Here is a 45,224-nt window from a genome sequence, read left to right as displayed (position 1 = left end):
TCAGACAGCGGCTCCTTGGGGCGGCAGCATCGCAAACCTCACGACGGAAGCCTTGCTACCGTCAGAGCGATTTGTTTTCGGATTCATCATGGCTGTATTATTTTACGCACCATATTTTGCAATGCAGTTCGTCTGCACATTGCCAAAAGCTCCTGGTTTGACTGTTGTCTCCTAAGCAGAAGGCATCTTCCAGCCACAAATATTTGCCAGAGCAACTTTTCGCTTCCACAAATGTAGCCTGCCTGGCAGATAGTGTAGATGGTATTTTTTCTTTCGGTGCAATAAAAAAGAGAAGTGTAAGTATGCCAGACATCAAAAAGACAGAGGCATAGTGACGATAGCAAGTTTCCGTTACTCTATCTCTGTCTTTTTCTGTTCTGTGTTTTGAAATTTGGCCTGAAGGACTGTTCCGCTTAAGCGACCCCCGGCAAGCCAGGAGCTTTTAGTAATGTGCAAAATGAACAATTCCAGAGAAGGTACTCGAACATGGCCGGTACTTAGCAACCGTATTTTGGTTGCTTACGTACCGCTGCCAATGTGAGGTAGCGAGAGCGTGCCTTCGGGGAATTCGTTCATTTGCACATTCTAAAACCTCCGCAAATTTTTATTTGGCACTTGAAAAGATCCCACGGAATTTTTTCTTGTAAGCTGTCTTTTTATTTCTTGGCACTTTTACTGCCGCTTTCTTATGGATTCCCTTAAATGCCTGTTTTCCGACTTTCTTTAAAGTGGTTGTTTTCACAGTGATCTTTTTCAGATTTTTGCATCCGGAGAATGCTTTTGCACCGATTGTGGCAACATTTTTGCCAATCGTTACGCTGGTGATTTTCTTTTTGCCTTTCAGGGCATTTGCCTTGACGGAAGTGATGCGGTATGCAGTATTGTTGATCTTCACGGAAGCGGCGATCGATACTTTTTTCACATTCTCATCGACAAGACCTGCAAAGGCAGCGGTTTTTTTTGCGGTATTCGTGATCTGATAAGAGTACTTGCCAACAGCAACGATGTCTCCCTTTTTCAAAACCTTTGTTGTATCGGAAGTGCCAGGGTTGGACGGTTGATTGTCTGTCGGCTTATCCGGAGTAGGAGTTGGTGTTGGATCCGGAGTCGGATCTGGTTTTGGTTCCGGATCTGGTTTTGGTTCTGGATCTGGAATCGGTTCTGGATCTGGAATCGGGTCCGGTGTGATCTCTTTTGTAAGTTCAGAAGCGAACGTTACTTGTTTGCTGTTTGTTTTATCAGTTCCGGTGACACGAAGGGTGTAATCTTTTGTTTTATCCAATGTATCCAGGGAAATGCTGCCGTTTGCATCATAAGCTGCTGTTTTGGAAATGGATGTTCCGTTCTGGGCGGTCAGTGTCAGAGTTACATCACGCAGCCCATTTGTATAAGAAGCAAACTGATTCATGGCAAGGGAAGCCTGATCATCTTTCTGCTCTGCAACGACTTTGATATTGGAGGCATCTGTCCAGTCACTCAGTGCATAAGAGAAATTTGCCAGTTCGGAATTTGCCTGATACAGGTTCAGCTCTTTGATGATCTGCTGGAACATGGCGATGTTGCCGCGTCCGTTTGGATGCAGGCCGTCCGGTGAGAACCAGCCACAGTTGAGGCTATCTGCATCTGCGTAGTTTGGATTGCTCAGGTTGTCATTGCGAACCGTATCGTGATAATTGTTCCAGTTTTCAAGATGATTGACAACAGCGATCTCCAGTCCCGGTATTTCTGTTTTCATTTCTTTTGCTACTTCCGGGATCGAAGCAAAGAACGCCTCGAAAGTCTCCTGACGCTGACCATAATTGATCATTGCACATGGAACACGCAGAACAATGCGGGTATTGGCATTGTTTTTGTGGATTTCACGAATCAGAGTTTTATAACGATTCTTGAATTCGGTAACGCTGATCGCACCGTTGCTGGTGGAGCCGGTAGCTGCGACGTTGTTTTCACCATTTTTTGCACAGTCGTTTGTGCCGAGCATAATGACAGCGACATCCGGCTGGTAGCGTTTCAGCCGCGTTTCAATCTGATCCAGAGTCGTTGCGATGGTGGCATTGGAAACGCCGGTATTGATCACAACGTCATCTTTTCTTCCGAGTTCATCCAGATATTTGGCAAAAAGCTGCGGTACGTTGTCGTAGCCGTTTGTTACAACGCCATGAGTGATACTGTCGCCCATAAACAAGTAAGTTAACGATTTTTTGGATTTCAGCAAATCGGAGAAATCGTACTCAGAATCGGAAGTTTCAGAAATAAGTGTACCGGTAGAGCCATCCGTAATCTTGATGCTGACCGGTTTATAGGTTTCCGTTACACCATCGGAGCGGCTGTTGTCGCTGACCATCAAAGTGTAAGTTTCTCCTGCCTTCAGACCGGATACCGTGAAATCAGAAGCAGAAGCACTGCCGGAGAAAATCTGTCCGTTACTGTCCGTCAGCGTGTAGGTAAGTTTTGCACCGGAGTCAGAAACGCCGCCTGCATGAACTTCAAGAGTGGTGCCGTTTGCTTTTGCGGTGATCTGATCAGCATTTTCCTTCTTTTCTGTGCGGTAAGAGCCTGGTGCGAGGTTTTTCAGGTGAAAATTGTAGGAAGTTGTACTGCTTCCGAAGCCAAGTGCGTTTTTCAGAAGGTTTGCAGCCGCCTGATGACCTTCCAGTGTCAGAGTGCCGTCATCGTTGATATTGGAAACTGCGATAGAAGAGAAATCTACGATTTTTGCATCTTCAGAGACAACAGCATCAATGGCAGCTTTGTAAAGAGCAATGTTTGTATTCTGCACAGGGTCTTTGGATGGATAAGGGGTGATCACAACGGCAAGTTTTCTGGAAGCATTGATTTTATCCACCAGTTTTTTCAGATTTTCTTTGAAGGTATCCAGTCCTGCCTGGCCTTTGCTGTAGTCTTCGGCACCAACTGAGATGGCTACTGCCTCCGTGTGGTAAGCATCGATCTGTCTGTCGTAATCTGCAAGAATAGAAGCAACATCGGAACCGCGACGGGCTGTATTGAATACGAAACGTCCTCTTTCAATATAGCTGCCGCCGCTGCGCATGGTATCCTCAAAAAGCCCAATCCAGTTACGGATGGTAGAGGAGTTTTTAAAATCGGCAACCGCCTCTGTACCGCCGGTGAAGAGCCATGTCTTGCCGGTTCCGCTCTGACGCATGGCATTGAGTTTGGCAGTGACCGAGCTGACCTGTTCGTAGGAGATGGATTTCAGGTCATCCATGCTGTAGGCTTTGTCGATCACGGTGATAAAATCAATCTTACCGTTAAAATTGGCAGAAGCGTAGTCGTTGTTGTTGACACCGACATAAGAACCGCCGCCGATCTGAAGCAGGTTGTAGTCTGCCCCGGCTCCCTGGTTAAAGCCTGCTTTCCAGGAACTGCCCCAGGTGTTGGAAGCATAGTTCAGGTTCGTGCCGTCCACGGCGATGCGTACGTTGTCATTGACATAATTAAGAGACGGCAGGAAACTGATAGCAACGGTATGCCAGTTTCCATCGGCAAGGTTGACATTGAAAGAACCCTTCAGGCCGCCGGCAGGTGCACCATCTGCTTTTTTTGTATTACGCATTACAAGACGCAGTTTGCCGTCACGGATCGAGACCGTCATATTTTTACCGGTGGTGGTCAGTGCATCGGTACCGGCACCAAAGAGCAGACCATCGGATGAAGTCTTAAAACGAAGGATGATCGTCTGATCGTTCTGAGTCGTTTTCAGATTTTTCAATACATCCATGTACTTGGCATTTTTGGAGTAATCGATTCCGCCGGAACCATCAAATGACTGACCGGACAGATCAAGATCAAATGCTCTTTTGCTGCTCTGAAGCTGCAAAGCCTCGCTTCGGACAGAGGCAGAGGTTATGTCCTCTTCTGATATTGGTGCCGGGAACTGTGACTGGATATAAGCATCAGACAGTACATTTCTGGCAGAATAGTCGCTGGCAAGAACAGAAACAGATGCAGGCGAAACGACGGATGAGGTCAGTATGCCGAAAGCAAGCCCCATAGACAATAATCCCTGTTTTGTTTTTTTACTTAAAATCATATTTTTCTCCCTTATTTTTGTGATGTCATGAGTACTTCATATCAGATATGCACTTTACAGACATCGTTTTGGTGAATTGTAACAAGAAATATAAGCAGAACGCCTTTGAAAATAAAAAAAATAGAGTAACTGTTCAGAGCCAACCTCCAAAATGCTACGCATTTCGTCGGTGTGGCGTATCCGCCAAATAAAATTTCAAAAACAGTCTTAAAAATGCAAGCATTTTACACCTGTTTTATGAAATTTTGCTTGGCTCTGAACAGTTACAAAATAAATAATGTTTCGATTATAGTATCATAAAATATGGGCAAAATCAATAAAATGATGTGGGTGTCAAAAGTCCCCAACTATGATGCCTACGGATTGTTCCGTGCGTTGCACTCCCACAATCCTCTCCGGTATTCGCATATCGTGGGATTATCATCCCACTTTTATGTCTACGCTCCGCTTCGGTCGGAGCAAAACGAACATCCACTGGATGTTCTGCTCCATATCGGGGCGGGTCCCAAGGTCTTTCATCCACCTATGAGCAAGCTCATGTGGATTTAGACCGTTTGACCCTGGCATCATAAAATATGAATCTCAAGATCAGGAAAAGGTAATTCAAATAGAAGCAGATATTCTTGTGAACTATGAAAAACAAACCTTTCACATATACAGATATCCGCAAAAGAACAGTTTACATCTGCAAAGTGGTAGAGGCAGAAAAAGAAAATTGCTAAAATTTCAACATCAAAAGCAAGTATGAATCGAAAGCAAATCAAGTACAAAGCAAAGGTATGTGAAAGGAGAAAACATGAAAAACAGACAGGTAAGAAAATTTCTGGCAATCTCACTTGCGGCAGCTATGGCGACCGGAAGCATGAGTACAACAGCATTTGCGGCATCCGGATATCTGGATCCGAATGCAAGTATTGAAAGGGAAAAGGCGAATGCAGAAATTTCCCAGTATGCAGCAACACAGGGCATGGTCCTGATGGAAAATAAAGATCAGGCACTGCCGATTTCTCAGGAAAAAGGCACAAAAGTAGCACTGTACGGAAACGGTGTGTACAATACGATCAAGGGAGGTACCGGTTCCGGTAATGTCAATGTACGTGAAGAAGGAAATATTCTCGTAAAACAGGGTTTTGAAGATGCCGGTTATGATATTGTAAATAACCATAAGTACGATGGCGAAGAGACCTCTTTCCTGGAGGATCGTATAGCAGAATACAATCAGGAACTGAAAAAATATGAAGGACAGCTGAATTTTAATTATGTACATAATGAGCCGGTCTATGGAGACACAGAAAAAGGTCTGGCAGATGTGGAAGCAGCTGCAAAAGAGACAGATACCGCTATTTATGTTCTGGCACGTACATCCGGAGAAGGAAAAGACCGTGCGATCGACAAAGGTGATTATTACTTAAGCGATGCAGAAAAGGCCAACCTGACCTTACTTGGACAGAAATTTGAGCATGTGATCGTAGTCCTGAATGTCGGTGGAATCGTGGATACAAACTTTTTCAACGGACTTGGCGGATATACAAAAGGAGATGAATACAACCGTGATAAGATCGAAGGTCTGGATGCCCTGTTTTTAATGTCACAGGCTGGTATGAACGAAGGACACGCACTCGTTCAGGTATTAAACGGAACATACAACCCTTCTGGAAAACTGACAGATACCTGGGCGATCGATTATAAAGATTATCCGGCATCGGCAACGATTTCAAACAACGATGGAAATTCACTGGAAGAATTTTATCAGGATGACATTTTTGTGGGATATCGCTATTTTGATACGTTTGGAAAGAAAGTGGCATATGAATTCGGATATGGACTTTCTTACACGGATTTTGAGATCCATACCGATTCGGTAGAAGCAGATGAAGATCAGATCAAAGTCAGTGCAACGGTTACAAATACCGGAACAGCGGACGGCAAAGAAGTAGTAGAAGTTTATTTCTCAGCACCGAACGGTGAGCTGGACAAACCGTATCAGGAGCTGGCAGGCTACAAAAAAGTAGAAGTGGAAGCCGGCAAATCTCAGAAAGTGGAGATTACATTTGATACCGATGATATGGCAAGCTACGATGAGAAAAAAGAAGCTTATGTGATGGAACCGGGCGATTACACGATCCGCGTCGGAAACAGCTCAAGAAACAATGCAGAAGCGGCAAAGATTTCCCTGGACACAGAAGTTGTGACCGAGTACTGTGACAACGAACTGGGACTGACAAAAGAGAGCATGGAAGCGGGCAGCTACGATGCGAAATATGTGATGGAAGATAGTGCGACCGCAGTAGATCTTCTGGATTCTGCTTCCGAAGGCTTTGGATCAAAAGCAGATATTACCGCAGACGGAGTCAGTGCAGATCACAAAGATTTAAGCCTTAAGAGCCAGAATTTCCCGAATGCAGAAACACACACCTACGGAAACGGCGAAATCACCGCCTATGTCAGTGCAAACGATGAGAACAGCGATTCTTATGCATACGCTCAGTCAGAAGATAAAAAAGATGGAGAAAAACTGGAAAAAGTGACAACATCTGATTCTTATACACTGGTTGATGTGGTAAACGGCAAAATTTCAGCTGGACAGCTGGTAGCAAGTATGTCCAATACCGAACTTGCAGACCTGGTGGAAGGAGGAACTTACACCGGCACTCAGGCAAGTGGTGACAATGCACCGATCATCGGAAACAATGCAGACTCTGTTTTCGGAGCAGCAGGCGAGACGACAAGCAACCTTTATAACTCCAAATTTATCCCAAATATCGTTCTTTCCGATGGACCGGCCGGTATCCGTATCACAAACAAATACCTGAACTGTCTGCCGGTAGAAGAAGGAGCAGCGTATATTTCTGGCATTACCTATTATAAATTCCATGCATACCAGAACAGTTCAAATCCAGCATACTATTATGATGCGGAGATTAAATCTGAGGCAGATTACAATGCAGCGATCGCAGCAGGGGAAGAGCTGTTTACCGAGGAAGGTTACCGCTATCAGTACTGTACTGCATTCCCGGTAGGCACCTGCCTTGCACAGACCTGGGATCCGGAAGTGATCGAGATGGTTGGTCGTGCGATCGGCACCGAAATGCTGGAGCTTGGTATTACTTCTCTTCTGGCACCGGGCATGAATATCCACCGCGATCCAATCTGCGGACGTAACTATGAATATTATTCAGAAGATCCGCTGGTATCCGGCCTGACAGCAGCCGCTGTTACTGACGGCGTACAGAAAAACGAGGATGGCAGTGCAACCGGAATTGGTGTGACAATCAAACATTTTGCATTTAACAATCAGGAAGCGGACCGTTTTGGAAGCAACTCCGTTGTTTCAGAACGTGCGGCAAGAGAAATTTATCTGAAAGGTTTTGAGATTACCGTTAAAAAATCGGCTCCGATGTTTGTTATGAGCTCTTACAATCAGGTAAATGGAGCTTCTACCTTCCAGCACTATGGACTGCTGACGGAGATCCTGAGAAATGAATGGGGATTTGACGGATTTGTAATGTCCGACTGGTATTCTGTATTTGGTGTTAAAGAAGGTTCTATGTATTACGGACAGAATATTCGTGCCGTGATGATGCGTGCAGGAAATGACTGCGAGATGCCTGGTAAAAACGAGGCACAGGTTCTCAAAGGTCTGGAAGACGGCGAGATGAGACTTGGTGACCTTCAGAAATCTGCGATCAATATGCTGAACGTGATCAAGCGAACCAAAGTTTTTGACACGATGAACGGAAAGCTGATCAATTCCGATGCGGCAAAGGCAGCAGAAGCCGCACAGAAAGCACAAAAAGAAGCAGAAGAAGCGAAAGCGGCAGCCGAAGCCGCACAGAAAGAGGCAGAGGCAGCAAAAAAAGACGCAGAAAAGAAAGCAGCGGAAGCAGCCGAAAAAGCAAAGGCAGCAGAGGAAGCAAAGAAAGAAGCAGAAGAAAAAGCCAAAGCTGCAGAGAACGAAAAGAATGCCGCAGCCGAAAAAGCAAAGGCAGCAGAGAAAGCACAAAAAGAAGCAGAAGAAAAAGCAGCGGCAGCAGAGGCATCACAGAAGGCAGCAGAAGCAGCCAAAGTGGCAGCAGAAAAAGCCGCAGCAGAAGCAACAAAAGCAGCTAAAGAAGCACAGGAAGCAAAAGCAGCCTTTGAAAAAGCACAGCAGAATCAGAAAACAATTCTGACTGTTACAAAGAAAAAAGTCAGCGTAAAAGCAGGCAAGAAAGTAAAGATCAAAGCAAGTGCGTCCACAGCAGATAAGATTACCTTTAAATCCATGAATAAGAAGATTGCAACTGTCAGCAAAAAAGGCGTTGTCAAAGGTAAGAAAAAAGGAAAAACAAGCATCCGTGTAACCTGCAATGGCGTGACAAAGAAAGTGAAAGTTACCGTGAAATAAAAACAGTCAAAATTTCTGAATTAAGGAATCCAGAAATCAATCCTGGCACCGCCCTCCTCGTGGTTGGAAAACAGCAGTCTTGCATTTTCCCCATAGATCGAGAGAAGGCGGTGCTTTATGTTGTGGATTCCGATGTGTTTTCCGTCTTTTGGAGCAGGATTGTGCATATCGTTGAGCTGCTTTAACTGTTCTTCCTCAAAACCATCGCCATTGTCGTGAATCTGAATGTGCAGAAAGTTCGTTCCGTTCTCAGAAACCATATGGGCTTCCAGAGAGATTTCCAGATCATCACATGAGGAGGCAGCATGTTTGAAGATGTTTTCGACAAACGTGTGAACTGACAGCACTGGGATCAGATGCATGGCGGCATCTTCATCAATGGAGAAGTCGGTCGTAAAATCTGAAGAAGAACGAAGTTCCTGAATATGCAGATACGTACGGATGTGTTCCATTTCTTCTTGCAGCGGGACCAGGGAAGAAGAGGATTTGAACAGGTAGCGGAAATAGATCATCAGATAAGAGGTCATCTGGGAGACAAGCTCTGTGCGGCCGCTCAGGTTCAGGCTGTAGATAACATTCAGACAGTTCAGGTAAAAGTGTGGTTTGATCTGAAGCGTCAGATAATCAAGTTCCATCCTTGCTTTGTCCAGTTTTTCTTCGTAGAGTTTCATTTTGAGATTTTGGATTTCGCTGCTCATAAAGTTAAACGTGACCGTCATATCGGAGAATTCATTTCTGATTTCTGGAACAGGAAGAGTCACCCCGAAATTTCCCTGACGGAGGCTTTGCATTCCGCAGGTAATGACGGAAACCGGTTTTAAAACCTGCCTTTGAAGGAGCAGTGCCTGAAAAAGGATCAGGAATACAAACACCGAACCAAGAATCAGAAGAACGATAAAAAAGTTCCCGAAACCTGCGGTGAGGGAAGAACGTGGAATATAGCTCCACAGGGCATAATTGTTCTCAGATGATGTCACGGAGATTGCAGTCGAAGATTTCAGGCTGTGCTTCACTTTTTCCGAAGAAAGTACTTTGGAATCAACCGAGTAGAGAACAGAGTCTTCTTTCGTATCAGAAAGATAATAGGAAATATGCTCCGAGTCTTTCAGGGAAGTCAGTGGGGAGAGAATCGTCTCAATGCGGTACCAGGAAGCAACATAAGTATGCTCATAAGAAGCAATGGAGATCAGAAAGGTATGTCCGTTTAAAGAAACCGGAAACCAGCGAAGGATGGAAGGTGCATCTTCCGCAGAGCGAGTCCGGAGATAGTAGTCTTTTATATAATCCCGGATTGCGATCCGGTCAGAGAGCGGTTCAGTCAGGTTGCTTTTCATGAGAAAGACATCCGACCATGGGGCATAAAACAAAAGTCCGCTGATATTGTCGTAAAGAGAGAGCTGCTGGGCAAAGGTGTTCTGAATGGAAAGCTGGGCGTTGAGACATTCGTCCGCATTGTCTGTGGTGGCAAGCGTTACATGGTCGGTGTCCATCAGAAGAAAATTTGAGAGAAAACTGGAAGTGTTTTCCAGCTGCGTATCCAGTGCATTTATATGCAGCTGTAAGGTATTCTGACTTGAACGGACGGCATACTCGGTCATGCGGTTCTTATACCAGAAATTGCAGGAAAGCAGAACCAGGGCAGAGAGAAGAAAAGCAGCCAGATAGAACCAGACAAAGTGCATCTGGATGCGTGAGAGATTTTTTATTTTCCGGATCAGGTTTTTCATAAAAGTACTCCTTGACTGTGAAAAGAAAGTTTAAATTGTGCTATTATAGTAAGGGGTTAAGATTACCCGGGGCGAGTAACCGTTGAGCAAAGATGGAAACATTTTCTGCAATGGTAAGGATGCCGGCGGGATTCCTGAATTTATGATACCATATCAGGAGAAAAAATCCATTGTTAAGTGAAGAGAAGATACTAAAAGGTGGAAGGTGATGCAATGAGAAGAAAAAAAATCCGAGGCATAAAAAGAATCACGGCACTAATGCTCTTGATGCTGCTGAGCATATGCGGATGCAGCAAAACAGCCGGGCAGATAAAAAAGCAGAAGGAAGAGACGGTGATCAAGGTCGGAGTAGCCGGAATAGCGGCGAGCGATTCTGCACTTCAGAGAGTCAACGAAAAGCTGGGGGATCTGTCACGGCAGAAATATGGATTTCGGATCGAACTGCTAAGAGATGACACGAGTGCAGGGAAAGATTTTGCATTTTATACAGATGCAGCAGAAGGCGTGGATATCAAAGGCTTTTATTATGCAGAATTCAAAAAGTATGCCGAGAAAGGGATGCTGCTTGATATGGCACCGTATCTTGACAAATACGGATCAGAACTGAAACGAGTACTGGAGGATAAAGCAGAGATTGAAAAAAGCCTGTCAGGACATATCTATGGAATCCCGAAAACATACAGTGACACAAATTATGTCGGAGTGCTTTTTAATAATGAATACGTTCGAAAATATCAGATGGATTTAAGCAAGGTAAAGAAGATCGAAGATATGGAACCTCTGCTTGAGACGATCAGAAAAAATGAGCCGGATATCATTCCCTGGGCAAAAGTAAAGACAGGACCGATCGCGATCGCAAGGAATCCGATCGGTGACCTGCTGGATGATATGCTCTGTATGGTAGATTATGAGGATGATACGCTGCAGGTCAAAAATATGTATGAGACAGAGAAATATGAAGAACGTGTGCGGATGATCCAAAGATGGTATCAGAAAGGTTACCTTCAAAAGGATATTCTGACATCCGGAGAATATGGGCAGGCTCTCCTGAAGGAGGGGATGGCATTTTCAACAGAAACAGTGGTACGTCCGGATGAAAGGGAATATCTGGAAAATATGAGTGGAGATAAAGTGGCGTATGCTGTATTTGATCAGAAACCATTGATCGATACAGAATGTGACTGGGTGTATGTGTGGTGTATTGCCAGAAACTGTACTTATCCGAAAGAGGCAGTGCAGGCATTAAATGCCATTTATGAAGATCAGGATATTCTGACGACCATTCTGTATGGCCTGGAAGGAGCAGACTATGTGGAGCGTGGAGACGGACATTTGGAAAACCCTCCGGAAACAGAAGAAAATGACGATTCCTACCAGTTGTACTATAAATGGATGTTTAACCGGCTGAACGCAAAACTGTGGGTCGGGGTCGATGAGAATGTCAAAGAAGAGATGGAAGAGATGAAACAGGATGCCATCGTCTCACCGGCATATGGATTCTGGTTTGATGCAAGTAAAGTTTCGGTGGATCTTGTGAAAATACAGAATGTGATCAATAAATATAAAGACAAACTGAACTGCGGAGTCTGCGATGTGGATCAGGTACTGCCGCAGTTTCGAAAAGAGCTGCGGCAGGCAGGATCAGAACAGCTGGTAAAAGAAGTTCAGCAGCAGGTGGACGAATGGAAAGCTGCTCAGGAAGGAATCGTTCCGTAATAAGCTTTGCGGTATTCACTTGGGGTCATGCCGGTCTTTTTACGGAACATTTTTGAAAAATAAGAAAAGTTGCTGTATCCGAGAAGCGAAGCAATGTTGCTGATGCCGTCCGCCGTCTGCGAGAGCATATATTTTGCTTCTTCCAGTTTCAGGTCGGCAATGTAATCGCTAAGTGCCTTTCCGGTTTCTTTTTTGAACAGTTTGGCAAAGTAATCCGGATTCAGGAAGAAACGGGAGGCGAGTTCTTCACGGGAAATGTCCAGATTCTCCTGTATCAGACGGATGCTCTGCTCGATGACAGATACATTTTCCTTCTGACTGTCGCACGCATTTTCCAGGGAGGCAAGCAAAGTGTCGGCTTGCCTGCGAAGAGAAGAAACCTGCTCATAAAGCTCATTCCATGACACGGTTTTTCCGCAGAAATATTGCAGAAGCAGATGATAGTTCCGGTGCAGAAAATCGATGATATGGTCATATTTTTCTTTCATTTCTTTTTCGGGAAGAAGAACAGGAGCAGGAATCAGCACCACATAATAAGAAAACAGTGTGACCGGCGGCGGACAGTTTCCCGAAGACAGAAGGACTTCGTTTAAAACATTTTTGACAGTGAAATTTACAAGGCTTCGATTCATGCCGTCTGCCTGATTTTTCGTAACCAGAAACAGGACAGGATAAAACAGGGTATCGTCCGGAAAATCAATGTTTTTCCAGGAGCATTCCCATGCAACGTAAGAACGGTCGCAGTCCAGGAACATTCCGGTGATCAGCTGAAACCAGAACTGTTCCTGCACAAGCGTCCGGCTGGCATTGGAGAGAGCTTCTCTTTTCTGGAGTCTGGCAATATGCTGAAGTTCCCGGACTTTGGCGATCGCCTGGCGTATGGTGCTGTGCAGTTCTTCTGGCTTGAACGGTTTTAAAAGATAGGCAAGTGCCCCATGCTCCAGGGCAGTGACTGCATAGGAAAAGTCCGGATGGCAGGTCAGCAGGATCGATACCAGTGGCATACCTTCTTTTTCCACCCAGGCGAGCAGATCCAGGCCGCTTCCGGAAGGCATTTCGATATCACAGACCATAATGTTTATGGTTTCGTTTTCCAGCAGTTCTTTTGCATCCTGGATATTATAACAGGAAAAGACATGATGGATCCCAAGTTCTGCCCAGGGAACTGTATTCTGGAGAGCTTCTACTGAAAATTTTTCATCGTCTACGATCAGCAGATTCAAAAAGATCCCTTCTTTCGTTCACAAGATATTAAAGTAAGCCATGAAACCGCTTCTGTGCAGACACATCGCAGTTTCAGCCTTTTGACACTGGTATCTTTACAATACCGATAATTATGCACATATAATAGCATATATTCTGTACATATTCCACAAAAATATATTTTGCATTATATAGAAAGAAAAATAGGCTTGCAATTTAAAAAGACAGGTGCTATACTGATATTCGGACTTTGCGGAATTACGCAATTTTTATGTCCATTTGCACCTGATTTTAGGGGTAACATTGGTGAAAGGAGGCAGAACCATGAAGGTTAGATCATCTGTAAAACCGATTTGCGAAAAATGCAAAATCATCAAGAGAAAGGGAAGCATCAGAGTCATCTGTGAGAACCCGAAACATAAACAGCGTCAGGGTTAATTTATAACAAACTGAGAACTGTTTATTTGAATTAAGTGCGGCTGCAGTATGAACCGCCAGGCGGCGTTGTTTATGCTGATAACAATATATATGGGTGAGAAAGGGACGACAGTCCCGTGTGTCAGAAGATATCGGCTGACTGTCGCAGACCATGATATATTGCTTGTAATACCGGATTTGTGAGTACCGTCGCAAATACGGAAAGGCTGTACGGTTTTTGTGCGGCTGGGCGGACGGTTTTGCCGTAAGCCTCAATTAGGGACAATATAAGGAAGAATGAAAATGTACACATCATTTCAGACGTTATCATACCCGGATGGCGGGCTGTACATAACATTCTCAAAGAAAATGGAGGAATAATTACATGGCACGTATTGCTGGTGTAGACTTACCAAGAGAAAAACGTATCGAAATTGGTCTGACTTACATCTACGGTATCGGTAGAGTAAGCGCTAACAAAATCCTTGCAGATGCAAAGGTTAATCCGGATACTCGCGTAAGAGATCTGACTGACGAAGAAGTAAGCAGAATCCGTGACGTAATGGACGAGCATTATACAGTAGAAGGTGATCTGAGAAGAGAGATCGCTCTGAACATCAAGAGACTTCAGGAGATCGGATGCTACAGAGGAATCCGTCACAGAAAAGGTCTTCCGGTTCGTGGTCAGAAGACTAAGACAAACGCAAGAACAAGAAAAGGTCCTAAGAGAACTGTTGCAAACAAGAAGAAATAAGACCTGAGCAGGAAATTGCAAAGCAGATCAAGTTAACTATAGAAAGCGAAAAGAAAGTAGGTTAGTTTAAAATGGCTAAAAAAGTTACCAAAAAAGTGACAAAAAAGCGCGTTAAGAAAAACGTTGAACGCGGACAGGCACATATTCAGTCATCTTTCAATAATACAATCGTAACTCTGACAGATGCAGAAGGAAATGCTTTATCATGGGCAAGTGCCGGTGGTCTGGGATTTAGAGGTTCAAGGAAATCTACTCCGTATGCAGCACAGATGGCTGCAGAGACTGCAACAAAAGCAGCTCTGATTCATGGACTCAAGACGGTAGATGTATTTGTAAAAGGACCGGGTTCAGGTCGTGAAGCAGCAATCCGTGCTCTTCAGGCATGTGGTCTGGAAGTAACAAGCATCCGCGACGTAACACCTGTTCCACACAATGGTTGTCGTCCACCGAAACGTAGAAGAGTCTAATTAGGAGGTTAGCGAAATGGCAGTAAATAGAGTTCCTGTTCTTAAAAGATGCAGATCCCTGGGTATGGATCCGATTTACTTAGGATATGATAAAAAATCCAATAGAGAGCTGAAGAGAGCAAACCGTAAAATGAGTGAGTACGGTCTGCAGCTTCGCGAAAAACAGAAAGCAAAATTCATCTATGGTGTTCTGGAAAAACCTTTCCGTAACTACTACAAAAAAGCTGAAAAAATGCCGGGTATGACAGGTGAAAACCTGATGGTTATGCTGGAATCCAGACTGGACAGCGTAGTATTCCGTCTTGGTTTTGCAAGAACAAGAAGAGAAGCAAGACAGATCGTAGATCATAAACACGTAACAGTAAACGGTAAGCAGGTAAACATTCCATCTTATCTGGTAAAAGCTGGCGACGTTATCGAAATCAAAGAAAAATGCAAATCTATGCAGAGATATAAAGATATCGTAGAAGTAACAGGCGGCAGACTGGTACCGGAATGGCTGGATTGCGATATGGAAGCACTCAAAGGTACGGTAAAAGAGCTTCCAGCAAGAGAAGTGATTGATGTTCCTGTAAACGAGATGCTTATCGTCGAGCTGTATTCTAAGTAATAAATAGCACCGTACTACGGTGCGTAGAACCCCTCATACACCAAATAACCCAACAAGGAGGGACTATATGTTCGATTTTAATAAACCTAAAATTGAAATAGCTGAGATTTCAGAAGATAAGAAATACGGAAGATTTGTTGTTGAGCCTCTGGAGAGAGGTTATGGTACAACACTCGGCAATTCACTTAGAAGAATCATGCTCTCATCTTTACCTGGAGCAGCAGTAAGCCAGGTAAAGATCGAAGGTGTACTCCATGAATTCAGCTCAATTCCGGGAGTAAAAGAAGACGTTACAGAGATCATCATGAATATCAAGTCCCTTGCTATTCAGAACAACAGCGAAACAGATGAGCCGAAAGTTGCATACATCGAGTATGAAGGCGAAGGCGTTGTCACCGCTGCTGATATCAAGGCAGACTCCGATATCGTAATCATGAATCCGGATCAGGTTATCGCAACCCTGAACGGCGGTACAAACTGCAAACTGTATATGGAACTGACCATCACCAAGGGCAGAGGCTATATCAGTGCGGATAAAGGTAAAACAGATGATATGCCGATCGGTGTGATCGCAGTAGATTCTATCTACACACCGGTTGACCGTGTAAACTATAAAGTCGAGAATACCCGTGTAGGTCAGGTAACCGATTACGATAAACTGACCATGGATATCTGGACAAACGGAACACTGGCTCCGGATGAGGTAGTCAGCCTTGCAGCAAAGGTTCTGAGTGCTCATCTGAATCTGTTCATCGATCTGTCTGAGAATGCGAAATCAGCAGAGATCATGATTGAAAAAGAAAGCAATGAGAAAGAAAAGGTTCTGGAGATGAACATCGACGAACTGGAACTTTCCGTACGTTCTTACAACTGCCTGAAGAGAGCAGGTATCAATACAGTAGAAGAGCTTTGCAGCAAGACTCCGGAAGATATGATGAAAGTTCGTAACCTCGGACGTAAATCACTTGAAGAAGTACTTGGCAAGCTGAAAGAGCTGGGATTACAGCTCAACCCGAGCGAAGAATAAAATTCAACCCGAGTTATATACAGTGCAGGCGGATAGCAGCCTTGGCAATCCCGGCACTGGACATTATGGACAAGACAGCATCTGTCAAGTAAGCCCGAAGAGCATTGGCAGATGTTCCACAAATGGAGGAAAATAAAATGGCAGGTTATAGAAAACTTAGCAGAACAGCAGACCAGAGAAAAGCCCTGATCAGAGGACAGGTTACATCTCTGCTGTATCATGGAAAAATCGTTACTACAGAACAGAAAGCTAAAGAAATCCGCAAAGTTGCAGAAGGTCTGATCGCTCTGGCTGTTAAAGAAAAAGACAACTTTGAAACAGTTACCGTTACTGCTAAAGTAGCACGTAAAGACAAAGACGGTAAGAGAGTAAAAGAAGTCGTAGACGGCAAGAAAGTAACTGTATACGATGAAGTACAGAAAGAAATCAAAAAAGACAATTCTTCCAGACTGCACGCTCGTCGTCAGATGCTGAAAGTTCTGTACCCGGTAACAGAAGTTCCTACAGAAGCAGCAGGAAAGAAGAAAAACACAAAACAGGTAGACATGGTAGACAAACTGTTTACAGAGATCGCTCCGAAATACGAAGGACGTAACGGTGGTTACACAAGAATCGTTAAGATTGGTCTTCGTAAAGGCGATAACGCTATGAAAGTTCTGCTTGAGCTGGTATAATCCGGACATCAATTTATAAAACGATAACAGAGCCGTTTCGAATTCACAGGATTCGAGGCGGCTTTTGTGCTATCAGGATATAAAGCTGCCAGGCATTTTGCCCTTAACATCATTTAGAACATAAAATGGAAACGAATCGTATTTATCGGAAAGGAGACAGAAAATCATGATTTATATAGGAAGCCATATTTCATCATCCAAAGGCTATGCGGCCATGGGAAGACAGGCCTTGAAGCTTGGGGCGGATACGTTTGCCTTTTTCACACGCAATCCGAGAGGCGGAAGTGCGAAGGAGATCAGGCAGGAAGATGTGGATAAATTTTTGAAAATTGCAGAAGAGGGTGGGTTTGGGAAACTGGTGGCACATGCACCTTATACTTTAAATGCCTGTGCAGCCAGAGAAGAAGTACGTACCTTTGCCAGAGAAGCCTTTGCAGATGACCTGAGGCGTATGGAATACATTCCGGGAAATTATTATAATTTTCATCCGGGAAGCCATGTCGGTCAGGGAACCGAGGAAGGAATCCGCCTGATTTCGGAAATGCTCAACGAAAATCTGAAAAAAGAACAGACGACTACCGTACTTCTGGAGACAATGGCGGGAAAAGGAACAGAAGTCGGAAGGACGTTTGAAGAGCTGCAAAGTATCATGGAAAAGGTTCAACTTTCCGACAAACTGGGCGTGTGTCTGGATACCTGCCATGTATGGGATGCCGGTTATGATATCGTAAATGATCTCGATGGAGTATTAGAAGAATTTGACCGGGTGATCGGTCTGAAGAGATTGAAAGCGATCCATATCAATGACAGCTTAAATGAGAGAGGCAGCCACAAAGACCGCCATGCAAGGATCGGAGAAGGTAAGATCGGACTTCCGGCATTTGAGCGGATCGTGCGACATCCACACCTTCAAGGGCTGCCGTTTATCCTGGAAACACCGAACGATGAGGAAGGCTGGGCAAAAGAAATTGAGATGCTCCGAAGAGCATCCCAGGATCAGTAAATATCCGGCAGTGTCAGATTAACATTTTTCCGGTTCCGGATAATCAACGCCGAATGTATCAACGGTGATTGTGCGGATTACCTGAGGATCGAGCGGAGCATCGTTCCAGTCGGTATCTGTCTCAGCAATTTTATTTACAACATCAAGACCATCGGTCACTTTACCAAAGGCAGCATATGCACCGTCGAGGTGTGGTGCTGCTTTGTGCATGATGAAGAACTGAGAGCCGGCAGAATCCGGATGCATAGCACGGGCCATGGACAGAACACCTGCTTCATGTTTCAGCGGATTATGGAAGCCATTTTGGGAAAATTCGCCGCGGATGGTGTAGCCAGGACCGCCGGTACCATTTCCCAGAGGGCAGCCGCCCTGGATCATGAAACCTTCGATGACTCTGTGGAAAGTCAGACCGTCATAAAAGCCTTTTTTCACCAGGCTGATGAAGTTGTTTACAGAAACTGGTGCGATTTCCGGATAAAGCTCAGCTTTGATCACATCGCCGTTGTCCATGGTAATTGTAATAACTGGATTTTGAGCCATAATTGTATACTTCCTTTCTAAAATGCGGTATAATGATAAAATGCTAGGGTAAAAGATCAAAATGTCGTTCTTGCTTGCAAGATAAGACATTTGAGCTTGTAACCCGCTAAAACATGAGGAAGCAGCGATTTACAACGTAAATCTGCGAATTCCGAATGTTTTATAGAATTGTGGGAGTTACATTGTAACGGAGCAATTCGTGGGCATTTTGTAGGATATACCTTCAACAGATATATCCTAGAAAGTATATCATGCAAATTTGCAGGAGACAAGGAGATTTTCAGAGGGGACGCTATCTATGAAAACAGTCGTATTTCATTTACAGGCGAAAACATGTGAAAAAGACATTTCAAAGTTAAAAGAAGAAATTTTATCTTATAATATAAGAATCGAAGAAAAAGAACTTTCCGAGGTAAAAGAAGAAAAAGACGGTATTCTGGCGATTACGGATCAGTTTTCGGATGTTGATTATGCGAAGGAACACAACATCGCAGTTATTTTCTATGAGACACCGGGAACGAACCGCAGTGTGTCCGGTGTGGACATGGTCGTGCAGGGATTTGAAGAGCTGAATGTAGAGTATCTGCAGCTTATTTATATGCGACATCACGGATTGCCGTGGATCATTGCAAAGACGGATCGGATCTGCATCCGCGAGAGCGTGGAGGGGGATCTTACGGCTTTCCGGAAGCTCTACCAGGAAGAAGGGATGCTGGATTATCTGCCGAATCCGGAGTTTGAAGGTGAGGAAGGAAGAGAAAATTTTCGTCATTATATCCGCAGCATGTACCGTTTTTATAATTACGGGATCTGGACAGTGCTCGAGCGAAAAAGCGGTGCAATTATCGGAAGAGTCGGCATTGAAAACGGAGAATATCAGGGACAGAGCGTACTGGAACTTGGCTATCTGATCGGGAAAGACTGGCGGCGACAGGGATTTGCAAGAGAAGCCGTTTCGATGACGGAACGGTTTGCAGCGGAAGTTTTGCAGGCGGATTCACTCCATGCTTTTATTCACCCGCAAAATGAATCATCTATTGCATTTATTAAAGCAATTGGATACGAAAAACTGGAACTGCCAGGAGAGGACGGAGTTCTGGTCTGGCAAAAAAATCTGCAAAAGGGCAGAATTTAGAAAACGTTTAGAAAAATTTCTCCGGATTGTTTAGAAAGAGCGATTAATATGAAATAGCTCTCGCAGATGAATGAGCTTAAAAACAAAAGAGGTGGAAAAATGCAAATCGAATTTCAGATTTTAGATGCACTGCAAAAGATACATACGCCAGTTCTGGATGGCGTGATGTGTCTGATCACATCACTTGGAAATGCCGGGATTATCTGGATTTTACTGACCATTGCCCTGCTGATTAATCCAAAGATCAGAAGAACAAAAGACGGAACAGCGTGCAGACTTTTCGGGGAATCCGGCAGACGAAGCGGATGTATTTTGCTTGCAGCACTGATTCTTGACCTGATTCTGTGCAACGGTATTTTAAAAAATCTGTTTCACAGAGTACGGCCGTATGACATCAGAACATCCATCGAACTTCTGGTAAAAAGACCGCTGGATTATTCGTTTCCGTCCGGACATACGGCAGCTTCCTTTACTGCAGTGGTGGCACTTTCTTTTGCCGGTGAGAAAAGGGCATGGAAAGCGGCATTGGTTCTTGCATGTCTGATCGCATTTTCCAGAATGTATCTGTATGTACACTATCCGACCGATGTGCTCGGCGGTGTGCTGGTTGGGATTGCAGCAGGATATGGCGGATACCGGGTGGTGAAAGCACTGGAACGGTATAAAAAGGAAAAATAATACAGCATTTTACGAAAGCCCCGTTCTGTGGTATGATAATAGTCACATTATTACACTACAGAAAGGGGCATTTTCAATGGGAGATACCTCAGAATATAAAGCAGAAAAACAGATCGCACTTGGGATCCTGGCACATGTGGATGCCGGAAAGACAACGCTTTCCGAATCCATGCTGCACAAGGGCGGTATTGTTAAAAATATGGGCAGAGTCGATAAAAAGAATGCATTTCTCGATAATTATGAACTGGAAAAGGAACGGGGCATCACAATCTTTTCCAAGCAGGCGGTGTTCCGGATCGGAAATATGCAGGTGACGCTTCTGGATACACCGGGGCATATTGATTTTTCGGCGGAGATGGAGCGGACGCTTCAGGTGCTTGATTATGCGGTGCTTGTCATCAACGGGGCGGACGGTGTGCAGGGACATACTAGGACGCTCTGGAGACTCCTGGAGCGTTATCAGATCCCGGTGTTTTTGTTTATCAACAAAATGGATCAGTTCAAAGGAAATGATGAGGAAAAGCAGGAAGAGCAGGAGCGTCTCCTTGCCAGTCTTCAGAAAGAGCTGAGTACTTCCTGCCTTGATTTTGGCGGAGAATGGGATGCGGCATTTCTGGAGAACCTGGCTTTGTGTGAGGAAGAGGTGCTGGAGCATTATCTGGAATCGGGAGAAGTAGAAGAAGCAGATATTGTAAAAATGGTCGCACAGCGGAAAGTATTTCCGTGCTATTTTGGTTCTGCATTGAAAGAGGAAGGTGTGGACAAATTTCTGAAAGGTGTGGAAACTTATACGGCAGAAAGAAAATACGGGGATAAGTTTGCAGCCAGAGTTTTTAAAATTGCAAGAGATGCACAGGGAAACCGGCTGACCTACCTCAAAGTGACCGGCGGCGTGCTGAAGGTCAAGATGCTGCTCAGAGGTGAAAATCGCAATGCAGAGGAGACGGCAGTCTGGGAAGAAAAGGTTGATCAGATCCGCATTTATTCCGGGGCACGTTATGAGATGGTAAAGGAGGCAAAGGCAGGGATGGTCTGTGCGGTCACCGGACTGGATCATACGTTTGCAGGGGAAGGCCTGGGCCTAGAAGAAGAAAGCACGATTCCGCTGCTGGAGCCGGTGCTTTCCTATAAGATCGAACTGCCGCCGGAATGTGATGCCCATCAGATGCTTCGCAAACTGCGTCAGCTGGAGGAGGAAGAGCCGCAGCTGCACATTGTATGGGAAGAACAGAGTTCGGAGATTCATGCAAAGCTGATGGGAGATGTGCAGATCGAGATTCTGCAGAGCCTGATCAGAGAGCGGTTTGGCGTGGATGTCTCATTTGGAGAGGGCAGCATTGTCTATAAAGAGACGATCGCAGGACCGGTGGAAGGCATCGGACATTTTGAGCCGTTGCGTCACTATGCGGAGGTGCATTTGCTTCTGGAGCCTCTGGAGCGTGGAAGCGGCGTTCAATTTGATACGGATTGCAGCGAAGATCTGCTGGACCGGAACTGGCAGCGGCTGATCCTTACGCATCTGGAGGAAAAAGAGCATATCGGTGTGCTGACCGGTTCGGCGATCACAGATATCAAGATTACATTGATCGCAGGAAGGGCACATCAGAAACACACCGAGGGCGGTGATTTCCGTCAGGCGACGTATCGGGCTGTGCGGCAGGGACTGAAGCGTGCCAGAAGTATTCTGCTGGAGCCGTGTTATGAGTTCTGTCTGGAGATTCCGATGGAGAATGTCGGAAGAGCGATGACGGATCTTCAGAATATGGGGGCAGACTTTGAGCAGCCGATGATCGAGGACAAGATGGCAGGCATCAAAGGTCGGGCTCCGGTTTCCACAATGCGTGGTTATCAGAAAGAAGTTATTTCCTACACAAGAGGATTTGGAAACCTGGTCTGCAGTTTTGGCGGTTATATCGAATGTCACAATGCAGAAGAAGTGATCGCGGCATATGATTATGATTCGGAGCATGATCTGATGAATCCGACCGGATCGGTATTCTGTGCACACGGAGCCGGATTTGTCGTTCCGTGGGATCAGGTTCCAGACTATATGCATCTGGAAGAACGCAGGATCGCAGATACGCAGTCAGCAGACGGGGAACAGGCATCTGATGATAAAAAGAGAAGCGAAAGTGGACAGGCAGACGGCAGCTGGATCAGTTCCGCAGAATACAAAAAGCGACAGGCAGATTACTGGAGGGGCGAAAAAGAGCTGGAAGAGATTTTTGCCCGCACGTACGGAGAAGTTAAAAGAAGGCTTCCGTCCGAGCAGGAATATCGCAGAGTACATGTCACAGCTTCCGAGCCGGTCTATCGTCCTGCAAAACCGAAAAAAGCGGAAAAAGAATACCTTCTGGTGGACGGTTACAACATTATTTTCGCCTGGGAAGAGTTAAAAGAGCTGTCAAAGATCAACATTGACAGTGCGAGAGACCGCCTGAAAGATATTCTGTGTAATTATCAGGGGTATCGCAAGTGTACGCTGATCCTGGTATTTGATGCTTACCGTGTGAAAGGACACCGGGAGGAGATCACAAAATATCACAATATCCATGTGGTCTATACAAAAGAGGCAGAAACAGCCGATATGTTTATCGAAAAGACTGTCCATGCGATCGGCAGGAAATATCAGGTTACGGTAGCAACTTCCGACGGACTGGAACAGGTGATCATCATGGGACAGGGCGGAAAGAGGCTGTCCGCTGCCGGCCTCAAAGAAGAAGTCGATATGGCGGCAGCTCAGATGAAAGAACATTTGGAGGCGGCGAAGCCAAAAACAAAAACCTATCTTGGGGAATATTTTCCGGAAGATTCTGGAAAAGCAGAGTAAAATTTTTTACCGGACAGAAAGAACGGCAGAAACAAGAAATATCATATAAAAAATAATATAAAATGTTATGCAGAGAGGTATAAAAAATGAAAATGGCAGAAGAGCTTCAAAGAGAGCTCCGCAGTATCAACCGTAAAAGTTATCCGGCGTACAAGGGGCTGAAAGGGGCATATCAGTTCCCGGATTACCAGCTTTTTATCGAGCATGTGCAGGGTGATCCATTCGCAGCACCGTCCGCGCTGCGGATTTTTGTGCCGCACAGCAAGGCAAAATTTCCGGAAAGATATTATTGGGATAAGTGCAGCAAGGTTGCATTGCAGGATGCTTTGCTCCGACGTTTTGCGGAAATATCCGCAAAATTCTGTTACCAGGTAAAAGGCTCCGGTAAGAGCGGTGTGATCCAGGTCAGTCACTGCGGACAGGAAGTTCTGGAGCGAACTGCCTGTGAGATCACAAAGGAAGGCATCCACATCCGCTTTTTTGTCGGTTTTCCGGCAAATGGACGAACGATCAATTCCGGCGAACTGGAAAAGATTCTGTTTGTGTATCTTCCGAAGTGCGTGGAAATGTCTCTGTATCACAGAAAAGTTCCGGAAAGAGAGACTGAGCAGGTGATCTGTTTAAAAGAGGATCAGAGGGTAATAAGGGAAGAATTAAAGAAAAGAGGTCTGATCGCATTTGTGGCAAATGGTTCGATTCTGCCAAGACAGAGCGGAAATTCTGATCTGCCGATGAAGGATGCCGTCCCGTTTCAGTCCCCAAAGAGCATGGAAATCACCATACAGCTTCGACATCGTGGTTCGATCACAGGTATGGGGATCAGAAAAGGGATCACGCTGATCGCCGGCGGCGGTTATCATGGAAAATCGACGCTGCTTGAGGCACTCGAAAAAGGCGTTTACGATCACATCGCCGGAGATGGAAGAGAATTTGTGATCACGGATGATACTGCCTGGAAACTTCGGGCGGAGGATGGCAGAAAGATCAAGGATGTCGATATTTCGCTGTTTATCAATCATCTTCCAAATGGAAGAAATACCAGAAGATTTTCTACTCTGGATGCCAGCGGCAGTACCTCACAGGCGGCAAATATTATAGAAGCGATCGAGGCGAAAAGCCAGGTTCTGCTGATTGATGAAGACACTTCCGCAACGAATTTTATGGTGCGTGATGAGCTGATGCAGCGTGTGATCCAGAAGGACAAGGAGCCGATCACGCCGTTTCTGGAGCGTGCGAGAGATCTCTATGAAAAGGCAGGCATCTCTACGATCCTGGTAGTCGGAAGCTGTGGTTCGTATTTTTATATCGCAGATCAGATCATTCAGATGGACAATTACTGTCCGGTGGATATTACAGAGAAAACCAGAAAACTGCTGAAAGAATATAAAAAACCGGACTGTGAGGCAGAAGGCTTTGCACTGCCGTCTGAAAAAAGAAGTATATCCTTTGGAAGCTCTGTGGTACGAAGGAAAAATTACCGCGGAACCGGTATGGTAGAAGAACACGAAAAATTAAAAGTGATGGGAAGAGAAAGTCTGATGCTTGGCAAAGAACAGCTGGATCTTCGCTATCTGGAACAGCTTGCGGACCGGGAACAGACCCAGACACTGGGGTATCTTCTCAAATATGCAAAAGAGCAGTACAGCGGCAAAACAACAGATCTTACGGCACTGATGGAATCCCTGATCCGGAAACTGGAAAAAGAAGGGATCGGAAGTGTGAGCGGGCAGAAAGAGATTCCGGCCGGGATGGCAATGCCACGAAGACAGGAGATTTATGCGTGCTTTAATCGCTTCTGACCCTGGCATCTTTGAATCGTTACAAAAATATTACAAATATTTACAATTTTACATATTTGTATCAAAATTGTTATGTACCATGTATGTGTCGGGGGATCTGGAAGTGCAGTACATGAAAAGATTGCCCACGACATTCTTGAAAGCATTTGTCAGGAGATGACAGGCGGAGAAAATGTGAAATGCTGAAGAGAAAGCGTGGGTGTTTTCTGTTCGGTTCGATGATAAAGGAGGTACAAAACGTATGAAACGCAGAAAATATTTACTTGCTTGCCTGCTTGCAGGTGTTACCATTGCCATGCCGACAGGGCAGCTCAGTTTTGCAGCAGGGGCACAGAACGATATCAGCCTGATGGCAGAGTCCGAAAGCCAGAGCGAGACACAGTCTGAGAGTCAGAGTGAATCGGAGACGGAGACACAGGACCCGAATGTTCCGGAAGGATACAAAGGCATTTACAAGGTCAGTGACCTGAGCCTGTTATCTTCCAAGCCGGACGGAAAATATATGCTGATGGCGGATCTGGATCTGAACAGTGCAGAACAGGCAAGTATTTCTGTATTTCGCGGTACACTGGATGGAAATAACCATACGATCAAAGGACTGAAGCAGGCACTGTTCCAGGTGCTTGAAGAGGGAACGGTGAGTAACCTGAATTTATCGGGTGTGCAGATCAGCGGCAGCGGCGATGCCGGTGCACTTGCAAATGTCATCGGAACCGGCAAAAAAAGTGCAGTTACGATCCAGAATATCACGATCACCGGAAGTGTTACAGGTACCGGGAATACCGGAGCACTGGCGGGTGTTTTGAAGGGGACAGATGTTGTGATCTCGAGGATCGCTAACAGTGCGACTGTAGCCGGAACGGCAAATGCCGGCGGCCTGATCGGACTTGTACAGGCAACAGATGACCAGGAAGGGGCGGCATCTGTGAAGTTGACAGAGAGCTATAACATCGGAGAGGTCAGTGCGGTAACAGCAGGAGGACTGATCGGTGCAGCAGAGATCCCAAATCTGGCAGCGGCAAGAAACATTGAGATCGCAAACTGCTACAACGCAGGCGTATTGGAAAAAGGGGCCAATATCGTAGCGAAGATTACAGCAGGGAACGGTCAGGTCGTGATCAACAAATGTGTCGGTATTCAGTTTTATTATTCTGTGGCATCCGGCATGGTCGGCACGTCCACAATGGCAGCAGGCAGCACACAGACATCCGGCTGCAGCATTTCAAACAGCTACTATTACAGCATGAATCCGGTCTATGCATTTGAAACAGGAAACTGCATTACCGGAACAGCAACGGCACTCAATGATGTGCAGATCAAGACACAGAGCTATTTCAAAGATTTTGATTTCAACGGCATCTGGGCTTTGAATGCATCAGAAAACGGCGGTTATCCATATCTGAAACAGACCACTATGCTGCCGGTCAGCTATGTGGCACCGACTGCCGGAACGGTTCTGATGGACAGCAAAACGGGCGGCAAGTATCTTGTAAGCACCAGAAGCAAAGCAGTTTCCTACGCAGGCGTGCTGGATGAGGAGATCACTTCCGTGAGCATCCCATCTCAGGTGGAGATCAACGGCATAACGTATAATGTAACGGCGATCGCAGAAGGGGCACTGAGAGGAAACACAAAGATCACCTATGTATCCGTTCCGTACAGTGTGACAGAAGTTGGAAAATATGCATTTAAGGGATGTGCATCTCTTACAAAAGTAAGCACCCTCAAATATGTAAAGAATATTTATCAGGAAGCATTTGAAGGCTGCACAAGCCTGACAACGATCGGTGCGACCAATTATCGGATCACACTTCCGTCTGTTGAAATGATCGGTGTGCGGGCATTCCGCAGAGTATCACAGGTGCACAGAGTCTATATTTCTTCGAAAAATCTGACTACGATCAAAAGGGGGGCGTTCAGCGAATGCAGCGGTATAACGAAGTTTAATGTGGTTTCGACAAAACTGAACAGTATGGGAAAATATGCACTGTACAGAACCGGCAAGCTGAAGACGGTCATTTTCAAGACCGGGTATCTGACGAAGAGCAACGTGGGAAGCAAGGCATTTAGCGGTATCAAATCAACGACAACCTTTACGGTTCCGGCAGGTTCCGTTCAGAATTATAAAGATTTATTTAAGAACAAGGGAGCGGGGAGCAAATTTAAGGTTAAGAGTTTGTAAAAAAGATTGAGAAGCGTTAAGGGTATTTACAAAAAACTCATATAAAATAAAAAAACTTCTGAGATCCGGTATGGATTTCAGAAGTTTCAGACTGTAGACAAAGCCCTGCTTTTGCAGGGTTTTGCTATTGTTGGAACCGCTTTTCTGATATAATAAATATCAGAAGGGCGGTGTTTTTTATGATGACGAAAAATGCAGATAAAAAAAGAGAACAAATGATGATGTTTTCCATGGATGACATGGTACCTCAAAACCATATGCTGCGATTGATTGATAAAGCAATCAATTGGAACTTTATTTATGATCTGGTTGAAGAAAAATACTGTCCGGATAACGGCCGCCCTAGTATGGATCCCGTTATGCTGATCAAGATACCATTCATTCAGTATCTCTATGGAATAAAAAGCATGCGGCAGACCATGAAAGAGATCGAGGTAAACGTTGCATACCGCTGGTTTCTCGGACTAGACATGTTAGATCTAGTACCTCATTTCTCTACATTTGGAAAGAATTATACCCGCCGTTTCAAAGATACAGACCTTTTTGAGCAGATTTTTTCAAAGATTCTGGAAGATTGTATGAAATATAAGCTTGTAAATACAGAACAGATCTTCGTGGATGCAACACATGTAAAAGCCTGTGCAAACAGTAAAAAAATGCGTAAGCGGGTTGCACACGAACAGGCTCTCTGGTATGAAGAAGAATTAAATAAAGAGATTGAAGAAGATCGTCTGGCACATGGAAAAAAGCCATTAAAGAAAAAAGATGATAACCAGCCACCTGCATCCGGTGGAACCGGAAATGATAAGGATTCTATATCTGAAGAACTTCCTGAAGATGTAAAAACGCAGAAATGCAGTACCAGTGATCCGGAAAGTGGATGGTTTCGAAAAGGAGAACATAAACATGTTTTTGCATATGCAGTAGAAACTGCCTGTGATAAACATGGCTGGATCCTTGGATATACAGTACATCCTGGTAATGAGCATGACAGTCGTACTTTTAAAGCATTATACGATAAGATATCTAAACTGAATCCGCAGATGGTAGTTGCAGATGCAGGATATAAAACTCCGGCAATCGCCCATCAGCTGTTGGAAGATGGAATTCAACCACTTTTTCCGTATACCCGTCCCAAGACCAAAGAAGGCTTTTTCGGGAAACACGAATTCGCATATGATGAATACTATGATTGTTATATATGCCCGGGAGCACATATATTGCCATACAGTACAACAAACAGAAGTGGATATAAAGAGTATAAAAGCTGCGGTGAACATTGTGCTGAATGCCAATATCTTTCAAAATGCACAGAAAGTAAGGATCATATAAAACGGATCACACGTCATGTATGGGAAGAATATATGGAAGTGGCAGAAGACATTCGGCACACGATAGGAAACAGACAGATCTATCAGTTAAGAAAAGAAACCATAGAAAGGATATTCGGTACAGCGAAAGAACAGCATGGATTTCGATATACGCAATATGTAGGAAAGGCACGGATGGAAATGAAAGCCGGGCTTACCTTTGCATGCATGAATCTGAAAAAACTGGCAAAGATTCTGGAAAAACGAGGCTGGAATACAGCCAGATTTTTGTTGATTTTGAAGAAAATAAAAAGAAAAGAAGTTTTGAAAGAAAAATGGTGCTGGGCATAATACCCAACACCAAGTTTGTCTACAGTCTGAAACTTCTGAGATCCGGTATGGATTTCAGAAGTTTTTTTATACTTATCTTATAACCTTTTCAGGCTTTTGCTGTGTCACGGAAGATCACATGGCTGTAATTTTTCAGGGCACTTTGCAGAACCAGTCCGATCACACCGCAGGAAAGTACTTCGCCGATGCCGACTGTCAGCATCATAAACGGGATCGGCAGATTGACACCGTATCCGTAGTAAAGGACGAACGGTACGATCAGGGTGTTGGCAATGATCGGCGGCAGCGGAGCTAAGAATCTGCTCTTTTTACGCAGGGCATAAGTTCCGAGGGCTCCAAGCAGTGTGGCAATGCTGCCGAAAATAATATCAGCAGGGATTGCACCGCCGAACAGGTTGGCAATAATACATCCGACAAACAGTCCCGGAATCGCAGCCGGTGTGAAGAATGGCAGGATGGTCAGTGCTTCAGAAATACGAACCTGTACTTCACCGAAACTGAACGGTGCAAAGATGATCGTCAGCACGACATAGATCGCTGCGATCACAGCAGCCTGGGTTAAAAAGGTTACCTTGTTAGACTTTTTCATGATATTTTTCTCCTTTAGTTTTGTTTTATGAGTGGAAGGTCACGAACACTCAGCACATTTTACGGCGGTGACCGCCGGCAAGCCCGATAAGACCTTGTTTTTAAGGGCTTTGCAACGGCTCAAAGTATAACACAGTGCCGGAAAGATTGCAACAGAAAGCTGGAAAATCCATGCTGTGCCAGAATCTGGAAGCGTATTTCGACACTTCCCTGAAAGTGTATAAAAATTTGGCATTTTTGGAGGAATGTATACCAGATTTGGTAGACAAAAAGGGAAAAGTAAGATAAACTAAAATTTGTGGTAAATGCTCTTTTGCATTTACAAAGAGGTAAAAAAGAAATCATGTATCAGAAAAGGCGAAGATGGAGTATGAGGAGGAAAAATGAAGTTTGAAAAAGAAGTGATGCAGAATCTTGCTATGGTCACACAGCTTGGGATTTCTATGCTGGCTCCGATCATTCTCTGCGTATTCGCAGGCCACTGGCTGGATGAGCATTTCGGGTTTCACAGCGTGATCGTGCTGCTTCTCTTTGGTATCGCAGCAGGTGTACGCAACTGTTATCTGATCTTAAAACAGCTTATTCCGAAAAAAGGAGAAAAGAAACATGGAAGATAAGGTATTGAAAAGTCTGATTTCCGGTATCCTATTATGTGGAATACTGTTTCAGGCAGTCTTTGTGTGGTTTTCTGATGCAAAGGTCTTTTTTTCACTGGGGCTGTGGATCGGAGTCGGCGTTGCCGTTTTTATGGCATGGCACATCAGGTACAGTTTAGAAGATGCACTTGATATGTCAGAGGGCGATGCTCCGAAACATATGTACCGTATGTATGGCATCCGTATGGCAGTCGTGCTGGTTGTATTTTTTATTACTGCCTATTTTGAGATCGGCAGTATGATCGGCGTTCTGCTTGGAGTGATGACTCTGAAAGTCGGAGCATATATGCAGCCTTTGCTTCAGAAAATAAAAAAGAAAAGAAGGTGAATGAGTGAGAGCAGGTTTTTTGCTGGCGGCAAGTGGTGACGTGGATTTTATGATCCATGGACTGTTCAAGTACAGGTTATTCGGACAGGAATTTTGGATCACGACCACGCATGTCAGCATACTCGTGGTGATGCTGGTACTGTTTGTGTTTGCACTTGCGGCAAACCGGACGATGCGTCACGCACAGGAAGTGCCGGGATTTTTCCAGAATATCGTCGAGATGATCGTGGAAATGCTGGATGGCATGGTAGAGAGCAGCATGGGAAGTTATGCGAAGAAATATCGCAACTACATCGGATCGATCTTTATCTTTATTTTTGTCAGCAATATCTCAGGTCTGTTTGGGCTTCGGCCTCCGACAGCGGACTATGGCGTAACACTTCCACTGGGAATTATCACATTTTGTATCATACAGTACAACAATGTGAAGTATAACAAATTTGGTGCATTTACCGATCTGTTTAAGCCAATCCCGATCCTCTTCCCGATCAACCTGATCGGAGAGATCGCAGTGCCGTTTTCTCTGTCACTGCGTCTGTTCGGAAATGTGCTTTCCGGAACGGTTATGATGTCACTGATCTACTCACTGCTTTCCAAGATCGCAGTGGGCTGGCCGGGATTTCTTCATATTTACTTTGATCTTTTCTCCGGTGCAATACAGACCTATGTGTTCTGTATGCTGACAATGGTATTTACTTCACAGAAAATGCCGCAGGAAAATTAAAAGATGTCAAAGCCCCGGAAGCGGATCTGTTCGCAGCAGGTGGGCGGCATCAACTGGCAACATCAAGAAATCATATTTTAATATTTAGGAGGTACATCTCATGGATGGAATTACAGGTAAGGCACTGGTTTTAGCATGCTCTGCAATTGGTGCAGGTCTTGCAATGATCGCAGGTATTGGTCCTGGTGTAGGTCAGGGTATTGCAGCCGGATATGGTGCAAGTGCAGTAGGAAGAAACCCGGGTGCAAAAGGTGATATTATGTCAACCATGCTTTTAGGTCAGGCAGTTGCCGAGACAACAGGTCTTTATGGTCTTGCTATCGCATTTATCCTGCTGTTCGCAAACCCGCTGATCGGCAAGCTGTAAAAAGGGGGCAAAACGTTGGAACGACTGTTTAATCTGGATCCTCAGCTGATTCACGACGCCGTTCTGCTGGCACTTGCAGTATTTGTCATGTTTACGTTTCTGTCCTATCTGCTGTTTAATCCGGCAAGAGATTTCCTGAAAAAGAGACAGGATAAGATCAAAAACGATCTGGATACCGCCGCAGCAGATAAAGCAGATGCACGTAAACTCAAAGAAGATTACAATGCGAAAATTCAGAATATCAATGCAGAGGCAGAAGAAATTCTGGCACAGGCAAGACAGAAAGCTCTGGATAACGAAGCGAAGATCATTGCCGAAGCAAAAGAAGAAGCTGCAAGAATTCTTTCAAGAGCAAATGCCCAGGTTGAACTGGAGCGTAAAGCTGCTGCAGATGATATGAAGAAAGAAATGATCGCACTTGCATCTTTGATGGCAGAAAAGGCAGTAGCCGGTGCGGTTGATGCAAAAGTTCAGGATACGATGGTAGAGAGTACACTGAAAGAAATAGGGGAGGACACATGGCGAAAGTAGCGGCGAAGGTATACGGTGACGCGCTGTTCGAGCTGGCGGTGGAAGAGAACCGCTGTGACCAGTTTCTGGAAGAGATTTGTGCCGTAGAGAACGCACTTGACCAGAATCCCCAGGCAGAGACGCTGCTCTGCCATCCGGGTATCGGCAGCGAGGAAAAGCAGGATTTTATCGAAAAATGTTTCAAGGGAAACGTCTCAGACGATATGACAGGATTTTTACAGATCCTTGTGAAGAAGGGACGCTTTTCCGAGAGAAATGCCATATTTGCATATTTTACAGCTAAAGTGAAAGAATACAAAAAAATTGGTGTGGCTCTGGTGACATCTCCATTTGAGCTTACCGCAGAACAGAAGACTAAGATCGAAAAGAGACTTCTGGATACTACGGACTACAAAAAGATGGAGATCACATACCGCGAGGATAAGACGCTGATCGGCGGTCTGGTGATCCGGATCGGAGACCGTGTCATTGACACCAGTATAAAGAGCAGGCTGGAAGAGCTGAGGCTGCAGCTCATGGGAATTTCCCTCGAAGCCTGAGAGAAGAAAACAGCATGAAAGAAGGTGCAAAGACCTTATGAATTTGAAACCTGAGGAAATAAGCTCAGTGATAAAAGAAGAGATCAAAAGATATTCTTCCCATATGTCCGTTGCAGAAGTGGGCACGGTTATTCAGGTTGCAGATGGTATCGCACGTATCCACGGCCTTGAGAAGGCGATGCAGGGTGAGCTTCTGGAGTTTCCGCATGGTGTGCGGGGCATGGTGCTCAACCTGGAGGAGGATAACGTAGGTGCCGTACTGCTCGGTGATGCAACGAATATCGAAGAGGGCGATATCGTAAAGACTACCGGCACCGTTGTGGAAGTTCCGGTAGGCGATGAGATGATCGGCAGGGTTGTCAATGCCCTTGGACAGCCGATCGATGGCAAAGGTCCGATCTCAAGCAGGAAATTCCGTAAGATCGAAAGAGTAGCTTCCGGAGTTATCGACCGAAAGAGCGTAGATACCCCGCTTCAGACAGGTATCAAGGCAATTGACTCCATGGTGCCGATCGGAAGAGGACAGCGTGAGCTGATCATCGGAGACCGTCAGACCGGTAAGACAGCGATCGCGATTGACACGATCATCAACCAGAAGGGTCAGAATGTAAAATGTATTTATGTAGCGATCGGTCAGAAAGCATCGACCGTTGCCAATATCGTAAAGACACTGGAAGAAAACGGAGCCATGGATTATACAACCGTTGTAGCATCCACTTCCAGTGAACTTGCTCCGCTGCAGTATATCGCACCGTATTCCGGATGTGCGATCGGAGAAGAATGGATGGAGAATGGAGAGGACGTACTGATCATTTACGATGATCTGTCCAAACATGCGACAGCTTACCGTACACTTTCCTTACTTCTGCGTCGTCCACCAGGCCGTGAAGCTTATCCGGGAGACGTTTTCTATCTGCATTCCAGACTTCTGGAGCGTGCGGCGAGACTTTCCGATGAACTTGGCGGAGGATCTCTGACGGCACTGCCGATCATCGAGACACAGGCAGGTGACGTTTCCGCTTATATTCCGACGAACGTTATTTCCATCACAGACGGTCAGATCTATCTGGAGACAGAGATGTTCAATGCCGGATTCCGCCCGGCGGTAAATGCCGGACTTTCTGTATCACGAGTTGGAGGTTCCGCTCAGATCAAGGCAATGAAAAAGATTGCTGCCCCGATCCGAGTAGAGCTGGCACAGTTCCGTGAGCTGGCATCTTTTGCACAGTTTGGTTCCGAACTGGATGCCGATACCAAAGAAAAGCTGGCACAGGGCGAGCGTATCCGTGAAGTCCTCAAACAGCCGCAGTATGCACCAGTTCCGGTAGAATATCAGGTTATCATCCTGTATGCGGCTACCAGAAAACATCTGCTGGATATTCCGACAGAAAAAGTTCTGGAGTTTGAAGAAGCACTGTTTGAATATATCAAGACCAAATATCCGGAGATTCCGGAGAGCATCAAAGAGACCAGGGTACTTTCCGACGAAGCAGAGCAGAAACTGATCCAGGCGATCGGTGAGTGCAAAGCAAAATTTTCTGCAGCTGAATAAAGCAGCATGATGACGGAAAAGAAAGCAGGAGGATGATACCATGGCTTCAATGAGAGATATTCAGAGGCGCAGAAACAGTATCGCCAGCACACAGCAGATCACAAAAGCCATGAAGCTGGTTTCCACCGTAAAGCTTCAGAGGACGAGGGAAAAAGCGGAAGAATGCAAACCGTATTTTAACCATATGTATGCCACGGTGACCAGTATGCTTGCACGTACCGGCATTGTGGAACACCCGTATCTGAAAAGCGGAAAATCGGGGAAAAAGGGTGTGATCGTCATCTCATCCAACAGAGGACTGGCAGGCGGTTACAACTCCAACATCGTGAAAATGCTCACGCAGGGCGAACTGGAAGGAAAAGAGCTTCTGATCTATAACATCGGCCGAAAAGGGCATGAAGCACTGGAACGAAAAGGCTATGAGATCGCAGAAGATTACAGCGAGGTGATCAATTCCCCTCTGTATTCGGATGCGGTGGAGATCAGCCAGAGAGTCCTGAAAGATTTCGAGGAAGAGAAGATCGGAGAGATTTATCTTGTCTATACCAGCTTCAAAAACACGGTGGTACATGAGCCGAAACTTTTAAAGCTGCTTCCGGTGGAATTCAGTGACAAAGAGCTGTCCGATGCAGAGCGGAATACGCCGATGAACTACAAGCCGGGCGAGGAAGAAGCCCTGGATATGATTATACCAAAATATATCGCAAGTCTTCTGTACGGAGCGTTAAACGAGGCGGCAGCCAGCGAAAACGGTGCACGTATGCAGGCAATGGATGCAGCTACGAGCAATGCAGAGGACATGATGGAAAGCCTGGAACTGCAGTACAACCGTGCAAGACAGGGCTCGATCACGCAGGAGCTGACCGAGATCATTGCAGGAGCCGAGGCTGTTGAATAGAAACGTCTGCCGCAGCATATGCGGCATTACTAGGAGGAAACATGGCAGAACAAATTCAAGGAAAGATCACGCAGATCATTGGTGCGGTCCTGGATATTAAATTTCCGGAAGGCAAGCTGCCAAAGATCTACGACGCGATCCATATCGCAGCTCCGGACGGCGGTGTGCTGACGGCAGAAGTTGCACAGCACTTAGGTGACGATACGGTGCGATGCATTGCGATGGGACCGACCGATGGGCTGGTTCGTGGTGCCGAAGCGATCGCAACCGGTGCACCGATCACCGTTCCGGTCGGAGAAAAGACACTTGGACGTATCTTCAATGTAACCGGAGATGCGATTGATAAAAAGCCGGCACCGGAAGGCGTCGAATATTTACCGATCCACAGAAAAGCACCTTCTTTTGAAGAACAGTCCACATCTACCGAGATCCTGGAGACCGGTATCAAGGTAGTCGATCTGCTTTGCCCGTATCAGAAAGGCGGTAAGACCGGTCTGTTCGGAGGAGCAGGTGTAGGAAAGACCGTTCTGATTCAGGAGCTGATCCACAATATCGCAACCGAGCACGGTGGATATTCCGTATTTACCGGAGTTGGTGAGCGTACACGAGAAGGAAATGACCTCTATCACGAGATGGAGGAATCCGGAGTTATCAATAAGACCACCATGGTGTTCGGTCAGATGAACGAGCCGCCTGGAGCACGTATGCGTGTCGGTCTTACCGGACTTACGATGGCAGAATATTTCCGTGACCAGGCAGGAAAAGATGTCCTGCTGTTCATCGACAATATTTTCCGTTTTACGCAGGCAGGTTCCGAGGTTTCCGCCCTGCTTGGACGTATGCCGTCCGCAGTAGGATACCAGCCGACACTGCAGACAGAGATGGGTGCTCTTCAGGAGCGTATCACTTCTACAAAGAGCGGTTCCATCACATCCGTACAGGCCGTTTATGTGCCGGCGGATGACCTGACAGACCCGGCACCGGCTACGACATTCGCACATCTGGATGCTACGACTGTACTTTCCCGTTCCATCGTAGAGCTGGGAATTTATCCGGCAGTTGATCCGCTGGAGTCCACATCCCGTATTCTGGACCCGCGTATCGTAGGCGAGGAACACTATAAAACGGCACGAGGCGTGCAGGAGATCCTGCAGAAATACAAAGAACTTCAGGATATCATCGCCATCCTTGGTATGGACGAGCTTTCCGAGGACGACAAGCTGGTCGTGAGCCGTGCGAGAAAAGTACAGAGATTCCTGTCACAGCCGTTCTTTGTGGCAACACAGTTTACCGGTCTGGACGGACGTTATGTGCCGCTCTCTGAGACCATCCGCGGATTCCGCGAGATTCTCGAAGGCAAGCACGATGATGTTCCGGAAAGCTACTTCCTGAACGCAGGCTCGATCGATGATGTCACAGCCCGCATGAAATAGGGAGGTGTAAAATGGCAGCAGACAATCTTTTTGATCTGAAGATCATTACACCGGATCGTGTATTTTACAGTGGAAAAGCCAGTTTTCTGGAGCTGAATACCGTAGAAGGCGGGATTGGTATCTATAAGAACCATATTCCGATGACAACCGTTCTGGAGCCGGGGATCGCCACGATCACCGAAGAAGGCGGAAATAAAAAGGAAGCAGCACTGCACACCGGATTTATGGAAATCTTAGGTGACAGGATCACGATCCTTGCAGAGATCGCCGAGTGGCCGGATGAGATTGACCGCAACCGGGCACAGGAAGCAAAGATCCGTGCAGAACGCAGACTGCAGAATGATAAGTCCAACATCAATATCACGCGGGCAGAGCTGGCACTGCACAAGGCACTGGTTCGTATCGAACTGGCAGACCATGTAACAAAATAATAATAATGATGTGGGTGTCAAAAGTCCCCAACTATGATGCCTACGGATTGTTCCGTGCGTTGCACTCCCACAATCCTCCCCAGTATTCGCATATCGTGGGATTATCATCCCACTTTTATGCTCATATCGGGGCGGGTCCCAAGGTCTTTCATCCACCTATGAGCAAGCTCATGTGGATTTAGACCTTTTGACCCTGGCATCATCATAATAATAAGAAAACCGGCAGGATATGTTTATATCCGGGCCGGTTTTCTGCTGCCTGAAGTTTTCAGTACTTAACTTGAGATGAAAATGTTCTGCAAAAGCAAACGAAAAGAGTTTTTCCGTATATTCTTCCAGAGACGGGAAATAATGAAAACAGACGAAACTAAATTCGGGAAACAATGGAGGGATATAGGATGCAAAGATGGCTGAAACGGGCAGGACTGATTCTGTTTTTTGGCCTGTGGGCAGCGGCAGGACTGCAGATCTGGGCAAAGAAGCAGGAAAGCAGAGAGATGGAGGCAGTGGCAGCGTTCTCGAATATTGGAACAGACAACCGCAGCGGTATCGTGCAGTACTATGGAAAGCTGAAAAAAGAGAAGCAGGTGCAGATGCTGGAACGCCGGGAAGAATACCTGCGGCAGATCGCAGCCTCACTTGGTATTTCCAGTCAGATTCTGGTCTATCGTACCTACGGAGAGGACAGTCAGAGTGTCGTACTGCAAAAAGAAGGGGCAAACGCCGATACTGTGCTGCGTCTTGTCACCTGGAGAGAAAAAGGGGCGATCACCGGACAGAGCCTGTATGCAAACGTGACTATTCCCGGCGGCGGATTTGAAGAGGCACAGACCTTAAGAACGAAAATGCAGAACGTTCTGGATGAAACGATGGAAAGCAAACGAAGCAGTGTGGCAGTGCAAGGGTTTTATCTCGGAAATCTGTCAGAAGAGAAAAAAGAAGCGATCGCAGAACAGCTGCTGGAAGATATGCATGCCAGAACCGTGATCAAAAACCAGGATGGGAATCTGTATACGGTTTATGCCTACAGTCCCTGTTTTTCGGAGAGTGTAAGGCAGGGGACAACCCGGGTAAATCTGGCACTGACCATGTATTACAACAGCAGGACGCAGCAGACAGAAATATGTGCGGCAGTTCCGGCAATCGGGGTGAGCGGGGAAAGTGCTTGATTATTTGCAGAAGATTGCGTATGATAAAGCGTATAGTATCTTCTGACAACTGCAGCATGCATTGTCAGGCAAATAAAAATGCAGGAATCATGCGTGATCTTTGTGCTTTGCAGGCCGGGGATTACGAAGACAGGAGAGATTATGTATACAGACGGAATCATATTTGATGTGGACGGAACACTCTGGGACAGCACGCCGATCGTGGCTGAGGCCTGGACACAGGCAGTTCTGGAATGTGGTATCAAAGACCGCATCGTAACAGCGGGGGAATTAAAACAGTTATTTGGAAAGACCATGTCCGTGATCGCAGCATCCCTTTTTCCGGAGGCTTCAAAAGAAGTGCAGGAAACCATTCTGGAAAAATGCTGCGTTTATGAAGAAGAGGCACTGGAAGAAAATCAACAGGATATCTGCTATCCGGATGTCCGGGAAGTCATAAAACAGCTTGCAAAAACATATGATCTTTATAGTGTCAGCAACTGTCAGTGCGGCTACATTGAACAGTTCTTAAGAAAGACACAGCTGGAGGCGTACATAAAAGATATCGAGTGTTTCGGAAATACCGGAAAGAACAAAGGTGAAAATATCCGCCTTCTGGTGAAAAGAAATAGCCTGAAAGCACCAGTTTATATCGGAGATACCAAAGGGGACTGCGACGCCTCCAAAGAAGCAGGCGTGCCGTTTATCTTTGCTTCTTATGGATTTGGAAACGTTACAGAATATGCAGCAAAGATCGGGGAAATGAAAGATCTGCTGACGCTGTTTTCAGGGCAGTAACACCGCATGAATCGCATGTGCGTTCGACTGAAAGCCATAACTTGACTATATGAGCTATATATGCTACCATATGTATAACAAATGTGCTGCAAAGAGAACAAGTGCTTTGCAGCATTTGTCTTAGTCGGAATATACGCTCCGACTCGAATTTTACTGTATATCGAAGGATATTCCTTTGGTAAGACAACAAAAGAGGGTGGCTTTATGGTTATAAAAATTGATTTTCAGAGCGAAGAAGCGTTGTATATGCAGCTGCGGAATCAGATCATTCTCGGGATTGCAACTTCTGTGATCCAGGAGGGAGATTCCCTGCCGTCCGTCCGGCAGCTGGCGGGCGATATCGGCATCAACATGCACACGGTCAACAAGGCATATTCTCTGCTGCGTCAGGAAGGATTTCTGACAATAGACCGGAGAAAGGGAGCCGTGATCGCACTGGATGTTGATAAAATGGAAGCAATAAATGAAATTAAGAAAAATCTCAGAGTTATTCTGGCAAAAGCACACTGCAAAAATATTTCAGCAGACGAAGTGCATGAGCTGGTTGATGAGATTTTCTCAGAATACGAGCCGTTATGATCAAATGATGTTGAGGTCCTAAGTTCAAATGTCTTATCTTGCAAGCAAGAACGACCTTTTGACCCTGGCATCATCAAGTCTGTAAAAAGAAAGACAGGAGGCGATAAGATTGCGTGAGCGTTTTACAGAAAATGCAGAAAAAGTATTAAAGCTGGCAAAAAAGGCAGCCAAAAATAATGGAAATGGATACATAGGATCCGAGCATCTGCTGCTTGGACTTTTAGAAGAAGGCGAAGGCACGGCGGCGATCCTTTTAAAAGAGTCCGGTGCAGACACCGTCAAGATTCGCACTTTAGTTGCAAATCTGATCACATCAGAGGGAGATACCCTGACAGAAGAGACCGACTATACGCCAAGGACCGAAATCATTCTTGAGAATGCCGTGCATGAGGCGGATTTCTTCCATATGGAAAAAGTGGGGACGGAGCATCTGCTTCTGGCACTTTTAAAAGATACGGAATGCGTGGCAACCAGACTGCTGCACACGATGGAGATCGATATCCGCAAACTTTATCTCAGCGTTCTTAGTGCGATGGGGATTGAGGAGTCCATGTACAAAGAGCTGGCACAGAAAGAAAAGGCAAGAAGGGACGGCGGTGCGACTCCGGTGCTGGATCAGTACAGCCGTGATCTGACAGAGATGGCAGCAGAGGGCGAGCTGGACCCGATCGTCGGCCGTGACGCAGAGATCGAGCGTATTTTGCAGATCTTAAGCCGCAGGACGAAGAACAATCCGTGCCTGATCGGTGAGCCGGGTGTCGGCAAGACGGCGATCGCAGAAGGGCTGGCACAGCGGATCGTGCTCGGAGCCGTTCCACCGATGCTTCAGAACAAACGCGTGGTCACACTGGATATGGCGAGCATGGTTGCCGGTTCCAAATACCGCGGCGAGTTTGAGGAACGCATCAAAAAAGTGATCCAGGAAGTGACGGACAGCCGCGATGTGCTGCTGTTTATCGATGAGCTGCACACGATCATCGGGGCAGGCGGAGCAGAAGGAGCCATGGATGCCTCCAATATTTTAAAACCGTCCCTTTCCAGAGGAGAGATCCAGCTGATCGGTGCCACCACGATCGAGGAGTACCGAAAATACATCGAAAAAGATCCGGCACTGGAGCGACGTTTCCAGCCGGTTATGGTAGAAGAGCCGAGCGAGGAGGAGACGCTTGAAATCTTAAAAGGAATCCGTCCATACTATGAGGAACACCATGGTGTTCGGATCTCCGACGAAGCCCTGGATGCAGCAGTGAAACTTTCCAGACGTTATGTCAACGACCGTTTCCTTCCGGATAAGGCGATCGATCTGATGGATGAAGCAGCATCAAGAAAGCAGCTCAAAGGATATCAGGCACCGAAGCAGCTTGAAAAGCTTCAGCAGAGACTGGAGCAGATTTTAAAAGAAAAAGAAGAGAGCATCGTTCTCGGAGATTTTGAAGAGGCTTCTAATCTTGGACAGGAACAGATCAGAGTAGAAGAAGAGCTGAAAAAAGAACAGAAAAAGATGGATCGCAAACGTTCCGGCAAGAAACTGACAGTTGGCGAGGAAGATGTAGCAGATGTGGTAGCCGTATGGACGAAAATACCGGTCAGCCGCCTGACAGAAAGAGAATCCGGTCGCCTCTTAAAGCTTGAATCTACACTGCATAAACGAGTTGTAGGTCAGGATGAGGCCGTAACTGCTGTTGCCAAAGCCATCAAACGAGGCCGTGTCGGACTGAAAGATCCGAAACGTCCAATCGGTTCTTTCCTGTTCCTTGGTCCGACCGGTGTCGGCAAGACCGAGCTTTCCAAAGCACTGGCAGAGACCGTTTTCGGAAGTGAAGACGCCATGATCCGCGTTGATATGTCTGAATACATGGAAAAACATAGTGTTTCAAAACTGGTAGGTTCCCCTCCTGGATATGTGGGATATGAAGAAGGTGGACAGCTTTCTGAGAAAGTCCGCAGAAATCCATATTCCGTGATCCTGTTTGACGAGATTGAAAAAGCACACCCGGATGTATTTAACATTTTGCTTCAGGTGCTGGACGACGGACACATCACCGATTCTCAGGGCAGACAGGTAGATTTCAAGAATACGATCCTCATCATGACCTCCAATGCCGGAGCACAGTCGATCATTTCCCCGAAAAAGCTGGGATTTGCATCGGTGGACGATGAGAAGCACAACTATGAATATATGAAAGGCAGTGTGATGGAAGAGGTACGCCGGATGTTCAAACCGGAGTTCTTAAACCGTATCGATGAGACGATCGTCTTCCATGCACTGAACCGTGAGAATATCACCAGGATCGCAGAGATCCTGCTGGAGCAGTTCGCAAAACGCTGCAAAGAGCAGATGGATATCACACTGAAGATATCAAGTGCTGCAAAAGAACTGATCGCAAAAGCAGGCTTTGATGAAAAATACGGTGCAAGACCGCTGAAACGTGCGATCCAGACGAAAGTAGAAGATGCACTGGCACAGGAGATCCTGGAGGGCAAGGTAAAAGCAGGGGATAAAGTACTGCTTGGCGTTTCTAAAGAAGAAATTAAATTTTCTGTGAAAAGTGAAAAAGCTCTGGATAAGTAAGTTCGATTATGGTAAAATAAGACAAAAGTCGAGGAGAAATCCCATAACTGTTGAACACTTTCACATGCGTTTGATTTGAATATCAGTAAATCCAGTCAGAATCATACATTGAGTTTTCGTGCATTTGACTTGAAAGAAAGCTGGTTTGACAGCGGGATAAAGCGACAAAAGAGAATACCAGGAGGGCATAGATATGTCAGTAGTAAGTGAATTGATACGCACAGAAGCAGATGGAACGATCAGTTTCGGTAATTATGAGCTGCCGGCCAAATCCAAAAAATCCGATTTTGAGCATGACGGCGATCTGTATAAAGTAAAAACTTTCAAGGAGATCACAAAGCTTGAGAGAAATGGCATGTTTGTTTACGAATCCGTACCGGGAACCGCAGTCAGCCATTTGAAAGCGACCGAGAATGGTATGAGCTTTACCGTAGAGTGCCCGACCGATGCACAGATTACCGTAGAGCTGGAAGAGGAGACAAGCTATCAGGTATTTGTCGATGATAAGGAAGTTGGCGAGATGAAGACAAACCTCGGCGGCAAACTGGTACTGAGCGTAGAGCTTGACAGCACAGAAAGTGCGGCAGTTCGCATCGAAAAAATGTAATAATCTGATTCTGACAGCAAGTGTTTTGAATTATGAAGAATCATTATAAAAATTGAGAATCTTCTCAGCATAAGAAAAGGGGGAGCGTCGGGACGGACGTTCCCTTTTTGCTGTGATGACGAGAAAAACAAAACAGAAATATCTGCCGGAAAGAATCGGCAGTGTTCTTTAAAGGAGGGAACATGGCAAAAAAATCAACAATTTTTTTCTGTCAGAACTGCGGTTATGAGTCTGCAAAATGGCTGGGACAGTGTCCAGCCTGCAAAGAGTGGAATACACTGGTCGAGGAGACGGTCGTGACAGGAAAGGCGGGAAAAAGCAGTAAAAAAACAGAGAGCCTGGCGGCCAGGATACATGAGGCACAGCCGGTGAAATTATCCGGAATCAAGACAGAGAGCGAGATACGCACAGCGACCGGATTTGAAGAGCTGGATCGTGTGCTTGGCGGAGGCATTGTTGCCGGATCGCTGGTTCTGGTCGGCGGTGATCCGGGTATCGGAAAATCAACCATTCTTTTGCAGGTCTGCAAAAATCTCACAGAAAAAGGCAAAAAAGTATTGTATATATCGGGTGAAGAATCGCTTCAGCAGATTAAACTGCGAGCGTCCAGAATCGGAAGTTTCGGAGAGGAAATGCTGTTGCTCTGTGAGACCAGCCTTGAGACGATCCAGGGGGTGATCGAGCGTGTGCAGCCGGAAATCGTAGTGATCGATTCGATCCAGACGATGTATCAGGAAGACGTTTCCTCCGCACCGGGAAGTGTATCGCAGGTAAGAGAAGCTACTTCTGTATTTATGCAGATCGCAAAACGTATGGGAATCTCCATTTTTATTGTCGGACATGTGACAAAAGAAGGAGTTGTCGCAGGACCGAGAGTTCTGGAGCATATGGTTGATACCGTGCTGTATTTCGAGGGTGACCGCCATGCAGCCTACCGCATCCTTCGCGGCGTCAAGAACCGATTCGGCTCCACCAACGAGATCGGTGTTTTTGAGATGTGCCAGAGTGGATTAAAAGAAGTCAAAAATCCATCGGAATATATGTTAAGCGGCAAGCCGCAGGGAGCATCCGGATCAATCGTGTCCTGTTCCATGGAAGGCACAAGGCCGATTCTTGTAGAAGTTCAGGCACTTGTGTGCCGCAGCAACCTTGCGATGCCAAGAAGGACGGCAGCTGGCACCGACTACAACCGAGTCGGGCTTCTGATGGCTGTAATCGAAAAACGCATCGGTATGCATTTATCAACCTGTGATGCCTATGTCAACATTGCGGGAGGCATCCGCATGAACGAGCCGGCGATCGACCTGGCGATCGTGCTTGCACTGATCTCCAGCTACAAAGACATTGCGATTGACGAAAAAACACTGGCATTCGGAGAAGTGGGCTTAAGCGGTGAGATCCGTGCCGTCAGCATGGCACAACAGAGAGTGGCAGAGGCCAGGAAACTAGGGTTTGAGACGATCATTCTGCCGGCAGTTTCCATGCCTTCAATTGGGAAAGTGGAGGGGATCCGCCTGCTTCCGGCGGCAAATTTAAGGGAAGCATTGAAATATCTGTAAAAGTTACAATGGGGGTGAAAGTATTTTGTACAAAATTATGCTGGTAGATGATGAGGCAGAAGTAAGAGAGAGCATTTTGCTTCAGATTTCGAAGAGCAGTTGCATCAGCAGGAAATGTAGCATCTGCAACGCAGAGTACAGAAACTACTCGATTTCTCTTACGGAGAAGCAACGAAAGAAGATGGGCATTAAGAAAACTCATATGTAAAATAGAACGCCATGATGATTCGAAAACAATCCCCCTCAAAGTGATTTGTTTTCGGATTCGTCATGGCTGTATTATTTTGCACACCATGTTTTACAATGCGGTTCGTCTGCACATTGCCAAAAGCTCCTGGCCTGATGGAGACTCTGAGGCGGAAGATTATTAAAAAAATATCTGTCTGATTTGGATTGACAAAAATCGCTTATTCAAGTATAATAATCACAAAATAGTTTTAAATCTAATTCTATCTGACTTTCATTGCCGTTCGGCAGGAAAATCCAAAAAACTTTATACCTGCACAGAGCGGCTGAAAATACAAAAGTGATATCTTAAGAAAACTTTTTGACAACCGATATTTGCAAATTGCTTCTTAGCCAAAGAGTTTCACAATTCCGGTATCCAAGGCTGTTTTGTAGCAGGGAAATGTCAGCAAAGCTGACCAGAAGCGTGCACCGGGTCTCACGTATATTTAGCCTGGATTCATACAAAAAGCAAAGGAGCAGCCTATGGGACAAAAAGATATTACAGAGAAACTACTGGAAGATTATAATGATGTATTTGCAGATATCATAAACGGACTGATTTTTAAAGGAGAACAGCGGATTCTGCCGGAATCTCTGGAAAATGCAAAAGTCCACTCTCAATATAAAGCAGAAGATGGAAAAGTCCATGAACTGGAGAGGGATGTCATAAAATACTGGAAAGAGAAAAAAGTCGAACTGGCGATCTGCGGGATCGAAAACCAGAGCAATGTGAAAAAATATATGCCGTTCCGCATTATCGGATATGATGGTGCTGCATATCGCAGCCAGCTATTGGAGAGCAGAAAAGAGATCCTGCCGGTT

37 protein-coding genes and 1 pseudogene are annotated in these 45,224 nt (G+C 45.7%); 33 read left to right on the top strand and 5 right to left on the bottom strand.

Annotation, left to right across the window (positions count from 1 at the left end; genetic code table 11):
- Positions 1 to 604 precede the first annotated feature (604 nt).
- Positions 605 to 4,054 (bottom strand): GDSL-type esterase/lipase family protein, encoded by a 3,450-nt coding sequence (locus GPK60_RS13260; RefSeq protein WP_215660632.1) that lies wholly within the window; start codon positions 4,052 to 4,054, stop codon positions 605 to 607.
- 796 nt (positions 4,055 to 4,850) lie between these two features.
- Between GPK60_RS13260 and GPK60_RS13255 the strand changes: the two genes are divergently transcribed.
- Complete coding sequence (locus GPK60_RS13255) at positions 4,851 to 8,441, top strand: glycoside hydrolase family 3 protein (RefSeq protein WP_215660630.1); 3,591 nt, start codon at positions 4,851 to 4,853, stop codon at positions 8,439 to 8,441.
- A gap of 20 nt (positions 8,442 to 8,461) precedes the next feature.
- On the opposite strand, the gene GPK60_RS13250 is transcribed toward GPK60_RS13255, so the two are convergent.
- Complete coding sequence (locus GPK60_RS13250) at positions 8,462 to 10,168, bottom strand: histidine kinase (RefSeq protein ID WP_215660627.1); 1,707 nt, start codon at positions 10,166 to 10,168, stop codon at positions 8,462 to 8,464.
- Between the two features lie 213 nt (positions 10,169 to 10,381).
- On the opposite strand from GPK60_RS13250, the gene GPK60_RS13245 reads away from it, so the two are divergent.
- Positions 10,382 to 11,884: an ABC transporter substrate-binding protein gene (locus GPK60_RS13245; protein WP_215660624.1), complete on the top strand. Its 1,503-nt coding sequence runs from the start codon at positions 10,382 to 10,384 to the stop codon at positions 11,882 to 11,884.
- On the opposite strand, the gene GPK60_RS13240 is transcribed toward GPK60_RS13245, so the two are convergent.
- The gene (locus GPK60_RS13240) at positions 11,863 to 13,107 is read right to left on the bottom strand and encodes a helix-turn-helix domain-containing protein (protein WP_215660622.1); all 1,245 of its coding nucleotides are present in this window, start codon (positions 13,105 to 13,107) and stop codon (positions 11,863 to 11,865) included. The two genes, GPK60_RS13245 and GPK60_RS13240, sit on opposite strands and share 22 nt — an antisense overlap.
- A gap of 304 nt (positions 13,108 to 13,411) precedes the next feature.
- On the opposite strand from GPK60_RS13240, the gene rpmJ reads away from it, so the two are divergent.
- From rpmJ to GPK60_RS13205, 7 genes are all read left to right on the top strand, one after another.
- Positions 13,412 to 13,525: a 50S ribosomal protein L36 gene (gene rpmJ / locus GPK60_RS13235; protein ID WP_003497809.1), complete on the top strand. Its 114-nt coding sequence runs from the start codon at positions 13,412 to 13,414 to the stop codon at positions 13,523 to 13,525.
- A 364-nt stretch (positions 13,526 to 13,889) separates the two neighbouring features.
- Entirely contained in the window at positions 13,890 to 14,258 is a 369-nt protein-coding gene (gene rpsM, locus GPK60_RS13230; RefSeq protein WP_022119843.1) for a 30S ribosomal protein S13, read from the top strand.
- A 71-nt stretch (positions 14,259 to 14,329) separates the two neighbouring features.
- The gene (gene rpsK / locus GPK60_RS13225) at positions 14,330 to 14,725 is read left to right on the top strand and encodes a 30S ribosomal protein S11 (protein ID WP_022119844.1); all 396 of its coding nucleotides are present in this window, start codon (positions 14,330 to 14,332) and stop codon (positions 14,723 to 14,725) included.
- 16 nt (positions 14,726 to 14,741) lie between these two features.
- On the top strand, positions 14,742 to 15,335 hold the full coding sequence (gene rpsD, locus GPK60_RS13220; protein ID WP_022119845.1) for a 30S ribosomal protein S4: 594 nt from the start codon (positions 14,742 to 14,744) through the stop codon (positions 15,333 to 15,335).
- Positions 15,336 to 15,402: 67 nt separating this feature from the next.
- Entirely contained in the window at positions 15,403 to 16,362 is a 960-nt protein-coding gene (locus tag GPK60_RS13215) for a DNA-directed RNA polymerase subunit alpha (RefSeq protein ID WP_022119846.1), read from the top strand.
- Positions 16,363 to 16,499: 137 nt separating this feature from the next.
- On the top strand, positions 16,500 to 17,036 hold the full coding sequence (locus GPK60_RS13210; protein ID WP_147632283.1) for a L17 family ribosomal protein: 537 nt from the start codon (positions 16,500 to 16,502) through the stop codon (positions 17,034 to 17,036).
- A 166-nt stretch (positions 17,037 to 17,202) separates the two neighbouring features.
- A complete protein-coding gene (locus tag GPK60_RS13205) occupies positions 17,203 to 18,039 on the top strand; it encodes a deoxyribonuclease IV (RefSeq protein WP_147632284.1) in 837 nt (278 codons plus the stop codon).
- A gap of 18 nt (positions 18,040 to 18,057) precedes the next feature.
- Here the strand turns inward: GPK60_RS13205 and GPK60_RS13200 are convergent, their stop codons facing one another.
- Complete coding sequence (locus tag GPK60_RS13200) at positions 18,058 to 18,579, bottom strand: peptidylprolyl isomerase (RefSeq protein WP_147632285.1); 522 nt, start codon at positions 18,577 to 18,579, stop codon at positions 18,058 to 18,060.
- Between the two features lie 298 nt (positions 18,580 to 18,877).
- On the opposite strand from GPK60_RS13200, the gene GPK60_RS13195 reads away from it, so the two are divergent.
- The 6 genes from GPK60_RS13195 to GPK60_RS13170 all read left to right on the top strand — a co-directional run bounded on the left by GPK60_RS13195 (position 18,878) and on the right by GPK60_RS13170 (position 28,864).
- On the top strand, positions 18,878 to 19,714 hold the full coding sequence (locus tag GPK60_RS13195) for a GNAT family N-acetyltransferase (protein ID WP_215660619.1): 837 nt from the start codon (positions 18,878 to 18,880) through the stop codon (positions 19,712 to 19,714).
- 99 nt (positions 19,715 to 19,813) lie between these two features.
- A complete protein-coding gene (locus GPK60_RS13190) occupies positions 19,814 to 20,392 on the top strand; it encodes a phosphatase PAP2 family protein (RefSeq protein WP_215660616.1) in 579 nt (192 codons plus the stop codon).
- Positions 20,393 to 20,468: 76 nt separating this feature from the next.
- Positions 20,469 to 23,222 (top strand): TetM/TetW/TetO/TetS family tetracycline resistance ribosomal protection protein, encoded by a 2,754-nt coding sequence (locus GPK60_RS13185; RefSeq protein WP_215660613.1) that lies wholly within the window; start codon positions 20,469 to 20,471, stop codon positions 23,220 to 23,222.
- A gap of 86 nt (positions 23,223 to 23,308) precedes the next feature.
- A complete protein-coding gene (locus tag GPK60_RS13180; RefSeq protein ID WP_215660611.1) occupies positions 23,309 to 25,021 on the top strand; it encodes an ABC-ATPase domain-containing protein in 1,713 nt (570 codons plus the stop codon).
- Positions 25,022 to 25,262: 241 nt separating this feature from the next.
- Positions 25,263 to 27,203: a leucine-rich repeat protein gene (locus GPK60_RS13175; protein WP_215660609.1), complete on the top strand. Its 1,941-nt coding sequence runs from the start codon at positions 25,263 to 25,265 to the stop codon at positions 27,201 to 27,203.
- Positions 27,204 to 27,382: 179 nt separating this feature from the next.
- Positions 27,383 to 28,864: an IS1182 family transposase gene (locus tag GPK60_RS13170; RefSeq protein WP_215660606.1), complete on the top strand. Its 1,482-nt coding sequence runs from the start codon at positions 27,383 to 27,385 to the stop codon at positions 28,862 to 28,864.
- A gap of 88 nt (positions 28,865 to 28,952) precedes the next feature.
- On the opposite strand, the gene GPK60_RS13165 is transcribed toward GPK60_RS13170, so the two are convergent.
- Positions 28,953 to 29,453 (bottom strand): QueT transporter family protein, encoded by a 501-nt coding sequence (locus tag GPK60_RS13165; protein WP_173866923.1) that lies wholly within the window; start codon positions 29,451 to 29,453, stop codon positions 28,953 to 28,955.
- A 382-nt stretch (positions 29,454 to 29,835) separates the two neighbouring features.
- Here GPK60_RS13165 and GPK60_RS13160 point away from each other — a divergent pair, with 382 nt between their 5' ends.
- The 18 genes and pseudogenes from GPK60_RS13160 to GPK60_RS13075 form a co-directional block, all read left to right on the top strand.
- Complete coding sequence (locus GPK60_RS13160; RefSeq protein WP_022119856.1) at positions 29,836 to 30,069, top strand: AtpZ/AtpI family protein; 234 nt, start codon at positions 29,836 to 29,838, stop codon at positions 30,067 to 30,069.
- Positions 30,059 to 30,436: an ATP synthase subunit I gene (locus tag GPK60_RS13155; protein WP_022119857.1), complete on the top strand. Its 378-nt coding sequence runs from the start codon at positions 30,059 to 30,061 to the stop codon at positions 30,434 to 30,436. Before GPK60_RS13160 ends, GPK60_RS13155 begins: the two co-directional genes overlap by 11 nt.
- A 4-nt stretch (positions 30,437 to 30,440) precedes the next feature.
- Positions 30,441 to 31,160 carry a F0F1 ATP synthase subunit A gene (gene atpB, locus GPK60_RS13150; protein ID WP_330591397.1) on the top strand — a complete coding sequence of 240 codons (720 nt, stop codon included), beginning with the start codon at positions 30,441 to 30,443 and terminating at the stop codon, positions 31,158 to 31,160.
- Between the two features lie 100 nt (positions 31,161 to 31,260).
- Positions 31,261 to 31,527, top strand: a complete 267-nt coding sequence (gene atpE, locus GPK60_RS13145; protein WP_022119859.1) for an ATP synthase F0 subunit C — start codon at positions 31,261 to 31,263, stop codon at positions 31,525 to 31,527.
- 15 nt (positions 31,528 to 31,542) lie between these two features.
- Complete coding sequence (gene atpF / locus GPK60_RS13140; protein ID WP_022119860.1) at positions 31,543 to 32,058, top strand: F0F1 ATP synthase subunit B; 516 nt, start codon at positions 31,543 to 31,545, stop codon at positions 32,056 to 32,058.
- Complete coding sequence (gene atpH / locus GPK60_RS13135) at positions 32,046 to 32,597, top strand: ATP synthase F1 subunit delta (protein ID WP_022119861.1); 552 nt, start codon at positions 32,046 to 32,048, stop codon at positions 32,595 to 32,597. The genes atpF and atpH overlap by 13 nt, the downstream gene beginning before the upstream one ends.
- A gap of 37 nt (positions 32,598 to 32,634) precedes the next feature.
- On the top strand, positions 32,635 to 34,149 hold the full coding sequence (gene atpA, locus GPK60_RS13130) for a F0F1 ATP synthase subunit alpha (protein WP_147632293.1): 1,515 nt from the start codon (positions 32,635 to 32,637) through the stop codon (positions 34,147 to 34,149).
- 40 nt (positions 34,150 to 34,189) lie between these two features.
- A complete protein-coding gene (gene atpG / locus GPK60_RS13125) occupies positions 34,190 to 35,047 on the top strand; it encodes an ATP synthase F1 subunit gamma (protein WP_173866924.1) in 858 nt (285 codons plus the stop codon).
- A gap of 41 nt (positions 35,048 to 35,088) precedes the next feature.
- On the top strand, positions 35,089 to 36,480 hold the full coding sequence (atpD, locus tag GPK60_RS13120; RefSeq protein WP_022119864.1) for a F0F1 ATP synthase subunit beta: 1,392 nt from the start codon (positions 35,089 to 35,091) through the stop codon (positions 36,478 to 36,480).
- Positions 36,481 to 36,491: 11 nt separating this feature from the next.
- Positions 36,492 to 36,911 (top strand): ATP synthase F1 subunit epsilon, encoded by a 420-nt coding sequence (gene atpC / locus GPK60_RS13115; RefSeq protein WP_173896046.1) that lies wholly within the window; start codon positions 36,492 to 36,494, stop codon positions 36,909 to 36,911.
- 398 nt (positions 36,912 to 37,309) lie between these two features.
- Positions 37,310 to 38,080 (top strand): YwmB family TATA-box binding protein, encoded by a 771-nt coding sequence (locus GPK60_RS13110; protein WP_022119866.1) that lies wholly within the window; start codon positions 37,310 to 37,312, stop codon positions 38,078 to 38,080.
- A gap of 78 nt (positions 38,081 to 38,158) precedes the next feature.
- The gene (locus GPK60_RS13105) at positions 38,159 to 38,857 is read left to right on the top strand and encodes an HAD family hydrolase (protein WP_346727789.1); all 699 of its coding nucleotides are present in this window, start codon (positions 38,159 to 38,161) and stop codon (positions 38,855 to 38,857) included.
- A 204-nt stretch (positions 38,858 to 39,061) separates the two neighbouring features.
- Positions 39,062 to 39,436 (top strand): GntR family transcriptional regulator, encoded by a 375-nt coding sequence (locus GPK60_RS13100; RefSeq protein WP_022119868.1) that lies wholly within the window; start codon positions 39,062 to 39,064, stop codon positions 39,434 to 39,436.
- 109 nt (positions 39,437 to 39,545) lie between these two features.
- Positions 39,546 to 42,008 (top strand): ATP-dependent Clp protease ATP-binding subunit, encoded by a 2,463-nt coding sequence (locus GPK60_RS13095; RefSeq protein ID WP_173867051.1) that lies wholly within the window; start codon positions 39,546 to 39,548, stop codon positions 42,006 to 42,008.
- Between the two features lie 193 nt (positions 42,009 to 42,201).
- The gene (locus GPK60_RS13090) at positions 42,202 to 42,615 is read left to right on the top strand and encodes a hypothetical protein (RefSeq protein ID WP_022119870.1); all 414 of its coding nucleotides are present in this window, start codon (positions 42,202 to 42,204) and stop codon (positions 42,613 to 42,615) included.
- Between the two features lie 182 nt (positions 42,616 to 42,797).
- Entirely contained in the window at positions 42,798 to 44,174 is a 1,377-nt protein-coding gene (radA, locus tag GPK60_RS13085; protein WP_173867052.1) for a DNA repair protein RadA, read from the top strand.
- A gap of 25 nt (positions 44,175 to 44,199) precedes the next feature.
- Positions 44,200 to 44,382 (top strand): hypothetical protein, encoded by a 183-nt coding sequence (locus tag GPK60_RS13080; RefSeq protein WP_173867053.1) that lies wholly within the window; start codon positions 44,200 to 44,202, stop codon positions 44,380 to 44,382.
- A gap of 503 nt (positions 44,383 to 44,885) precedes the next feature.
- A pseudogene (locus GPK60_RS13075) lies at positions 44,886 to 45,224 on the top strand (transposase); the annotation flags it as partial.

This window comes from Ruminococcus sp. MCC718 (assembly GCF_018783905.1).
Lineage (GTDB): Bacteria > Bacillota > Clostridia > Lachnospirales > Lachnospiraceae > Hominisplanchenecus > Hominisplanchenecus faecis.
The sequence above is the reverse complement of the archived record's forward strand: the minus strand, read 5'-3'. Positions and strand labels throughout refer to the sequence as shown.

What these genes read in the sequence shown, in the direction of transcription:
- GPK60_RS13260 (WP_215660632.1), bottom strand. Translation starts at nt 4,054, where the DNA reads ATGATTTTAAGTAAAAAAACAAAACAGGGATTATTGTCTATGGGGCTT.
- GPK60_RS13255 (WP_215660630.1), top strand. Translation starts at nt 4,851, where the DNA reads ATGAAAAACAGACAGGTAAGAAAATTTCTGGCAATCTCACTTGCGGCA.
- GPK60_RS13250 (WP_215660627.1), bottom strand. Translation starts at nt 10,168, where the DNA reads ATGAAAAACCTGATCCGGAAAATAAAAAATCTCTCACGCATCCAGATG.
- GPK60_RS13245 (WP_215660624.1), top strand. Translation starts at nt 10,382, where the DNA reads ATGAGAAGAAAAAAAATCCGAGGCATAAAAAGAATCACGGCACTAATG.
- rpmJ (WP_003497809.1), top strand. Translation starts at nt 13,412, where the DNA reads ATGAAGGTTAGATCATCTGTAAAACCGATTTGCGAAAAATGCAAAATC.
- rpsM (WP_022119843.1), top strand. Translation starts at nt 13,890, where the DNA reads ATGGCACGTATTGCTGGTGTAGACTTACCAAGAGAAAAACGTATCGAA.
- rpsK (WP_022119844.1), top strand. Translation starts at nt 14,330, where the DNA reads ATGGCTAAAAAAGTTACCAAAAAAGTGACAAAAAAGCGCGTTAAGAAA.
- rpsD (WP_022119845.1), top strand. Translation starts at nt 14,742, where the DNA reads ATGGCAGTAAATAGAGTTCCTGTTCTTAAAAGATGCAGATCCCTGGGT.
- GPK60_RS13215 (WP_022119846.1), top strand. Translation starts at nt 15,403, where the DNA reads ATGTTCGATTTTAATAAACCTAAAATTGAAATAGCTGAGATTTCAGAA.
- GPK60_RS13210 (WP_147632283.1), top strand. Translation starts at nt 16,500, where the DNA reads ATGGCAGGTTATAGAAAACTTAGCAGAACAGCAGACCAGAGAAAAGCC.
- GPK60_RS13205 (WP_147632284.1), top strand. Translation starts at nt 17,203, where the DNA reads ATGATTTATATAGGAAGCCATATTTCATCATCCAAAGGCTATGCGGCC.
- GPK60_RS13200 (WP_147632285.1), bottom strand. Translation starts at nt 18,579, where the DNA reads ATGGCTCAAAATCCAGTTATTACAATTACCATGGACAACGGCGATGTG.
- GPK60_RS13195 (WP_215660619.1), top strand. Translation starts at nt 18,878, where the DNA reads ATGAAAACAGTCGTATTTCATTTACAGGCGAAAACATGTGAAAAAGAC.
- GPK60_RS13190 (WP_215660616.1), top strand. Translation starts at nt 19,814, where the DNA reads ATGCAAATCGAATTTCAGATTTTAGATGCACTGCAAAAGATACATACG.
- GPK60_RS13185 (WP_215660613.1), top strand. Translation starts at nt 20,469, where the DNA reads ATGGGAGATACCTCAGAATATAAAGCAGAAAAACAGATCGCACTTGGG.
- GPK60_RS13180 (WP_215660611.1), top strand. Translation starts at nt 23,309, where the DNA reads ATGAAAATGGCAGAAGAGCTTCAAAGAGAGCTCCGCAGTATCAACCGT.
- GPK60_RS13175 (WP_215660609.1), top strand. Translation starts at nt 25,263, where the DNA reads ATGAAACGCAGAAAATATTTACTTGCTTGCCTGCTTGCAGGTGTTACC.
- GPK60_RS13170 (WP_215660606.1), top strand. Translation starts at nt 27,383, where the DNA reads ATGATGACGAAAAATGCAGATAAAAAAAGAGAACAAATGATGATGTTT.
- GPK60_RS13165 (WP_173866923.1), bottom strand. Translation starts at nt 29,453, where the DNA reads ATGAAAAAGTCTAACAAGGTAACCTTTTTAACCCAGGCTGCTGTGATC.
- GPK60_RS13160 (WP_022119856.1), top strand. Translation starts at nt 29,836, where the DNA reads ATGAAGTTTGAAAAAGAAGTGATGCAGAATCTTGCTATGGTCACACAG.
- GPK60_RS13155 (WP_022119857.1), top strand. Translation starts at nt 30,059, where the DNA reads ATGGAAGATAAGGTATTGAAAAGTCTGATTTCCGGTATCCTATTATGT.
- atpE (WP_022119859.1), top strand. Translation starts at nt 31,261, where the DNA reads ATGGATGGAATTACAGGTAAGGCACTGGTTTTAGCATGCTCTGCAATT.
- atpH (WP_022119861.1), top strand. Translation starts at nt 32,046, where the DNA reads ATGGCGAAAGTAGCGGCGAAGGTATACGGTGACGCGCTGTTCGAGCTG.
- atpA (WP_147632293.1), top strand. Translation starts at nt 32,635, where the DNA reads ATGAATTTGAAACCTGAGGAAATAAGCTCAGTGATAAAAGAAGAGATC.
- atpG (WP_173866924.1), top strand. Translation starts at nt 34,190, where the DNA reads ATGGCTTCAATGAGAGATATTCAGAGGCGCAGAAACAGTATCGCCAGC.
- atpD (WP_022119864.1), top strand. Translation starts at nt 35,089, where the DNA reads ATGGCAGAACAAATTCAAGGAAAGATCACGCAGATCATTGGTGCGGTC.
- atpC (WP_173896046.1), top strand. Translation starts at nt 36,492, where the DNA reads ATGGCAGCAGACAATCTTTTTGATCTGAAGATCATTACACCGGATCGT.
- GPK60_RS13110 (WP_022119866.1), top strand. Translation starts at nt 37,310, where the DNA reads ATGCAAAGATGGCTGAAACGGGCAGGACTGATTCTGTTTTTTGGCCTG.
- GPK60_RS13105 (WP_346727789.1), top strand. Translation starts at nt 38,159, where the DNA reads ATGCAGGAATCATGCGTGATCTTTGTGCTTTGCAGGCCGGGGATTACG.
- GPK60_RS13100 (WP_022119868.1), top strand. Translation starts at nt 39,062, where the DNA reads ATGGTTATAAAAATTGATTTTCAGAGCGAAGAAGCGTTGTATATGCAG.
- GPK60_RS13090 (WP_022119870.1), top strand. Translation starts at nt 42,202, where the DNA reads ATGTCAGTAGTAAGTGAATTGATACGCACAGAAGCAGATGGAACGATC.
- radA (WP_173867052.1), top strand. Translation starts at nt 42,798, where the DNA reads ATGGCAAAAAAATCAACAATTTTTTTCTGTCAGAACTGCGGTTATGAG.